This window comes from Neobacillus sp. SM06 (genome assembly GCF_050496765.1).
Lineage (GTDB): Bacteria > Bacillota > Bacilli > Bacillales > Cytobacillaceae > JAEVLT01.
The window spans coordinates 188,015-245,685 of record NZ_JBNWEO010000007.1 but is presented as its reverse complement, the minus strand read 5'-3'; the positions used below and the strand labels follow the sequence as shown (position 1 = coordinate 245,685).

Below are 57,671 nucleotides of genomic sequence, written 5' to 3'. Positions count from 1 at the left end.
TGAATTTTGCAGTTGTTGCCGAAGGGGTTGAAACCGAGCGTCAAATTCGATTCTTAAAGGAAAATGGCTGTGAAATCGTGCAAGGATATTACTACAGCCAACCATTGCCAGTCGACCAGATGGAATCATTCATAAACGAGAAAAAAGGTATCCCGAATTAGGGCAATCCGTAAAACGGTCATTACTAGCTTCCATAATGCCCGCTACTCCAATTTTTCAGACCGAAGCGGTCATTACTAGCTTCCGTAATGCCCGCTACTCCAATTTTTCAGGCCGAAACGGTCATTACTAGCTTCCGTAATGCCCGCTACTCTAATTTTTCGGGGCGAAATGGTCATTACTAGCTTCCGTAATGCCCGGTTCTCTTATTTTTCAAGCCGAAGCGGTCATTACTAGCTTCCGTAATGCCCGGTTCTCTTATTTTTCAAGCCGAACCGGTCATTACTAGCTTCCGTAATGCCCGTTACTCCAATTTTTCGGGGCGAAATGGTCATTACTAGCTTCCGTAATGCCCGCATCTCCTAATTTTCGGGGCGAAATGGTCATTACTAGCTCCCGTAATGCCCGCTACTCCAATTTTTCAGGGTAAACCGGTCATTACTAGCTTCCATAATGCCCGGTTCTCTTATTTTTCAAGCCGAACCGGTCATTACTAGCTTCCATAATGCCCGTTACTCCAATTTTTCAGACCGAATCGGTCATTACTAGCTTCCATAATGCCCGTTACTCCAATTTTTCAGACCGAACCGGTCATTACTAGCTTCCATAATGCCCGCTACTCCAATTTTTCAGACCGAAACGGTCATTACTAGCTTCCGTAATGCCCGGTTCTCTTATTTTTCAGGCCGAACCGGTCATTACTAGCTTCCGTAATGCCCGCTACTCCAATTTTTCAAGCCGAAGCGGTCATTACAAGCTTCCATAATGCCCGCATCTCCAATTTTTCAGGCGTAAGCGGTCATTACTAGCTTCCATAATGCCCGCATCTCCAATTTTTCAGGCGTAACCGGTCATTACTAGCTCCCGTAATGCCCGCTACTCCAATTTTTCAAGCCGAAGCGGTCATTACTAGCCTCCATAATGCCCGTAACTCCAATTTTTCAGGCCGAACCGGTCATTACTAGCTTCCCTAATGCCCGCATCTCCAATTTTTCAGGGTAAACCGGTCATTACTAGCTTCCATAATGCCCGCTTCTCCTATTTTTCAGGCCGAAACGGGCACTAGTGGATCCCCGAATGCCTTTTATCCAGATCAGTAAAATAGAAAACAAACGGATTGGCAGTAAAGGAGATTAGCTGCTCACTTTTCCAGGAACATGTGGTACCGGTTTTCGTTTCTTTCCCCGCTCCCATGGACTGCTGAGCCAGCGCTTGATTGCGAAAATGCCGCGGAACCATTCATCGGCACCTTGGGCAAGCCAAATGCCGAGCAGCCCTAAGCCAAAATGAACTCCCAGAAGGTAGCTGAGGACAACCGCAACGCCCCACATTGAGATCATCCCAATTATCACCGGGAAACGGACATCGCCAGCAGATTTTAAAGAACTCATTAACACAATGTTCATCGCTCTGCCTGGTTCAATAAACACTACCGACCATAGGACGGGAATCCCGATCGCAATAATGTTGGCGTTTGCCGTAAAAACTTTTAAAATCGATGTGCCGGTAACAGCGATTAAAAGGGATGCTCCCAATGACGTTAACATCGCAATTTTAAGCGTTTTCACACCGCGTTTAAGGGCGCGTTCATACTGCTTGCCGCCAATGTAACGGGCGACAAGCAACTGTGTACCTTGGGCAATCGCCAATGTAAAAAGAAAGGCAAACATCGAAATGTTTAAAATATAGACCCGTGCCGCAAGAGCATCTGTGCCGATTGCCACCACAATGCCGGTTATGACAAGCTGGGAGAATTGATAGGATAAATTTTCACCAGCTGAAGGAACACCAATCGCTAACACTTCACGAATATCTGGTTTGTTCATTTTAAAAATATCTTTAAGCTCAATCTTTAACAAAAGTCTGCTGTATACAAAATAAATCAGAGCTACTATGGCAAATGCACGAGCAATAACAATTGCCCAGGATACACCCATCACACCCGTAATCGGCAGTCCGAATATTCCGGTTGTAGCGAGGATGTTTCCGGCAACGCTAATGAAGTCCATTGCAACGGTAACGATCATCGATTCTTTCGTAAAGCCGTGGCTCCGGAGGACTGCGCTTAATGCAAGTGACAGGGATTCAAAAAAAAGGGATCCGCCAGTAATGCGAATAAATGTAAGTCCATACTCATGTACTTTGCCCTGGGTATTAAATAAATTTAATAACGGTTCACCAAACACAACCACAATAACTCCCACGGTGATTCCAAACCAAAAATTCAAGCCAAAGACGGAATGGGCAAGTTGGTGAGCGCGTTGTAAACGGTTGGCACCGAGGTTTTGGCTGATTAAGACAGTCCCGCCGATGGAAGTGACGTTAAATACGATGATAAAGATAGTGAGCAATTGGTTCGCGACACCGACACCTGCTGCTGCGTCGTCAGAGTACTGGCCAAGCATCAAGGTTGCAATAATTCCCATACCAATGCGAAGAGCCAATTCAATAAACAGCGGCCAAGTAATACTGAACAAAGATTGCTCTTGATATTTATTTGTTTGCGTTTCCAATGGTGTTCTCCTTCAGTCGATTAAAATAGTATTTTTATTGTAACGCTTTCCCATCTGAATGAGAACTAGAAAATTTTTTCTCCCCAGAATCGTCAAATCTTTTCTGGCAAGTAGACAGGATCTATTTTTCATATGGGAATGGGACAAAAAAAGCCTTCCAAGTGTATCAGGTTTGGTCGGCTGTATCGGTCGGTCGGTTATATTTTAAAAGCCCCATTTCATGGAAACGGTTAACGTGCAGCAGCTGCCTGGGGCGTGTGGGCCGGTGCCCGTTGTGAGGCTAAAAACTATGCCAGATGGAGTGTAGTGAGTGGATACCGGAACGTTAAGTCCGATGGATTTAATCAGTTGGTCGACTTTTGCTTTATTGCCTTGTTGGGCAGCCGTCATGATTTTTGCCGCAAACGGGACATCACCGAGCCTGTTAAGAAGGATGCTCCCTTGTTTCATCAAAAATTGAATCGAGTGAATCGATTCTTCGAAGGTTGCCGTGTTCACTGGCGGATATAGATTTCGGTGAAGGAAGGGATTGTAATAAGAGTAACTGTACATGGAAAAACCTCCTCGTGGAAAAATAGCCTTGGTGACAATTGCCTAGCGAACAAACTGTGACAGCCGCGGAATAAATGGTGAAACTCGCGGAATAGGAGCGTAAACTCGCGGAATAAAAGGTAAAAGCCGCGGAATTTTTCCTGAAACCCGCGGAATCACCTGGAAAACTGAAAACCAGAATGGGGAATTTTTAAAAAAGAACTCCCCATCACGGGCGCTGTTAAAATCCGCCTTCGGTAGGTGAAAAAGGAATGGTTAACCGGTTCTCTACTACTCGAAGCCGTTGGTTCAAGCGATTGAGCCTGCGTGTCTGCTGTTCATTCGTATTATTCAGACGCAGAAACTCATGATTGACTCGATTGATCTCTCCGTTTATTCGATGAATCTCCTGATTTTGCCGCTTTAATTCTTCATTTAAACGGCTTAGTTCTTTTGCCATCCTCTCGTGCTGCCTTTCCATCTGGTTAAATCTTTTTTCAAAACTTTGCTGTTGCGGCGGTTCTCGATTCGGATCATATTGGGGCAATAGGTGGTAAGGGAAATCATAATAGTATGGGTTCATCAAGACATCTCTCCTTTTTTTGTCGGGCAAATTCCCTATAAAATATGAAGGGATTTCCGGGCGGGCACGGCAAAAACCCAGTGAGCAGGAAAGTTGTTTTTCATTCTCGACTGAATTAAGTTTGAAGGGTGGATCAATCGATAATTTGATCATTTATAGAAGATACTAGCTTGGAAAGGAGCTGTTGTTAAATGAATTCCAAATACAGCCAATTGTTTCAGCCGTTTTCTTTTGCAATCGGCGTTTCGTTAAAAAATCGCCTCGTGATGGCGCCGATGACCAATTTTTCATCGAATCCGGATGGGACAGTGTCTGATGAGGAGGTAAACTACTATGCGCGCCGCTCAAAAGGTGTCAGCATGGTGGTGACAGCATGTACATATGTCGCGCCAAACGGAAAAGGATTTCAAGGAGAATTTGCCGCCGATCGCGATGAAATGATTCCAAGTCTTAAACAATTAGCTTCCGCTATTAAGGAAGAGGGAGCAAAAGCGATTTTACAAATTTTTCACGGCGGTCGGGAATGTCCACCCGATTTAGTACCAAATGGGGATGTCGTGAGTGCCAGTGCCGTTCCTTCTGAGCGAAACGGTTCGGTTACGCCAAGGGAATTGCCTGAAGATGAAATCGAAGCGATTATTCGTGCGTTTGGTGAAACGACACGCCGGGCAATTGAGGCGGGTTATGACGGTGTTGAAATTCACGGTGCCAATGGCTACTTGATTCAACAATTTTTTTCACCTCATTCCAATCGCCGGGAAGATCGTTGGGGAGGTTCAATTGAGCAGCGGCTTCGTTTTCCGCTCGCAGTTGTCGACGAAGTCGTGAAGGTTGCTGCCCAGCATGCAAAGCAGCCTTTTATTGTGGGCTATCGATTTTCTCCGGAGGAGCCTGAGACGCCTGGAATTACGATGGCTGATACACTTGCCCTGATTGATGCCTTAGTTGAGAAAAAGCTTGACTATCTGCATGTTTCCCAAACCGATTACAAAGCAAAGCCGAGAAGGGGAATTGACGATACACGTTCAAGGTTGGAGATCATTCAAGAACGGGTTGACGGCAGAATTCCTGTAATCGGTGTCGGCTCGGTTTATAAAGCTGATGATGCGGTGGAAGCATTGAAGACGGGTGTACCGCTGCTGGCTTTAGGACGCGAGCTAATTATTGATCCAGATTGGGTGGAAAAAATCGAAAGCGGACGCGAAGCTGAAATTGAAACGAAAATCGATAAAAGTGGTCAGAAACGTCTCGTTGTTCCAGACCCGCTCTGGCAAGCGATTATCAACACGCCGGGATGGTTTCCGGGAATTGAGTAATGGTAAAAGAAAACTCGCTGGAATGTTAGCGAGTTTTTTTTGTTATTTGTCTTCTCTTAAAATATATTCATTTCCATCCTGGTCTTTAAAGCTAAACATGGTTCCGAATGGCAATCGTAATAAATCCTCTACTTCTACTCCATTTTGTTTCATTTTTTCGTATGCCGATTCGATATCTGTTGTGCTAAACAAAATGGAGGGATGGGCCACTTTCTCTGGCTTTTGCCGCTCCATTGCTGCTTTCGAGTAAAGAACCAAAGTGGTGAATTCATCTTCGCTTGGTCCGACTTCGATCCAGGCGGCGTTTGGTCCCATTGGCTGTTCGAATTTTAAAACAAACCCCAGTTTATTCAGCCAAAAGTCTTTCGCTTGTTGCTGATCATTTACATAAATAGTTATTTTCCCAATTTTAGTAATCATTGCAATCTCCTTTAACGGTCATGATAATTGGTTATTCCATGATAACAATAGCAATTTCCATTTTGATTTTCAAGCATAGCAGCGATGGCGGGATCACACCACTCGCTGTAGGAGGAATTCCTTTTTTAGGAAGTCGGAATTCTTGAACGGAGAGGCGGGATCCTTTCTCGTAGTATAAACAAGAACGGTTCATAGAGCCCGCCAATGCGAAAAACCTAGTCGAACGGTCAATAAGAACGGTTCATAGAGCCCGCCAATGCGAAAAACCTAGTCGAACGGTCAATAAGAACGGTTCATAGAGCCCGGCAAAGAGAAAAACCCAGTCGAATGGTCAATAAGAACGGTTCATAGAGCCCGCCAATGCGAAAAACCTAGTCGAACGGTCAATAAGAACGGTTCATAGAGCCCGTCAAGGCGAAAAATCTAGTCGAACGGTCAATAAGAAGGGTTCATAGAGCCCGTCAAGGCGAAAAATCCAGTCGAACGGTCAATAAGAACGGTTCATAGAGCCCGGCAAAGAGAAAAACCCAGTCGAATGGTCAATAAGAACGGTTCATAGAGCCCGTCAAGGCGAAAAATCAAGTCGAACGGTCAATAAGAACGGTTCATAGAGCCCGCCAAAGAGAAAAACCCAGTCGAACGGTCAATAAGAACGGTTCATAGAGCCCGCCAAAGCGAAAAACCTAGTCGAACGGTCAATAAGAACGGTTCATAGAGCCCGCCAAAGAGAAAAACCCAGTCGAACGGTCAATAAGAACGGTTCATAGAGCCCGCCAAAGCGAAAAACCTAGTCGAATGGTCAATAAGAACGGTTCATAGAGCCCGCCAAAGCGAAAAACCCAGACGAACGGTCAATAAGAACGGTTCATGGAGCCCGGCAAAGCGAAAAACCCAGTCGAACGGTCAATAAGAACGGTTCATAGAGCCCGCCAATGCGAAAAACCTAATCGAACGGTCAATAAGAACGGTTCATAGAGCCCGCCAAAGAGAAATACCTGATCAACCGGTCAAGTAGAGGGGGTAAAATGTCCCCCAATCAGAGGGTTTTGTAGGCGAAATTGGCTAAAAGTTCGTTCAACGCCACCTCCTGTTGGTTTTTTTGCTAAAATGGAAGAATGTGCAGGATTTCCATAAAGAAGGAGTTACGTTTTATGATGGATCAAAGTCAAAAAAGCGGGAAACTGGTAGTAGGGATTCAAGGAATTCAGTGGGCGGTGTTTATGCTGACAAACATTGTCGCGGTACCGGTTGTGGTAGGGGCGGCCTTCCACATGTCACCTGCTGACATCTCAACCTTTATGCAGCGAATGCTATTTGTCACGGGGGCAGCCACATTGGTGCAAGTGTTTTTCGGCCACCGGCTGCCAATTGTTGAAGGCGGCGCTGGAATGTGGTGGGCCCTCTTTATTCTCCTTGGCGCCATGAGCGCACCAACAGAACGGGGACAGCTGTTGCAACAGCTTGAATTCGGTTTGGTGAGTGCGGGAATTTTTCTGGTCATTCTCAGCTTTTTGCCGATTATCGGAAAAATCCGAAACCTGTTCACGCCCATTGTCACTGGTGTCTATTTAATCTTACTTGTCAGCCAAATGAGCGGATCTTTTTTCAAAAGCATGTTGGGCGTTACGTCCACAGGGCACCTCGATGGACGGATCGCCGCCATTAGTTTTATCGAAGTATTTATCATTTTAATGATCTCCTTAAGAGCAAACGGCATTTGGCGGAGCATGGGGCCGCTGATTGGGATCGCTGCCGGCTGGCTTTTGTTTCACTTATTTGGATTGATGCCTTCAAGCAAAATAAGTGCATCTGCAGGATGGTTCGTTTTTCCAAAAATCTTTAGCTGGGGGACACCGCAATTTGATTTTGGCATTGTCCTTACCTCGGTCATTACTGGCGTCGTCCTGATTTCCAATGTTATTGCCAGCATTCTCGTCATTGGGATGGCAATTCAAAAAGAAATTCAGCCGATTGAGCATCAGCGGGGAATTTTCGGAAATGGGATCAGTTTGGTTTTATCCGGGCTTTTTTCCGTCGTTGGCGTCATTCCATTGTCGGTTGCCGGCGGTTTTATCAGCACAACCGGGATCAAAGAGAAAAATCCGTTTATCATCGGTGCCATCATTATTTTAGTCACTGGCTTTTTCCCTTCTATTGGCGGATTTTTCTCAACGCTTCCGCTTGAAGTAGCATATGCCTCTCTTTTTATACCATTTGCGCAAATGCTTGGCTTCGGAATTCGCGATTTGATGGGTCAGGAGCCGTCCAATCGCAATTTGCTTGTGATCGGGCTTTCGTTAATGGTCGGCATTGGCATGATGTTTATGCCGCCATCCGCGTTTGAAAGCGTGGCGCCATGGCTGCGCAATGGTATTGCCAACGGTCTTTTAGTCGGACTGATTTTGTGTCTGCTGCTTGAACATGTTCTTTTTCCGGCAAAAAAACCGAAAAAAGTTGAAAGGAATCAAAGCAATTCTTAATATGATAAATAAGAACGATTCCAAAGGGGGCCGCTTGAATGCATGTGATTGACCTTCATTGTGATGCACTGCTAAAACTATCGGAGGGAAAAGGAACACTGCGGTTTGCTGATGCGCCTGAACTTCAAACAAATAAACAAAGACTCAAGCAAGGAGAAGTGAAAGTGCAATGCTTTGCCATTTTTATCGAGCCGGAAATCAAGTCCGATCAAAAATTCCAGGCAGCACTTGATCAGGTGGATTCTTTTTACGAAGACGTTTTGCGGAAAAACCCAGAAATGAAGCAACTAAAAGATTGGTCTGACTTTGATCGGCTGCAGGATGGAGAAATAGGCGCGATGCTGACGCTCGAAGGAGTCGATGCGATTGGCAATGACCTCGCGAAACTGCGTACTCTTTATCGACTTGGCGTCCGTTCGGTTGGGCTAACCTGGAATAATGCGAATTTGGCAGCCGATGGAGCCGGTGAACCGCGCGGCGGCGGGCTAACCATTTTTGGAAAAGACGTCGTGAAATTGAATAACGAGAATCAAGTTTTAACCGATGTTTCACACTTGAGTGAGAAAGCTTTTTGGGATGTCATTGAGCTGGCGAAGTACCCGATTGCCAGCCATTCAAACGCGAAAGCACTTTGCAACCACCCGCGGAATTTAACCGATGAACAGGCAAGAGCGATGTTCAAAAAAGGCGGAATGGTCCATGTTGTTTACCATCCACCTTTTGTAAAAGCCGTTGGCATGGCGACGACGGAGGATTTAATCCGGCATATTGATCATTTTTGCTCACTCGGCGGTGTAAAGCAAATCGGATTCGGTTCGGATTTTGACGGGATTTCAACATTTGTTGCCGGCTTGGAGGATGCGTCAAAAACGCAAAACTTTATCAATACGCTGTTAAAGCATTTTAAAGAAGAAGAGGTTCGCGGTTTTGCCTATCAGAATTTCCTCGACCACCGGCCGCAAACAATCTGATTGGTGAGTTTTCGTAAAAAAGTTCGCATAACTTCGATCCCAAAATGATGGGAAATCGCATATAATTTTTTCAGAGGTGAAAAACGTGAACGTGAGTATTTTAGGTGGCGGGAGCGAGGTCGGGGCTTCTTGTTTGCATATCAACATGGCAGATACAAACCTGATCATTGATGCAGGGATGAGAATGCACGGTGATGAGTTACTCCCTGCTTTTGGGATGCTGGAGCACCTTGAAGATCCTGAAGCTATCCTTGTCACACATGCCCATGCCGATCATATTGGGGCTTTGCCCATTCTTCATTCGCTCTATCCGTCTGTTCCGATCTATGCCACACCACCAACGGCGGACTTAATGAAGATAATGATGAAAGATTCATCTAAAATTTTAGAACAGCGCGCACACGAAACGAATACCTTGCCGCCCTATTCGGAAGATCAGGTAAATGCAGTACTCTCTGCTGTTCTTCTTTTTCCAGCAAGTGAATATCTAAGGGTTGGGAATTTGAAAATCACCAGCTTTCGAGCCGGGCATATACTAGGTGCCGTGATGTTTTTGATCGAAGGAGGCGGTGAACGGCTGCTTGTCAGCGGTGATTTAAGTTTCAAGGCCGGACGAACCATTCCAGGAGCCCAAGTCCCGCATGATCTTCATCCAGATGTAGTTGTGATGGAATCAACATACGGAAACCGGGCACACACCGATCGGAATACAGAAGAGAGAAGACTTGCGGAGGATGTAGCCGAAGTAGTTGCGGGCGGGGGGTTCGCGCTTATTCCGGCTTTTGCGCTTGGCCGTGCCCAAGAAGTGTTATTGGTATTGCAAGATTATATGGAGAAAGGACTTATTCCCGAATTTCCGATCTATGTAGACGGTCTCGTCACACCGATCAGTAGAATATATAAAAACTATCCACACTTTTTAAAAGGACCTGTTGCCTATCGGATTGCAAAACATGGGGATGTTTTTTTAACAGAAGGCCGGTGCAACGCTGTTCAGCCAAAAGAGCGGGAAGCGGTTTTAAAAGGCAAGGCTGGCTGCATTGTCGCTTCTTCCGGCATGCTGACCGGTGGGGCAAGTTCATGGTATGCGGAAAAAATCGTGACGAATGAAAAAAATGCCATTTTCATAACCGGCTATCAAGATGAGGAAAGTCCAGGAAGAAAATTACTCAACCTTGCAGACGGTGTTGAAAATCAGCTTGAATTAAATGGGACAAGCTATGAGGTAAAATGTCGGATCGGAAAATACGGTTTGTCAGCTCACGCGGATGCAAATGAAATGAAGCGGTTCATTGAGATGCTTCAACCGACCTACACCTTACTCGTCCATGGGGATGATGATGCCAGAGGAAGAATGGCAGAATTGATTGAGCAAAGGTTCAATCCGATACTAGTCGAGAATGGCCAAACCTACCCGTTTGAAAAGCGAAAGTCTGGTCGTGGGGTAGTTGGAAAAAGGTATCACCTGAGTGACTTAGCGTTGAGGTATCGAGAAAAGATAGGGAAAGTATTGCTTTATCGGCCGGAAAATGAACCGAGTGTTAAACTGGCAATTTGCACAGGGTTCCAGCCAAAGACCAATTCGTTTAACTGCCTGACACTCAAAGGCAAACAGCTGAAGCTTCCGGTCGATCAGGTGGCAGAGACGATTGGCGGTTGGAATCGATCAATGGAGGAATTAAGTGAGAGAACTGGCAAAGTTCTAAGTTTCACACGTCCTTTGCTTGAAAAAATTGATTGGAACGACCTCCCGAATCAGACTTTGTCTCTGAGTGAAGTTTGCGAAATTTTACATCTCAAAAGCATTGAGGAACAATTGGCAGCATCCATAGCTTTGCAGAGTTTGGCTACTGATCATCGTTTCCTGCAAAATGGGATTGTCTATTATAAAATCAATCCAGCTATCAAGGCTCAGCTTACTCGTCTTGAGTTGCCGGTTCAAGGGTTGAAACTTAACCCAGCAGCCGCAATGGAAACGGTTCGCACCCTTTTAGCCGATCATCCTCGGTTTCTTCGCTGCGGTGTTGATGATCTTGGCACAAAAGAAGAAAGAATCACCATTTATTTTGATTTTCCCGATGCTGTCTCAGAAAAAGAGAGAAAAGAAATTTTTTCGCAAGTGAAAAACGAAACAGGCTGGCTGGTTCGTTTCTCCGATTCTGTACGACAAGATCTTTTACAAACACAGCTTGTAACATTATTGGGAACTTCAATCAGCTCGCCATCCATTCATCTTCTTGAAAGAAAAGTAGTTGTGCCAAGTGAGCGGCCGGAAGATGCTGAAAAAATAATGTCTGACTTCAAGGAACGAACAGGATTCCATTTACAATTTAAAGGAGAATCACCTGGTGCTGCAAATGGAGAATCGAAGGAATGGTTTCAGGCAAAAACCTCTACCAAAAAGCTTGAGAATAACCAGGCGATTGAAGAAGCAAAAAAATGGGCGCTTGATCGCAACATGACCATTTATAAAACAGGTTTTAAACAGCAAAATGGCCAAACCGGTATGGAAGTTCATTTTGTTTCACCTGAAATCGCCCTCCGCCATGAAGCTGATATGGAGGAGCTATCGTATCGGATTGGCATGCCTGTAACATATGCAAAGAATCCGAAACAAAATGAAATCATTCGGATTGCCCAAGACGTGATTCCTGGAACATGGGTGTTAAAGAAAAATCCATCCATTCATATGGACAAACAGCTTGTAGCTGTCAAGCTTGCCTCGTTACCGGATGAGGAAGAAAAACGAGAAACAAGTGAAAAGCTATTTCAACAAACCGGTTACAAATTAGAGGTCGTGACGTAAATTTTTAAACCGCGCGGAGGAACGTGTACATGTATTTATCAATTGAGGAAACCGCTGAATACTTATCGGTCTCCGTACCGTATGTAGAAAGTTTAATTTTGCAAGGGAAAATAAGAGTAGTTCGGGACGGAGAAGGCAATGTTCTTGTTAACAAGGAACAATTTAACAATCATTTTCAACAGCTTGAAAAATATCGAAAGGCAGTCGAAGAAATAGCGAATGAGCCCATTCCCGAGGATATGGACGTTAAAGACGAAGATTAAGGTGGGGCTTTCAACATGGATAATCTATTTTTAAAAAGAATTTATGAACCATATGATGAAGCAGACGGCTTTCGAATTTTGGTGGACCGGCTATGGCCGCGCGGGATGGCAAAGGCTGATGCCAAATTGGACCTTTGGCTGAAAGATATTGCCCCAAGCAGCGAACTGCGCAAGTGGTTTTGTCATAAACCGGATCGGTTTGCAGAATTCCGTGAAAAGTATTTAGAAGAACTCCGGAGTGATCCTGAAAAAATGGCTGCTGTTGAAACGGTGCAAGAGCGGGCCAAAAATCAACCGGTTACCCTTCTATACGGGGCGAAGGACCCGGTGTATAACCATGCAATTGTATTATATAAAATGATAAAAGGTGCTTTATAGGCACCTTTTGCTTATATTACATATAAAAATACAGATAGAAAATGAGCCAAGCTTCCGAGCAAAATAAAAATGTGAAAGATTTCGTGAAATCCCATCTGTTTGAATTGGAGGATTTTTGGCTTAAGTCCGTAGATTATTCCGCCAATCGTGTAAAAAATCCCGCCAAGAATGAGGAGAAACACTCCTGTAGTGCGAAGCGGACCGGAAAGCGGCGCAATCGCAAAAATAATCATCCAGCCCATTGCGATATAGATGGCTGTCGACAGCCAGCGAGGACAGTTGAACCAAATCATTTTAAAAAGAACGCCAAGAACAGCAGAAACAGCGATAATGGAAAATAACACCCAACCCGTTGCGCCCTGCAAGCTAATCAATGTAAAAGGGGCATAGGTGCCGGCAATTAACACAAAAATCATTGCATGGTCAAGACGTCTCAGAAAAGCAATGACTGTGTCTTTCGCGATTACCATGTGGTAGGTCGCAGATGCGGAATAAAGCAAAATCATGCTGACGCCAAAGATTGCCACAGATGTAACAGCCAATGCCGAATGGGTGGTAGTTACAGCTTTCATCACCATTGCCAGCAATCCGACGACTGCAAGAACTGCTCCCGCTAAATGGGTCAGTCCGTTGATCGGCTCCCGAATATATTTGGTCATTGTAAATCCTCCAATCGCAATATGTGGTTTTTAATACTACATACAATCATACCAACAAAGCAAAACATAGTCAATATTTACCGGATAGGATATTTTTTATATAATGAAATAAAACGATTGGATTGGGGCTCTGTATGGACAAATTACAGGAAATTTTTGAAAAGCTTGATCTTGAAGGTCAGCTTCCGTTAGATGAAATTCCTTCGATTGACTTGTATATGGATCAGGTCATTCAATTATTTGAAAAGAAGTTTGCGGAATCGAAACGAACACCTGATGAAAAAATTTTGACGAAAACAATGATCAATAACTATGCCAAAGGCAAACTGCTTTTTCCGATTAAAAATAAAAAGTATTCGAAGGAGCACTTAATTCTCATCAGCTTAATCTATCAGCTAAAAGGGGCATTATCCATCAATGATATTAAAGGGGCATTAAGCGGAATCAATGAGAAAGCCGAAAAAGGGAGTTTCAAACTGGATGATTTTTATTCTAGTTACCTTCAGTTAATTTCTAAAAATACGGCTGATTTTAAAGAAGCTTTGACACAACAGGAAAAGGATCTCAGCGCAGCGGCTAAGGAATTTGAAAATGAGTCAGAAAAAGCCACATTTGAGCCAGTTTTAACGATTGCTTCACTGGTCCACATGAGCAACTTGTATCGAAGAGCGGCAGAAAAACTGGTCGACCACCTTCAGGATAAGCATGAAAGCAACGGTCACTGAGAGAGTGGCTCAACGCCCGAGAAACCGAAATTTGAGCGAAAGCGGTCACTGAGAGGTGTGCTCAAGGCCCGAGGAGTCGAAATTTGAGCGAACCCGGACACTGAGAAATTCATTCAATTCCTCGCAAATGAAATTTGATAAATGCTGATGCACGTCAACTTGAGAGAAACGCGCTGATGATTGTAGTTCATCGCAAAATTTTTTTACCACCCTTTATAAAATAAATTAATAAAGTTCGATTTTTGCTCAGCAGAATGCTATAATAGGGACAACAAAGAAAGAACGAGCAACCTTGAAATCAATTTGAATCGAGGATGAGCGCTATGAGGAAGATCAAATGGGGAGTATTGGGCACAGCCAATATTGCACAAACGCAAGTAATCCCTGCAATCATAAGAGCTGAAAATGCCGAAATAACAGCTATTTCCAGTACAAGCGGAAAGGCAAAGGAAGCGGCAGCGACTTTTTCCATTTCGACTTTTTATAACAGTTACGAAGAACTCCTGCAAAATAAAGAAATCGATGCTGTCTACATTCCACTTCCAAATCACCTCCACAAAAAATGGGTAATCGAGGCAGCAAAACAAGGAAAGCATATCCTCTGTGAAAAGCCGGCTGCACTAAATGCAGAAGAAGCAAAAGAGATGGTCGACTTTTGCCGGGAAAAAGAAGTGACGTTTATGGAAGCGTTTATGTACCAGTTTCATCCGCAGCATCAACGTGTTCGTGAAATAATCGCTTCGGGGGAAATTGGCAAAGTGAAATTCATGAGCTCAAGTTTCTCTTTCTTCTTAGAAGACAAAGAAACAAACATCCGGATGAAAAAAGAAATGGGCGGAGGCAGCCTTTACGATGTTGGCTGTTATTGCATTCATGCCATTCGTACTTTTCTTCAATCAGAACCGGCAGAAGTGGAAGCGTATGCAGAACTCGATCCGAAAACAGGGGTGGATTTAACCGCAAACGTTTATATGAAACTGCAAAATGGCATCCCTGCCATGTTTAGCTGCAGTATTGACATGGCTTCAAGGCAGGAATATGAAATCGTTGGCACAAAAGGACGAATTATTGTTCCGCGTGCATTTCGTCCGGATCTCTATGGCGGTTTAGGACAAATTATTATCCAGACCGAGAAGGTTGTTCGAAAAGAAAAATGGACAGCCGACCTTTATAAACTGGAAATTGAGCATTTTTCGCAAGCGATCGTTGATCAAACGGAAACAGCCTACACTCCAGAAAAAACCATTCGCAACATGGAAGCAGTAGAATCTTGCTACAAGTCCATTAAAAGTAAAAAAATAGATAACTAGGATAACAGGGAGGAATACGAAAGTGGAAATAGCACAAACACTATATGGCATGGCCGACACAAAAGAGATCATTGAATATACACTGAAGAACGACAATGGGATTGAAATTTCCTGCATCAATTTAGGCTGCATCATCACCAAAGTAATTATGCCTGACCGAAATGGATTGAGCGAAAATATCGTACTTGGCTTTGAATCTTTGGAAGAATACTTGGAAAATCCCCCATACTTTGGCGCTGTAATCGGCCGGGTAGCTGGAAGAATAAAAGGAGCCCAATTTGAGCTTGAAGGCACCAGCTATCAATTGAAAAAAAATGATGGCAACAACCATCTGCATGGCGGGCCAAATGGATTTCATAAAGCAATGTGGGATGCAACTACATTTGAAACGAAGGATGAAGTGAGGATTCGCTTTTCATACATAAGCGCAGATGGTGAGGAGGGCTATCCAGGCAACGCAACCATACAAGTAACATATACCTTAAACAATCAAAATCAATTTGCGATTCAATATGAAGCCAATACAGATCAGACCACACCGATCAATTTAACCAACCATTCTTATTTTAACTTGAGCGGCGATTTGAAACGTGATGTTTTGAATCATGTTCTGCAAATGGAAAGCAATCAATTTCTTGAGTTAAACGAGGAGCTGTTGCCGACAGGGAAGTTCGTCGATGTGGCAGACACTGTTTTTGATTTTCGGAATGGCCGGAAAATCAAAGATGGGGCAGAGTCAATGGCACCGCAAAACGTTTTGGCCGGCGGGGGTTATGACCATCCATTTTTGCTCGATGGCAAAATCGTTTTGGTTGATGAGGAAAGCGGACGCAAGCTTCTGATTGAGACAGATGCCCCAAGTGTTGTTCTATACACAGGCAACCAGCTTTCAGATGATCTAAAAATCAATGGTGGCAGCGCTAGAAGGCATTTAGGACTTTGCCTGGAAACTCAAGGTTTGCCGGATGCGATTCATCATCCAGAATTTCCTTCGATTGTGTTAGAAAAAGGACAAACGTATACATCGAAAACAACGTATACGTTTAAATGGGAATAAGAAAGGAAAAGCATTTGCAAGGTTTTATGCAAATGCTTTTTTCATCGTCTTGGAAATTAAAAATTTTCACACTGTTGATACCCTGCATAAGGATCCTGAATCTAGCTCCAGCGCCTTTTGGTTTGAACATCTAGATTGAAAACGCTTCGAAAATGGTAAAAAAATGTTCACACGGAGGACGATAAAAATGCGCTAAAATAGGGGTAACAGAATTTGTGAAATGTATCACAAAAACAACTATTAGTAAGAGGTGGAAAGAAATGTCGAGCATCTCGATTAGTGCCTTACTGATTCGATTTATTCTCGGGGGAGCAGCCGTTGTTGCTTCCACGATTATTGCTAGAAAGCTAGGTGAAAAAGCGGGAGGGATTTTTGCCGCCTTTCCGGCGGTTTACCTTGCAGCCCTTTTGACCATCGGACTGGATTTTCAAGGGAATGAACTGATTGCCCGTTCGCTGATCCTTTCCAAGGGAGCCATTATTGGCATGATGATTAATATTTTAATCGCCGTCATTGCCGGATTTCTGATACCAAAAGGGTGGAAGCGCGGCCTGGTGCATTCAATGGTGATTTGGTTTGTTGTTTCAATGGTTGTTGTGTTAATTACTTCGCAATCATAGGAAGGTGGACATCAATGTTAGACTTATTTGTTCGTTTTTTGTTGGGCGGAACGGCCGTAATGGTCAGCTATTTGGTGACGGTTTTGTCGCCGTGGAAAATACTGGCGGGTATTTTTGCCGCCTTTCCGGCAGTGATGCTGACGGCCGTTTTGATGATGGGGCTTGCTTCAGGCTCAGTGAAGGCAGCCAAAATCGCCAAAGGCTCCGTGTTTGGAATGATCGGCGGCGTCGTTTGCGTCATTACCGTTTTTCTTTCCTTGCAGCTGAGCCATCAATGGCTTTTTAGTATACTCCTTGGGCTCGTTCTCTGGCTGGTCAGCTCAATTGCCATTTCAGCCTTTAAGGAAAAATTATTGAATAGAAGCGCAGCACGCGCGTAAAATACCCAACTGATGGCTCCCCTTAGAGGAAACCATATAATGCCAGACCGTCGCTGCACTAGACGGTTTTTTTACTATTTTACTATATAGATTATTTGTCTATAATATACCCAGCAACATCCCTCATATATAGTTATTTTGCCATTTGATAAGGACTTTATTAAATATAAATTGCACGTTTGTGGCACTTATAGTCCACCTCAGCCTTTAGCTCATGGGTAAATTTTTTTAAATTTTGTAACAATCGCATCTTTCAAATGCCATACAAAAAACGGCGGATTCAGGGGATATAAAAAATAGCAATAATATTCAAATTAAATTTGATCACATTCTTTTTTAATGCTATGATTAAATTAACAAATATGTTAAGTTAACTAAAATGATAAATAATAAATGCCAATTGGGGGGAGTTATAATGATACATATAGACCCAAAGGAATTGTAAAAATCATTAAGTAAAGGAGCAGAAACCTAATGATTAAAACAGAACAGGCGTATAAAGAAGCTGTAGAAAAGTTGAAGCAAGATAAATTATTTATTAAAGAACAGACAAAAAAACTAGAAGAAATGGGATTAGATCCGGAGCATATTGAGCTAGCTATACAACCTTATATTTCTTTTCATGAACAACTTAAAGAAGAAGTGGAGTATTACGAACAAATTAAGCGAGGAGAATTTACTCCTGTAATCAATCTTAAAATGTTAGGAAAAACTTTAATTGCATATAGAATATATATCGGTATGACACAACAAGAATTAGCAGCTAAACTTGGGGTTTCACCTTCACAAATATCTAGAGACGAGAGAAATGAATATTATGGTGCGACTATTGAACGTATACAAAGTGTAATGGAAGCAATGAACATGACCTCAGTTACTAAAATTGATCCATCAGATGTGATTGTCTCTGCCTAAAACTCATAAAGGGTTAAAATAACGTAAATCTTTATTTTTTACTACTCAATTGGTCGAAAAGGCGGGCACTACTTTATGGATTAAGGTTGACCAATTATATTATCAAATATTCAAAAACCTTGCTATCTCCAAAAGGAACAGCAAGGTTTTTTAGTTGCACTTTTATTGATGTGCTAATTCATACTGCTTAATTTTAGCTTCATAGTTCAAGGTAACGCCAATTTCATCCCAGCCGTTGAGGAGCATTTGTTTCGAATATTCTGGGATGTCAAAGGTGACTTTGAAGCCTTCGTCATCATAAACAACTTGTTGTTCAAGATCAACGGTAAGTGTGTATGATCCGGCTTCCGCTTTTTTTACGAGCTGCTGCTTTTGCTCTTCGCTGACTTGAATGGCGAGAATGCCATTTTTCACACAGTTGTTTTTAAAAATGTCCGCGAAGCTAGGAGCAATAATGACTTTAAAGCCGTAGTCTTGAATTGCCCATGGGGCATGTTCACGCGATGATCCACAGCCGAAGTTTTCGCCCGCAACCATGATCGAAGCACCTTGATAGTTTTCATCATTTAAGGAAAAATCAGGACGGGGATTTCCGTCTTTATCAAAACGCCAGTTGTAAAAAAGAAATTGGCCAAAGCCGCTCCGTTCAATACGCTTCAAAAATTGTTTCGGAATAATTTGGTCAGTATCAATATTTGTCCGGTCTAATGGGTAGACAAGGCCTGTATGTGTGCGTAACGGTTCCATTGCAATCAATACCTCCTAGGAATTCACTACTTGAGAAGAAAATTGGCGGACATCGACAAAATGGCCGGCAATTGCTGCGGCTGCTGCCATTTCCGGGCTGACTAGGTGCGTACGGGCATCGTTGCCTTGGCGCCCTTCAAAATTGCGGTTGGAAGTAGAAGCGCAGCGCTCTCCCGGCGGTACGATGTCATCGTTCATCGCCAAGCACATGCTGCAGCCGGCATTGCGCCAGTCAAAACCAGCTTCTGTAAAAACAACATCCAGTCCTTCTTTTTCCGCAGCCAATTTGACACTATAGGAGCCGGGAACGACGATCGCTGTCACAGCAGGATTGACTTTGCGGCCGCGGACGATTTCGGCAGCTTTCCTAAGATCGCTTAGTCTCGAATTGGTGCAGGAACCAATAAACACATGATCAATTTTGACGCTTGAAAGCGGCTGTCCGGCTTCAAGTCCCATGTATTCAAGGGCGCGTTTGATCTCATCCTTTTCATTGGTTGATTCTGCATCAGCTGGATTGGGAACTGATGCGGTGATTGGCAGACACATTCCAGGGTTGGTTCCCCAAGTTACCTGCGGTTCCACTTCAGCCGCTTCAATTTGAACAACAGCGTCATAGACAGCACCTTCATCGCTGGCAAGTTCTTTCCAGCGCTCTACCGCTTGTTTGAATGCTTCCCCTTGAGGGGCAAATCTTCTTCCTTTTAAATAAGCAAAAGTTGTTTCATCCGGTGTAATCAGGCCAGCTCTGGCCCCTGCTTCAATCGACATATTGCAGACAGTCATCCGCTCTTCCATCGAGAGAGAACGAATCGCTTCACCGGTGAATTCAATGACATAGCCTGTACCAAACTGTACGCCGAACTTGCCGATGATGGCGAGAATTAAGTCCTTGGCTGTGACACCCGTCCCCAGTTTTCCGTTAACTTTGACATTTAATGTTTTCGGTTTTGCCTGCCAAAGGGTTTGGGTTGCCAAAACATGTTCGACTTCACTTGTGCCGATGCCAAATGCGAGCGCGCCGAAGGCACCATGGGTTGAAGTGTGGCTGTCGCCGCAGACAATTGTTTTGCCAGGCTGGGTAAGACCAAGCTCCGGCCCGATGACATGGACGATCCCGTTATCGGGATGGTCAATATCCGCAAGCGGAATGCCGAATTCTTCGCAGTTCTTTTTCAACGTGTCGATTTGTGTTTTTGAGATGACATCTTTGATTACACTGCGATCACGAGTCGGCACATTGTGATCCATTGTCGCAAATGTACGGTCTGGCCGGCGTACTTTGCGGGCATTTAATCTTAATCCCTCAAACGCTTGAGGAGAGGTCACTTCATGGACAAGATGCAGGTCGATATAAAGCAAATCAGGTTTTCCGGCTTCTTGATGGACAACATGCTGTTCCCAAATTTTTTCAATAATTGTTTTTGGTTTCTGCATAATTTCATTCCTCACGTTTTAAAGATTTTTGAAAAGAATGGACGGCATTAAACCGCCCATCGTTATGATCGATAGTCTATATGCTGTTACATGTCATTTCGCACACTGAATGAATTAGGAATATGTGTGATGATCTCAAGCATATCCGCCATAACCTATTATGCGCTTTGATGCACCCTTGTTTTGATATAGTCGACAATCAATTTTGTCATTTCAACCGTACCGACAAGCTTGCCGTCCGTCACTTGAAGATCACCGGTGTGGTAGCCTGCATCCAGTGTGGCTTGAACGGCTTCTTCAATTAATTTTGCTTCATTTTCAAGCTCGAAGGAATAACGAAGCATTAGGGCTGCTGATAGAATCATGGCAATTGGATTGGCAATGCCTTTACCGGCAATATCCGGTGCGGAACCGTGAACCGGTTCGTAAAGACCAACACCGTCTTCCCGCAGACTGGCGGAAGGAAGCATGCCGAGCGAGCCGGTTAACACGGAAGCTTCGTCGCTTAAAATATCGCCAAATAAGTTTTCGGTTACAATGACATCAAACTGCGAAGGATTGGTGATTAACTTCATTGCGGCGGCGTCTACTAAAATATGATCGACCACTACATCCGGGTAGTGTGATTTTTTTTCTCCCACGACTTCGCGCCATAGTTTGCTTGATTCAAGAACATTGGCTTTATCGACGGAAGTAAGGCGGCCGCGTCGCTGCTGGGCTGCTTGAAAGCCTTTGTCAACGATTCTTTCAATCTCTTTGCGTGTATAGTAGAGGGTATCGACAACGGCATTTCCGCCATCTCGTCTTTCGCTTGGCGTACCAAAATAGAGGCCGCCCGTCAGTTCACGGACAATCAGCAGATCGCTGCCATTTACAATTTCTGCTTTTAATGGAGAGGCGTGCAGCAAGTTTTTAAATCCCTTAATTGGTCGTAAATTGGCGAATAGATCGAGTGCTTTGCGGATTCCCAATAAGCCGCGTTCCGGGCGCAAATGGGAAGGGTTTTGATCCCATTTTGGCCCGCCGACGGCACCGAGCAATACGGCATCGGCTTTTTTGCACGCCTCTACGGTTGACTCGGGAAGGGGACTGCCATATAGATCAATGGCTGCTCCGCCGATTTCATGGGTCTCGAAGCTGAATGAATGTTGAAATTCTTCGGCAACGGCCTCAAGCACTTCTTTAGCCGACTGAATGACTTCTCTGCCGATCCCGTCTCCTGGAAGTAAAACGATTTGTTTTTCCATTTTGCTTGTTATCTCCTTTAAAAATGAATGACATTTTTGTTGTTGATTCTGCTAAAAATAGAACCTATCCGCAGATCTTCCCGAAGATTAAGTTAACGCCGTTTCTTGGGCGGCGATTTTTTGATTGAAAAAGACGCGGTTGACTGCGTTTAAAAACGCTTTGGCGGATGCTTCCAGTACGTCCTGTGCAGAGGCGCGTCCGCGGACAGGCGTTCCGTTAACCGTCATTTTTACATGTGCTTCGGCCAGTGCATCCCGGCCTTGACCAATTGAGTTTAATTGGAAGTCAGTCAGGTGGATTTCTTCTTTTACCAATGCCTCCAACGTGTTGCACAGGGCTTCAACGCTGCCTTGCCCTGTGCGAGCTGTTTCGACGCGAATGCCTTCCGGCGTTGTCAGCGCAACCGTTGCAGTTGGCAGATTTGCCGAGCCATATTGCACTTGGAAAGCGACAAGTTCGTATTTTTTCACATCCATTACTTCGGTTTGAACATCCGTTAAAATCGCGAACAAATCTTCATCAGTCACTTCCTTTTTCCGGTCTGTTAACTGCTTAAAGGTAACAAATGCTTCCATTAATTTTTCAGCAGACAGCTGAAAGCCCATTTGTTCGATTTTGTCTTTAAAAGCATGGCGACCGGAGTGTTTGCCAAGCACTAGGCTGTTTGATTTCACGCCGACAAGTTCAGGAGTGATGATTTCGTATGTGGAGGCGTGTTTTAAAACGCCGTCCTGATGAATACCCGACTCATGAGCAAATGCATTTTTTCCAATAATTGCCTTGTTGGGTGCGATTGCCATGCCGGTAAAGCGGCTGACGAGGTCACTTGTACGCTTGATTTCATTTAGAACCAAGTTTGTTGTATAGGGATAGTTGTCTTTGCGGATGTTTAAAGCAACGGCAATTTCTTCAAGCGAAGCATTGCCGGCACGTTCGCCAATCCCGTTGATTGTTCCTTCAATCTGTGTCGCCCCGTTTTGAATCGCTGCAAGGGAGTTGGCAACTGCCATCCCTAAATCATCATGGCAATGGGCAGACAAGATCACCTTGTCGATGTTTGGCACGTTTTCTTTCACATATTTGAAAATAGAACCGTATTCCTCGGGTGTGGCGTAGCCGACCGTATCAGGCAAGTTAATCACAGTTGCCCCGGCATCAATCACTTTTTCAATAATTTTTACGAGAAAATCAAGATCGGATCGGGAAGCGTCTTCTGCAGACCATTCAAGTTGCGGGAATTTTTTTCGCGCATAAGAAACCATCTCGACTGCTAAATTCATTACTTCTTCAGGCGTTTTATTCAATTTGTATTTCATGTGAATCGGGGAGGTAGCGAGAAACAAGTGAAGCCTTGGCTCTTCGGCTTCCTTCAACGCGTCCCAGGAAACATCGATGTCGGCTTTCGTTGCACGGGCAAGACCGGTAACGGAAGCATTTTTAATCGTCCGGGCAATCGCTCTTACTGATTCAAAATCCCCTTGGGAGGAAGCCGGAAAACCGGCCTCCATAATGTCCACGCCAAAACGCTCCAGCTGTCTGGCAATCTCAATTTTCTCGAGCTGATTTAAATTCACACCCGGAGACTGCTCACCATCGCGCAATGTTGTATCAAAAACATTAACGTGAACCATTCGCCACCACTTCCTTTTTCGTGACAGATTGTTTAATAAATGGCATTAATGCACGTAATTCACGGCCGACCACTTCAATCTGATGCTTGTTTTCCGCACGATTGATCGCATTAAATTGCGGACGGTTTACTTGATTTTCATTGATCCAGCCTTTCGCAAATACACCGGTTTGAATATCTTTCAATACTTCTTTCATGCGAGCTTTCGTTTCTTCTGTAACAACGCGCGGGCCTGAAACGAAATCACCCCACTGAGCAGTATCGGAAATCGAATAGCGCATGTTTTCAAGTCCGCCTTCGTAAATCAAGTCAACGATTAATTTCATTTCATGGAGGCATTCAAAATAGGCAACTTCTGGCTGGTAGCCTGCTTCAACCAATGTCTCAAATCCGGCTTTAATCAAGCTGGTCAGCCCGCCGCACAATACCGCTTGCTCACCGAAGAGATCGGTTTCGGTTTCCTCTTGGAACGTTGTTTCAAGGATTCCAGCACGACCGGCGCCAATTCCTTTTGCATATGCAAGGGCAATGTCTTTTGCTTTTCCGGTATAGTCTTGATAGATTCCGTATAAAGCAGGAACGCCGCCGCCTTCTGTGTATGTCCGGCGAACAAGATGTCCCGGGCCTTTTGGTGCCACAAGGAAGACATCAACATCTGCTGGTGGAACGATTTGCGTAAAATGAATATTGAAACCATGGGCAAAAACAAGTGCATTGCCAGGCTGCAGGTTTTCTTTAATGCTTTCTTCGTAAACTTTTGGCTGCTGCTCATCTGGAAGAAGAACGACAACAACATCGGCTGCCGCTGTTGCTTCAGCGACTGAACGAACTTCGACCCCATCTTCAACTGCTTTGTTCCATGATTTTCCTTCTCTTAGTCCGACAACGACATCAAAGCCGCTTTCTTTTAAATTGAGTGCATGAGCGTGACCTTGAGAACCGTAGCCGATGACTGCGATTTTTTTCCCGTTTAAAACCTCTTCTTGAATATTACTGTTATAAAGTACTTTTGCCATTTTAACTTCATCCTCTCGAAATAGAATTATTTTATTTGTGAATAGGAAGGTAACTCTGAAACTTGCGGCTGCTGCCCGCGCAGGAAGGCAGTCAATCCTGTTCTTGCCAGCTCTTTGATCCCGTATGGGCGAAGCAGCTCAATTAAAGCATCAATTTTATCCGGCTTTCCAGTTACTTGGACAGCCAGGCTATCGCGGCTGACATCAATAATGGTTGCCCGGAATGGCTCAATGATTCCGTTGATTTCGCTGCGAAGCTGGCCGGAGCTTGATACTTTAATCAGTGCCAGTTCTCTTGCGACAATGGCTTTGTCGGTAATATCAGAAACTTTTAAAACATCAATTTGCTTATTAAGCTGTTTTGTTACTTGTTCAAGCTGTTGCTCGTCTTCCACTTCAACGACAAGCGTCATTTTGGAAATGCCTGCGATTTCGGTTGGACCGACGGAGATGCTTTCAATGTTAAATTGCCGTCTAACTAATAGGCCGGTAACTCGGTTTAAAACGCCGCTGCGGTCTTGAACCGTTGCTGTTATGATTCGTTTCATGGTTTCACCCCAATCATTTCGTGCAGCCCTTTTCCGGGTGCGATCATTGGATACACTTTTTCCAACGGAAGAACACGGCAATCTACAACGATTGGACCGTCATAGGCAAAAATTTCAGGTAGTGCCGTAATTAAATCTTCTTTCGTATCAATTTTCACCCCGCGAATTTGATAGCTTTCCGCAAGTTTTACAAAGTCTGGCTGCGAGTAAAGAATGGATTCGGAATAGCGCTCTTCATAAAATACTTCCTGCCATTGGCGAACCATTCCAAGGGAACCGTTGTTGAGAATGATAATTTTGATTGGCATTTTTCGTTCCTGGATGACCGAAAGTTCTTGCATTGTCATTTGGAACCCGCCATCACCGACAATTGAAACCACCATTTTTTCCGGTGCGGCAAATTGGGCGCCGATTGCAGCAGGGAAGCCAAAGCCCATTGTTCCAAGTCCGCCTGATGTAACCCAGCGGTTTGGTTCGCTGAAAGAATAGTACTGGGCAGCCCACATTTGATGCTGGCCAACGTCTGTTGTTACAATGGCTTCACCGTTTGTTACTTTATGGATTGCTTGAACGAGCCATTGCGGCGAAATGCCGTTTTGATTAGTGTCATACCAAAGTGGGTACTGTTCCTGATATTGTTTTAATGTATCGAGCCATTCTTGATGGTCCGGTGATTTCTGGGCCTGATCAAGCAGGCTCGCCAGCGCTTCTCTTGCGTCCGCGACAATCGGTATTTGCGTCGGAACGTTTTTGCCAATCTCTGCAGGGTCAATATCGATATGCGCCACTTTCGCCTTTTGAGCAAAATGCTTTAAATTACCTGTTAGGCGGTCATCAAAGCGGGTACCAATATTGATTAATAGGTCGCATTCATACAAAGCCATGTTTGCGGTATAGGTTCCGTGCATGCCGCCCATTCCAAGAGAAAGAGGGTGGCCGCCTGGGAAACTGCCAAGACCTAGCAGTGTGGTGACAACCGGCAATTGGTGTGCTTCAGCAAATGCAGTCAATTCGGCTGATGCCTTCCCATGCAATACACCTGCACCGGCAAGAATAACGGGCTTCTTTGCTTTTGATAAGGCATCGGCCAATTTCTTAATTTGCAAAGGATTCGGTTTAATCGTTGGCTGATATCCCGGAAGTTGAAAACTTGCATCGCTGCGTTGCTCAGGTACCTCTCCAGCTGAGATGTCTTTTGGAATATCAACCAATACTGGACCTGGCCGACCGGTCGAAGCGATATGAAAAGCTTCCTTTACAATCCGCGGCAAGTCGCTGATTGATTGCACTTGGTAGTTGTGCTTTGTGATCGGGGTTGTAATGCCAATAATATCCGCTTCCTGAAAGGCATCGGTTCCAATTACATTCCGTCCCACCTGACCGGTGAAAACAACGAGTGGCAGGGAGTCCATCATCGCATCCGTGATCCCGGTCACAAGGTTTGTAGCCCCGGGTCCTGAGGTGGCGATTACGACACCCGGTTTCCCAGTGATGCGTGCATAGCCTTCAGCCGCATGAATGGATCCTTGCTCGTGGCGGAAGAGAACATGTTCAATGGCTCCTTTGGCACGATAAATAGAGTCATAGATTGGCAGGACGGCTCCGCCTGGATATCCAAATAAGAATTCGACACCTTCTTCAACCAACAATTCAATGAGAAGATCTGCTCCTGTTTTTACGGCTGGCCTGGTTTCGACTTCCTGCTTTGCTTCTACCTTCACGTTCGTAATCCCTCCTAATTAAAATTGAACTATTTAAAAAACTCAGCATGCAGCTGGCTTATTAAAACCGTTTAGCAGTTTTGACTAAATGGATCCGGGGAATAGAAAAAGACCTTTTCCGACCCGAATAGCCTGCCAACTGATCCATTAGCAGAATAAACGGGGAGAAAAGGTCTTCCTTTTCACGGTACCACCCGATTTCACAGCATCCTCACGAATACTGCCTTATGAAGCGGAACTTTAAGCAAAACAAGAGCCGCTTCTTTTGGTAACAGGTGCCGATTCGCGCACCTGATTGAGCCTACTAGAGACGAATACGTTCAGCTCAACACTCAGGGAGGATGTCAGAAGGGTTGTATTACCGGGCTTCCAGCAACCCCGGCTCTCTGTAAATACATGGATCCATTCCTTTATTCCCGTCATCGATTTTTCAAGTCATTTTAAATTTTCATGATACCGCCAGTATTCGCAGAAGTAACAAGTTTTGCATATTTCGCCAGATAGCCAGATTTGATTTTTGGCTCAGGTTTTATCCATGATTTCCGGCGTTCTTCTAAAATCGCTTCATCGACAAACAATTCGATCGAGCGGGTTTCCAAGTCAATCATGATTGGGTCACCATCGCGAACGAAAGCAATCGGTCCGCCTTCTGCGGCTTCTGGTGAAATGTGCCCGACTGAGATGCCGCGGCTTGCGCCGGAGAATCGGCCATCGGTAATTAATGCAACTTCTTTATCCAGTCCCCGTCCGGCGATTGCGGAGGTAGGAGCCAGCATTTCCGGCATTCCCGGTCCGCCTTTTGGCCCTTCGTAACGGATGACAACAACATGGCCTGGCATGACGGTTCCATTATCAATTCCTGCCTGGGCTTCCTCTTGTGAATCAAAACAAATCGCTTCACCAAGGAATTTTTTTATCGACGGATCCACTGCACCGACTTTGATGACGCCGCCATCAGGTGCCAAATTGCCGTAAAGAATGGAGAGACCACCGACAGGACTGTACGGATTGTCTTTCGGACGGATCACTTTTTCATCCAAAATCTCTGCATCTTGCACGGCTTCATAAAGGGTTTGCCCTGTAACGGTAATGCATTCCTTGTTCATTAAGCCGTCGATTTTGCAAAGTTCATGGATAATCGCGCTAACGCCGCCAGCCCGGTGAACATCCTGCATGGAATAGTCGGAAGCAGGGCTGATTTTTGCCAGATATGGAACTTTTTCCGCAATTCGATTAATTTCTTTCAAGTCGTATTCGATGCCGGCTTCATGAGCAATGGCTAGAGTATGAAGAACGGTGTTGGTTGAGCCGCCCATTGCCATATCGAGGGCAAAAGCATTATCGAAAGCTTCTTTTGTCAGAATGTCGCGCGGGCGAATATCGTTTTTCACTAAATCAATTAAATGCCTTGCCGCTCTCCGGATTAATTCATGCCGTTCTTCTGATGTGGCAACGATTGTTCCGTTGCCGGGAACCGTCATGCCGAGAACCTCCATGAGGCAGTTCATCGAATTGGCTGTGAACATTCCTGAGCATGAACCGCAAGTCGGACAGGCATTGGTCTCAATGTCGAGGAGCTGCTGCTGGCTGATGGAGCCTTGATGATATGCCCCTACACCTTCAAACACGGAAACAAGCGAGAGGTTTTGCCCTGTGGACGAAACACCGGCTTCCATTGGACCGCCTGATACGAAAACAGCTGGAACATTGGTTCTTGCGGCAGCCATCAACATTCCCGGTGTGATTTTGTCACAGTTTGGGATGTAAAAAACACCGTCAAACCAGTGAGCATTGATCACGGTTTCCGCACTGTCGGCAATGATTTCTCTGCTTGGAAGGGAATAGCGCATGCCGATATGACCCATGGCAATTCCGTCATCGACGCCGATCGTGTTAAATTCGAACGGGATACCGCCTGCTTCGCGAATCGCTTCCTTGACAATTTCTCCAAAATGATTGAGGTGCTTATGACCTGGGATAATATCGATATACGAGTTGCAAACCCCGATAAACGGTTTATCCAGATCACTTGTTTTGACCCCTGTTGCGTATAAAAGACTTCGGTGGGGAGCGCGATCGACTCCTTTTTTGATCATATCGCTTCGCATGACTTTCGAATGCCTCCTCTAACTTCCTACTGCCTTGTTTGCTTCAAACGGATAGCATGGAACACCATCTGTTGTGACAACCCGGCGGAACTCTTCTAGTAAATACTTGGTGACGTTTCCTGGCATGCCGTCGCTGATTGTGCGGCCGTCAACTTCAATGACCGCGATGACTTCAACCGCTGTGCCTGTCAGAAAAACTTCATCTGCTGTGTAGACATCATGTCTTGTAAAAGGTGTTTCTTTTAATTCATAGCCATTCTTTCTGGCAATTTCGATAATTGCATTTCGGGTGACGCCTTCCAATGCCCCTAAGTAAACGGGGGGAGTAAAGAGGGTTCCGTTTTTTACAAGAAAAATATTGTCTGCGGATCCTTCTGTGACATACCCCTGGTCGTTCAGCATCAGCGCTTCATCGACACCAGCTTGTGTAGCTTCGATTTTTACAAGAATATTATTTAAGTAGTTTAACGATTTTACTTGCGGGCTTAAGACATCCGGACGATTCCGGCGGCTTGCAACAGAGGCGATCCTTATGCCGCGCTCGTAAAACTCTTTCGGATACATTGACAATTCTTCCGCGATAATAATGACACGCGGATTGGAGCAGGAACGAGGATCAAGTCCCAAATTCCCAACACCCCGAGAAACAACAAGCCGTATATACGCGGTTTGCAGTTGGTTTTTGCGGATCGTCTCAACGATGTATTGAGTCATTTCTTCCTTTGAATAGGGGATCTGTATCATGATCGACTGAGCCGATTCATAAAGCCTTTTTAAGTGGGCCTCTAATTTAAAAATATTTCCATCATAGACGCGGATTCCTTCAAATACGCCATCCCCGTATAAAAACCCATGATCGTAAACCGAAACAACTGCCTCTTCTTTCTTGACGAATTGGCCGCCAAGAAAAATCCACTGACTTCCCAAAACAACCACTCCTCTTTCATGTAAAACCGCGTTAAATGAGTAAAATGCAAGTGTAAAAGGAGCTTCTTTTTCCTTTTATCTGACTGTTTTTTAAAATGCAAAAGTTTTATTTGTCGATAATCATACAACCATTACGAAGCACGGTCAATAACAAATATCAGACTATTCTAAACAGTTAGAACACGTGATAGCGTTTACATCGTTGGTATACAAACGTTGAGTTGAGAAAAAATTTTTTGAAATTTTTTTAAAAAGGGCGAATAACGGGGGGAGGGGGATGGACGTCAGCGGGGTTTTGCTAAATGGCTATAGGCATCAAGCAAAGTTTTACAGCCCATTCCCCGCGCTTTTTCTAAATAACCCCCCCATATACGGGCTGTCATCAGCGCATCGCCCAAAGCATTGTGGCGGTTTTTAATTTCCACCCCACATTCACGGCAGGCTTCTTCAAGCGATAGCGCTGTTTGGGAAGACTTACCAAGCTGGGATAAAAGGGAGGTATCAATAATTCGATGATCCAATCTCTTCCGCCACAAATCCCAAGTTGTTTTTTGCATAAATGCTTTTTCATGACTGGAGTGATGGGCAATCAATGCGCGGCTTTGGACATAGTTAAAAAAGTGAAGGAGCACATCAGCTGCAGGCGGGGCTTCGGCAAGATCTTCGTTTCGGATGTTCGTCAGTTCGACAATCTCTGTTCGAAGCGGCCGGTCATGGTAAATCAGCGAATAGAAGGGGGGTTCGCCAGTCTCAATTTCACTTCCTGTCATTTTGACGGCGCCGATGGAAATGATCTGATCACCTTTTTCAGGATAAAAGCCAGTTGTTTCAAGATCAAAAATAACAACGGGTAATTCCTCAAGCGGACAGTAAATCGGATTCTCCTCTTTCAATTCTCTTTGGAGCTGCCGCAAGAAGGAATGGTGCTGTGGTGTCGATGGCTTTTGAACCCCGGCGTATACATTTGAACCTAGCTTGCCGGACATTTGCTTGAAGAATTGAAATAGATCATTCATTCCCATAACGATCTCCCTTTTCGAGTAGTTTCCGTACTTTCTTTTGCAAGTTGGCACCGTGTTTGATTATTTCCTTTAAACGGTTTTGGTCTATTTTGGGCAGCGATTCGACCGGCAAATAATGCCCTGAATTATAGCTGCTATGGTCTCCATACAGAAGCCTGATCTCCAGAAGCCTTGAAAAATCACTGATAAAACCATCCTCCCCCAACCCCTTTAAACGGGAAAGGGTGGAGGACTCTTCAGATTTATTGATCAATGACAAAAGCCGGCCGGCATTAATATAGGGGATTAGCACTCTTTCTTTTAGATTTAGCATACCTGCGTGTGATCCGTGCTCCTCCACTAAAAATTGGCCAAGGGCATTGAGCCCTTTTTTTAGATAAATTGTATTTTCCCAGATACGATGCAAACGGTGCTGTTGATGGATAGCTTGAAAAACAAACTGCTTCAAATCGGCAACATTCTGCATGTGACCGAACAGCGGCCTCGCATCGGTAAAAATAAGCAGATGACGGATTGAGTCCCATGTCGACTCGTTGATCCAGTCGATGAGCTGTTTTTTCCAATTGGAAAAGGATTTGCACCATAGCGGATTTTTTGCCATGACGCCGCCGTCGCAATAAGGATAACCGGCAAGAAAAAGTCCCATTGCAATTTCTTCTCCCAATCTCAAAAAATAGTTTTGTGCCGTTTGGGATGATTCGGCAAAAATAATCCCGTGATCTTGATCGCTCCAAATGGATTGTTCAAAACGCCCCGCACTCCCCATTACAAAAAACGTAAATGGGGAGGGGGGAGCGCCATATTGGTCAATTGTCCGTTGAGTGGCCAGTTGGATCACTTCGGTCATTAGCTCATCATGAAATTGATTCAGTTTGTAAGGATCCGTCCGTACCGATTTGATCCCAGTGTTACGGATGGTTCTCACATCGCTATAGGTGCTTGCCTTCATTGATCCAATTCACCTGCTTTTACATAGGATGGCTGCCTGGCCCGGGGGCTTTAAAACGGTCGTATTATTGATTTGAAGCTTTTAATTTTTCTTCCGGTTGCAATAGTTCCGGATATCCATAGCTTCCGTGTTCACTCATATCCAAGCCGATTAATTCTTCCTCCTCAGAGACGCGCAACCCTTTCATCGCCAGTTTCAAGACATACAAAAGGATAAAGGATACGATAAATGCGTAGGCACCACTTGTAAAAATACCCAATGCTTGCACGCCAAGCTGATGGAAGCCTCCTCCGTAAAATAACCCAGGTTGGCCGACCGTTGCAAGCTCCTTCGTGGCGAAAAATCCAGTTGATAAAGTTCCCCAAACACCGGCTGTGCCGTGAACAGATAAAGCAGCGATCGGGTCATCAATTTTCTTTTTCTCAAAGAAGCGAATGCTGTAGAAAACGAGAATGCCGGCAATAAAACCAATGACTACAGCTGCCCATGGTTCGACAAAGGCACAGGAAGCGGTAATCGCGACCAAGCCTGACAACGCTCCATTTAACATCATTGGCACATCTGCTTTTCCCATCACGATCCAGGAAACAATCATGGCGGCAATTGTTCCGCCAGCTGCACCAAGATTTGTGTTCATGGCAACAAATCCGAAAAAGCCTTTGTCAACCGACAGGGTACTGCCAGCATTGAATCCAAACCAGCCAACCCATAGCAGCAAAACACTTAAAGCAGTAAAAACTTGGTTGTGGCCGGCGAAATTATTGGCAGAACCATCTCGATTGTATTTGCCAATCCTCGGTTTGAGAAGGATTGTAGCGGCAAGCGCAGCCATGGCACCCGTGAGGTGGACGACCGTTGAGCCAGCAAAATCCTGTTGCCCAAGCTTTGCCAACCAGCCGCCGCCCCAGATCCAGTGTGCGATTGGCGGATAAATCAATACAGAGAATAAGACGGAGAAAACGAGATAAATGCTTAATTTAGCACGTTCAGCAAATCCGCCAAAAGCGATTGTTAAAGAAATACCCGCAAAAGCAAGCTGGAATAAAAAGAAGACAGCGCCTGAAAGGGATAGGCCTTTCATTTCATAGCCGGAATAAAAGAAATCGCTTAGGCCAATCAATGGATTTCCTTTGCCGAAAATCAGCCCATAACCGACTGCCCAAAAAACGATTGAACCAATCGAGAAAGTTAGAATCGTTTTCCCAGCAATGTGCCCGGCGTTCTTCATTCGGGTTGAACCTGTTTCAAGTAGAATAAACCCTCCAATCATTAAAATGACGAGCACCGCGCTGATCATAACCCAAACACTATTCATTAAATATGCAGTATTCAAAAGAATGCCCCCTTTGTAGGAAAATGTAGTTGATAGCTGTATTGTGCCATCTAGATAGATTTTATTCCATAATATTGTTAGGAAATCTCACATTCTTTTTTGCGAAAAAAATAAGCCCCTCGCAACGAGGAGCTTATCTCGGTTTTTGCATACCGAAACGTGCGTTAATTTGGCCTTGGATCATTTTGCGACGGATCGCTTGTTCATCCTTGATTTTTTGTTCACGGATCAATTCACGCCGTATTTCATGGGTTTGGATCCCGTCTTCCATCTTATCAGCAATTTCCATCAACAATTCAACATCTGAAAAGGAATATTTTCTGCTTCCACCAGAAGAACGTTCGGGAAAAATCAGCTTTCTTTCTTCATAATAGCGAATCTGCCTTTCTGACAGGCCGGTTAATTCTCTAACAACGCCGATTGTAATGACTTTCTTATCTTTATAGGATGAATCGCTGCTCATTGTATTTTGGATCACCACCCACGAAATTTTACTGATATTTATATGTTATATTACCTTACATGATAATGAAAAGTAAAATGATTTATTTTCCAGGAAGTGTTAGAGGGTATTTGTTTTTAGGTTCTTATGCTTATACTTCAAGTTGAATAAATATTGGTGGGGATAATGGGCTGAATTAGCAATCAGCGAACGGATTTTTGATAAATTTCCTCCAGTTCGCTGAGCGTAAAGTTTGCTAGTTCTTGTTCAGACTGGTATAGCCCAGTGGCAATGATTTTGCCAATGTAATACCTTTTTGCCTTTTCAATCGCGGTTCGCAAATGTTTGGCCATCTGTGATCACCTCAATTATTTTGTAGTTTTCGCAGCAATTCATGGGCACGTGAACCCATCGTAGACAACAATTCTTCATATAATTCATCCCGGAGCCGATCCAATTTTATAATTTGTTCAGCTAATTTAATTTCCCGGTTTCCGTCCATTTAAACCATCTCCCCTAAAGATTGTATTTGTATTTTAGAGTAGGTTTTTTGGCTGTTCCTGTCAGCAATCTTGTGAGAAAAGTTGACGGATATTTTTAGCTAATCAGAAGTTAGATCTTACCTTATCATCCAAACCAGTAAAAGGAAAAACCGGGTTGATAGAGGTGTCTATCGCTCAGTGGATACCAATAAAAGGGAAAAATCAGGTTGATAAGAGCGTCTATCACCAAATAGATACCACTAAAATAGCGAATACCCCACGCTAAGCGAGTGCCTGGAGCGGAAATCAACAGACTCCGTTTATCACGCAAACCTAAAAAGAACCGGGCGTTTTTTCTGACATGCAGTTACCCCCATCTCGGCTGCCCCTAGGCATAGGTGGGGCAACTGACCAGAACAATTGAGGAAGATGAATCCCCGACAGATGGTAGTTTCGCTTTATCGATAATAGGTGGAACACTTCCGGCCATAGAGGGTCGGTCGCCAATAAAACTGCAGCATTTTACCTCCCCACCCTTCAGAAAAGTTACCAAAAAGGTCATAAAAATGCTAGAAAAGTAGATTGATTTTTTTGAACGAGTAAGTTTTAATAAAGTTGTTGATAGCCTCTCGTATTCTCCTAAATTCCCCGAAAGGATGGACCCACATGACAAAAGAATATCTTGATTTAAAAATGGATTTTATGTTTAAACAATTGTTTGGAGATCCACGCCGTAAGTCGATTACCATTGCCTTCTTAAATGATTTGCTTCACCGAAAAGACAATGACCGGATTGCAGATGTTGAATATGAAAATACCGAACTCATTAAAGAGGCCCTTGATGGAAAAACGAGCAGATTGGACGTCCTTGTGCACACCTCCAATGGTGAGAGAATCAATATTGAGATTCAATTGTCCCATCAGCATGACATGCCAGAACGAGTGCTTTACTACTGGTCCAAGTTGTTTTCTGCATCCTTAGCAAGTGGTGAAGATTATCAACTACTGCCCCCCACGATCATGATCAACATAGTAAATTACCCGCTTTTTCCTCACGAAACCGATAGCTTTCATACTGTTTTTCACATAAAAGAAGATACTGAACATTTTAGTTGGAGCCCCCACCTTGAATTCCATGCGATCGATCTGTCACAATTTATGGTAAAATGGAAAAAATACAAACGAGAAATGAAGCAGAATCCGCCGAAAGAATTACCGTGGTTGATGATGCTCTCAGCAGCCAATTATCAAAAGAAAGTCCTTGACGAAGAGATTATTCAGGAATTGGAGGTCTTGGCAATGAATGAACAGGAAATTCGAGAAGCCCTAGTCGAGTGGGAGAATTTAAGCGCAAATAAGGAAAATAAGGAACTATACGAAGCCAGGCTGAAGTTTTTGCGAGATCAATTATCAAACATACGAGGAGAACGCCGGGAAGGGATAAAAGAGGGAAAAGAACAAGAGAGAAAGGAAATCATTCGAAAAATGCTGCAAAAAGGGATGGATGTTGAAACGATCGCCAATATTCTTGATTGCAGCAGGGAAGAGGTTGAAAAAATCGATAATCGTAAAAGTTAACCAGAATTTATATACAAATTCTAAACGCACGACGGGCAAGGATGCCCTAGTCAGGCGAAGGCACAGGACGTACCACTAGGAGCGTGATAAGGGCAACTCCGCCATGAATCACCAAACGCAAAAGATTTGCCAATCGGCGAGTTTTCTTTAGCTAATCAGAATTTATATGGATAAATTCTGAACGGACGATGGACAGGACGTCCTAGTCAGGCGAGTGCCACAGGATGTGGCAGGTATACGAGCGTGGTAAATTCAACTACGCCTCTGTCTTCGTCCAAAGGACTCGCCAGTCGGCGAGTTTTCATTTATAATATCAGAATTTATATGTTGCCCCTTTTTAACGATTGCCTGAAGAGTAAGACAGGGATTCCAATATTCTGAAACGAATCTTTTTGACCAAAATCATGAATCTGTGACATGTAAAGTATACATGCAAGGAATTTATTCCATAACGGCCAAACTAAAAAGGGACGGGCGGCGGCTTTTGCCCGGTTTTTCTTATAATTTTTTAGGGTAAACCGGTCATTACTAGCTTCTCTAATGCCCGATTCACCACTTTTTTAGGCCAAACCGGTCATTACTAGCTCCCGTAATGCCCGCTTCTCCCATTTTTCAGGCCAAACCGGTCATTACTAGCTTCCCTAATGCCCGATTCACCACTTTTTCAGGCCAAACCGGTCATTACTAGCTTCCCTAATGCCCGATTCACCACTTTTTCAGGCCAAACCGGTCATTACTAGCTTCCCTAATGCCCGCTTCTCCCATTTTTCAGGCCAAACCGGTCATTACTAGCTCCGTAATGCCCGCTTCTCCCATTTTTCAGGCCAAACCGGTCATTACTAGCTTCTCTAATGCCCGATTCATCAATTTTTTAGGCCAAACCGGTCATTACTAGCTCCCGTAATGCCCGCTTCTCCCATTTTTCAGGCCAAAGCGGTCATTACTAGCTTCCCTAATGCCCGATTCACCACTTTTTCAGGCCAAACCGGTCATTACTAGCTTCCCTAATGCCCAATTATCCAATTTTTCAGGGTAAAACGGTCACTAGTGGCCTCACGAATGCCCAATTCCCCTATTTTTCAGGGTGAAATGGTACTACTGGTTCCCCCGCACGCCCCCCGGAAAGCGAGTGCCTGGAGCGGAAATCAACAGACTCCGTTTATCCGCCAAACTAAAAAGGGCCGGGCGGTTTTTACCCGGTTTTTCTTAGCCAAATGCCCTCCAAGGATTCAACTTCTCTTCACGGCAACTAGAGATTTGTCGACACTTGATGCGAAATTTGTTGGTATTTCCCGGGTAATGGTTTTTTATAATAAAAATGGAGAAAAATGATGAATTGCGATGGGAGGGAACCATTAGCACAGATAAAGTGAAACTTCAATCAGTGGGGGTTTTCTTCCATCCCCCACTGATTGTTAGTCCCGTTCTACTGTCCCTAATATCAAGGCTAACGCCTTGATAAAGAGACAGTACAAACCCGATTGGTTCAACTAAGCCTCTGACTCACGCATCGGCAAGTTTCACTGTATCTCACCAATCGGGCTTTTACGGGCAGTTATCCCCCACCTATACTTCTTCGATTCCCCGAAAACATTGAGGTGGGGGTCTTACTGCCCGTTAATGCGGGATAAAGGAAAGGCATCACGCGAAAAACCTTGCTTCGGTATGCCTTTTTGGTTTGTTTTAAAATTTGACGATTGTTCTGCCTCGTGCTTCGCCTTTTAAAATGGAAGCAAGTGCATTCGGCAGTTCTTCCAGTGTTACTTCATTACGGACATTCGCAGTCATGTTGTCCGGTTTGTAAACATTTGACATTTTATTCCATATTTCCAATCTTGTTTCCATAGGGCAGTAAACAGAATCAATTCCAAGCAAGTTGACACCGCGAAGAATAAATGGGAAGACAGTTGTCGGAACATCACCTCCGCCTGTAAGTCCGCTGACAGCAACTGATCCGCCATATTGTATTTTGCTTAAAATAGCTGCTAATGTTTTTCCGCCAACTGGATCAACCGCGCCAGCCCAAAGCTGTTTATCAAGCGATCTAATTTTTTCTCCTGTTACGTCTTCGCGCGAGAGGACTTCTTTTGCACCGATCTGTTTGAGATATTCATGCTCACTTTGCTTACCTGTGCTTGCGACAACATGATAACCCCTTTTTGCAAGAATGGCGACAGCAATGCTGCCGACTCCTCCAGTTGCACCGCTTACAAGTACTTTTCCTTTCGCAGGTGTTAAGCCGTTTTCCTCAAGGCGGTGAACGGACAATGCAGCCGTAAAACCGGCAGTCCCATAAATCATGGCTTCTTTCAAGGTTAAACCATCAGGCAGGGGAACAATCCAATCCGCGGGAATCCGGGTGTATTCACTATAGCCGCCATAATGGGAAACACCGATTTCATAGCTTGTCGCAATGACCTCATCCCCCTCTTTGAAACGGGAATCCGTTGAGTCCACGACAACCCCTGCCAAATCAATTCCTGGAACGAATGGATAGGAACGAACAATTTTTCCGTCCGGGATACTTGCCAAACCATCTTTATAGTTGACACCAGAGTATGCGACTTTTATGAAAACTTCTCCGTCTGGGAGGTTGTTCTTGCGGAATTTTTCAATTTGCAACGAAAAATCTGCATCTGTTTTATTGACTACGAGCGCATTAAAAGAGTGATCCATCTTCTTCATCTCCTATCAATTTCTTCAACTAAAGTATAGGGTAACTTTTCCTGCTAAGCAATTGGCGAGTTGGAGGAACAAAGAGCGAATGAGCAAAATTCCTTAGTAACGAATCAAGGAGGGAAAATTTCCAGTAGTACACTGCAGCTTATTCAGTGCTATAATGAAATAAACAGAGTTTTTTGGAAATAGGGTTTAAATTGTCTGTAAAGCGGGTATAGGAACAGAGTGATTTTTGCCTGGCTGGAAACCGATCTCGAATTTGTCTCAAAAATGACATACAATCGAAACCTCCTTAAAAAAAAGCTTTGATACAATTTTGCGGATAGGGACGTATAAAGCGAGCAGCAAACGAAAGGTATATAGGCATATTATGATCGCTTTTCCATATGAATAGAAGGTGTGTACAACAGGAGGGAAGAAGATGGAAGAAAATAGTCAATTTATCCAAAAAACGTTCTACAAAACGTTTATGGAATCAAATAATCAAGCCCATCCCATTCAAATACTTGGCGAAGCGTTTATGAGCGAACAGGAAAAAGAAATCCCCGATTTATCGTATATCCGATTTGCACAGGGGGAATTGTATTTTCACCATAAGGATTATGAGGCAGCTATTTTTAAATGGGAAAGTATTATGAATGAATTGGAGCCCTGGGCGCGAAAAAATACTGCCGATGCTTATTACGAACTTGGTTTACTTACCAATGCCGAGGATCTTTATAAGTCGATTGAAACAGACAATCTTACATTAAACACAGAAGTTGCGCTCCAGTTGTTTTCTTTGTACATAGAGCGGGGCAAACTGGACTCGGCTGTTGCTGTGATGAAAAGAACGGTAGCACAGAATCCGGATTACCCGAATGTAACGGAAATTGCCCGGACATTCTTTGAGGATCAGCAAGATTGGGGAAATGCAATCGAACTGGCTGTCAATCAAGCCATGCGAACCAAATCGCTTCATTGGTTTGAATGTCTGAAAAACTATGTCGACAAAGGTTTGACAAAGGCTTTAAGTCCGGAATATTTTACAAGCCCGTTAACGGTGCTGTATGCTGTTGAACCAAAAGAATTCGAGCAGCTTGCCGCCTCTTTGTGGCAAAGTTATCAAAATGAAAACTCGTATTTTTCCTGGCTGAAAGAAATCAATCAGCTTTTCTTTCATTTGGATATGAAACGGGAAGGGAACTGGCTTCATTTGTCGGATCTTTTCCAACGTGCTTATTTGGAGTTAATTGACGGAGGCCATTTACTTAAAAAGTTGCAAGACCTTGTTCCGAACCTGCTGACAAATTGGCTGCGAATCACGGATTCCAGACATGAAATTGCTGCAGCGACTGCAGTGCTTGCGTGGAGTGAACTTTTCCCGGGGAAAATTGATGGCTCGGTCTTGAACGATGCAGAGATTCTTTTTAGTGAAAAAGGGAAAACAGTTAGTGGATATGAGGAAGTGCTGGAGCTTTTCCATTCCATAATGGAATGGGCAAAAGCACATGAGATGGGCGACAATCTTCGCCTAAAGTGGATGGTTGAAAAATTGACGGACTATAGCACTCACAATGTCTTTATTGCTGGGTTAAGCGGAAGCGGTAAGTCTTCATTTATGAATGCGGTATTGGGAGAAGAACTGCTGCCAGCTTCGGCAACCACTTCTGCCGTCATGTTTGCAGATGCGGATGAAATGGAAATCAACGAAATTACGGATGAAGGAATTCTCCAACTTGCAAGTTTCGAAGATTTTCAGGAGCGATTGGGAAGACGGCGCAACGCTTTGGAATCGATCCTAGAATTTAAGAAGCCGAATTCCTTCTTAGCTGAAAATAAGCTTTCGTTTATGGATACGCCTGGGCTGACTGGCAGTAAGGACGACCGCTACGAGGTTTTTCAATACCTTCATGTGGCCGATACAATACTTTATGTGCTGGATGTGACAAAACCGCTCGATGACCGGGAGTTGCCGATTCTTTCTTATTTGCAGGATCTTGCTCATGAAACGCCGATTCATTTTCTCTTGAACAAAATGGATATGCTGGAGAACGAGCAGGAGGCCATACGCGTATTCGAAGAAACCAAGAAGGCTGTTGCCACCTACTTGCCGAATGCTGAAGTTTTCGCTTTTTCATCCAATTATGAAAGTGGAAGGCAGTTGCATGAATTAAGCAAATTTTTTCAATCAATTAAAAATAAGCGCAATGTAAAAGAACAACGGCTCGCACAACTGTTATTTTTCATTCGCACCACGATTACAAACCTGTTCCAGCGGCGAATTGACGTGGAAAATCAAGTGATCGAATCCATTCGTTGGAATGAAGAGCTTGTCATGAAGTTAAATGGTGCCCTCAATCAAGTGAATGATTTAGAGCAGCAGAAAACCAAATCCATTACGAAATGGTATCGTTCTATTAAAGAAACGATTCAAAAAGAGATCGCGGCAAAAGTTCCAAAGATGCTGAAAGACTGTTCAACGCTGATTACCGAGAACAGCGATTTGAGTCAAGTTCATCTCAAGTTGAACGATGAAATGAACAAACGGCTTGAGGCGTACTTGCAAAAGGAAGTGCTGCCGGGCTACTACACTTCCTTGCAAGGCTGGATTGTTCAGGCGAAAGCCGAGTTTGAGGACAGCCAGTCCTTCTTAAACGAGTTGGCGGAAGGGTTTAATGTTCTTTATGGCGAAGAGCGATTAAAACTTGCCTGCGACTTTAAGGTACTCGATGACTGGCGGCGTGACACCGACCGGATGACGAGTGGATTTCATTTGGAAAAGGTTAATATTTTACTGCGGCGGACACCATCCCAGCTGATATTAAAAAGTGCCGGGAAACTGTTCGGAGCCATCGCCCAAAACAATTCAGTCATTTATCATAAATATAAATCTTTCGTTGAAAATGAGGACTATACAGATGTCATCGCGGATGTCAGCAGGCAGTTTTTTCAGCAATTCGAGCTGTTTGAAAAATCGCTGGATCGCGACATCAGCCTCTTTTTCAGAGATCCATTGATCGAACTTGACGATGCAATGGAAGCGTCCCGCACTGAAATTGAGGTCAATCAGGAAATGCTGCAAAAGTTGAACACCAATCCTGAATATTACAGGGATCCGTTGACCTTGTTTGAAGTTCGATTGCGGCAGTTCGAGTGGATGACCGTAGCAGAAAAAGGGATTACGACAATTTATTGAATAAACAAAGCACGCTGGCGGCGAAACCGGCGTGCTTTGTTTTATTTTAATCTGTCTTCGCTAAAGGCTTGCCAATCGGCGGGTTTTCTTTATTAATGGGCTGTTATTAGTAACCCTTCGAATAGTCGACCAGATTCACCGTCGGCTTTGTACCTGAAAGGTAATCGTGCAAGTTTGGAATCAAAATCTCATGGATTACACGCTTGTCATAATGTTCTGTCGAGCCGGCCGTGTGCGGCGTGATGATCACGTTTTCCATCTTCCATAGAGGACTCGATTCCGGAAGCGGCTCGGTTGCAAATACATCAAGACCCGCTCCGGCAATTTCGCCATTTTCAAGCGCGGCGATTAAATCTTGTTCAAGAATGATTTCACCTCTGCCAATGTTAATAAAAAAGGCAGAAGACTTCATTAATTGGAATTGTGCGGCTGTAAACAAGTGGTGTGTTTCTTTTGTCAGCGGCAACGTGACGACAACATAATCGCATTGCGGTAAAACAGTGTGCAACTCGGCTGAAGTGTACATTTCGTCGACATTTTCGTCTGGCTTGCCGGAGTTGCGGACACCAAGTACTTTCATGCCAAATGCTTTGGCGATTTTTGCGGTTTCTTTACCTATGGCGCCGACGCCAATGATTCCGATTGTTTTTTGGTGGATTTCGAGTTTCATATGGGCGTGATGCCAGATTTTTTCCTGCTGCTGCTTCACATAGGTATGGATTTTTCGCGTTAAGCCGAGCATTAGGGCGAAAATTGTTTCGGATATTGGGTACGCATGAACACCGCTGGCACTGGTCAACCAAATATTTTTTTCCTGCATTGCGTCGAGTGGCATCGCATTCACACCCGCGCTCCACGATTGCATCCATTTTAGCTTTGCACCATTGGCAAAGATCTCGTCCTCGATACCTTTTTTCCACCCGGCGATAATTTCGGCATCTTTTAAATGGTTTTTCCAAACTTCCGGATTTTTTCCGCAAATGATTTCCCATTCGGGTAAAACATTTTTAATGGCTGAAAGCTCCTGATCGGCAATATTGTGGGTAATGATCATTTTTCGCTTCATTCCAATTCCTCCGTTCTCAGTACTACTTTCATGATAACGGAAAAGCGAGAATATTTTTACTGTTTTGTATTGAAACATTACTGTGAATTGCTTACCAAAAAGAATAGAGAAAATTTTCCTGAAAATCTTTGGTCTCGTTTATCTAGTTTCGAAATTTTTGTTATTTTTTCCAGTAGTGGCTATTGTTATAAGTTCTTGGAGGTGGCTCAACGCCCAAGAAAGAGCAAAAAGGTGGTTGGAGGTCGCTGAGAGAGTGGCTGCTCAACGCCCGAAAAGGGAGGGAAAGAGCGGTTATCTGAAGAATGTCTCCCTGTAAATTCAGAGAAAGTGAGCTTCCTACACGTGAATGAAAACAAAGTTGCAAAAAACGGCAAAATAATACCCGTTTCCACTGAAGAAACGGGTTCGAAAAGTCATGTTAAGGAGCCGCAATTGCCGTAGAAAAATAAGAAAGTTTTAAACCACCACTCCTCAAAGTGGGTGTTCGCAGAAACCGCCCTGCATGTCCTCCCTGTCGTATAGACGAAGGCTTGTCATTCTTGTTTCAATTTAAAACTCCCTGTTACAGCTTAAAGGTTAAAACTTTATTATCGATACGAACAATGCAGCTTGTATATAGTATAATACAACATTGATGTTGTTTATTCAATGGGAATAAAATACAAATCACTTTATCCGTAGTTCATGAACGTGGAGATCCTTTGCTCTTTATCGTAAAAATTGTTAGCGGAAAAATGCTCTTCGTACCTCGCTCATCATTCAAAAACGTTATAATAGAAATAGTTGATTTGTTCGGAAGGGAAACTAGCGCAGATAGGAGAGAAGTTCATTGCTAGAAAAAGCACAGCAGTTATTGCAAACCTATTTTGGGTATTCATCGTTTCGCCATGGCCAGGAAAAAGCCATCCAATCGGTTTTACAAGGGAAAAACACGATTTGCGTCATGCCGACAGGGGGAGGCAAGTCTATTTGTTATCAAATTCCGGCACTTGCCCTAAATGGGACAGCAATTGTCATTTCCCCGCTTATTTCGTTAATGAAAGACCAGGTCGACACGCTCGTACAAGCAGGGATTCCAGCAGCCTTTATTAATAGCTCATTAAGTTTCCAGGAAGCCAATGAGCGAATTCAGCAAGCAATCCAAGGAAAGTACAAGCTTCTTTATATTGCCCCTGAACGTTTAGAATCGCAAGGCTTTATTGAGGATCTGAAAAAAATGGACATCCCTCTCGTCGCAGTAGACGAAGCCCACTGTATTTCCCAATGGGGGCACGATTTTCGCCCAAGCTACCGCCATATTCAAAAATTAATCACAAGCATGCCGCAGAAACCGACAGTGATGGCTTTAACCGCCACCGCTACGCCGATTGTGCGCGAAGATATTTGTCATTTATTAAAAATTAACGAGGAAAATACGATCATTACCGGATTTGAACGTAAGAATCTTTCTTTCACTGTTATTAAGGGGCAGGATCGGTTGCGTTTTTTAAAAGATTACTTGAAAAAGAATGAAAAAGAAGCGGGTATTATTTATGCAGCCACACGGAAAACGGTTGATCAGCTTTACGAGCGGCTGAAAAAGGAAAATTTCAATGTCGCCCGTTACCATGCTGGAATGAATGAGACAGAACGAACCCGCGAGCAGGAACGTTTTTTAGCAGATGAAGCGACGGTCATGGTAGCTACCTCCGCGTTTGGCATGGGAATTGATAAATCAAATATCCGCTACGTCGTTCATTTTCAGCTTCCGAAAAATATGGAAAGCTATTATCAAGAGGCAGGCCGTGCCGGAAGAGATGGATTGGACAGCGAATGTCTTGTCCTCTACTCCCCTCAGGATGTACAAATCCAACGGTTTTTAATCGACCAATCGAGCGATCCCGCCCGGATCAAACAAGAATTGGAAAAACTGCAGTCGATGGTAGATTATTGCCACACGGAAGAATGCTTGCAGGCGTTTATTTTAACCTATTTTGGCGAAACCGAGACAAAAGCGTGCGGCCGATGCGGCAATTGTACCGATTCACGGGAGAGCATCGATGTGACGAAAGAGGCGCAAATGGTTTTGTCGTGCATGATTCGCATGGGGCAGCGCTTTGGCAAGCAGCTCATCGCCCAAGTATTAACCGGTTCGAAAAATAAAAAGATTACTGATCTATCCTTTGACAAACTGTCAACCTATGGGATCATGCGCGAAAAGAGTGCAAAAGAAGTGTCCGATTTTATCGAATTTTTGATATCACAGGAACTGATCGCTGTTCAGCATGGAACCTATCCGACATTGGTGGTTTCGGTAAAGGGAAAAGAGGTACTGCTGGGGCAGCAAAAAGTTTACAGAAGGGAAGCGGTTGTAAGCAGGCAAGTGGCCCGCCATGATCCATTGTTTGAAGCGCTTAGAACCCTTCGCAAACAGCTGGCGGACAGCGAAAAAGTACCGCCATTTGTGATTTTTTCCGATTCGGCGTTAAAAGATATGGTGGCAAAACGGCCGCAGACGAACGAAGCATTCCTAGCAGTCAATGGTGTCGGCGAGCATAAACTAAAAAAATACGGTGAAGCGTTTCTGGCTGCAATTGGAAATTTCCTTGCTGGAAATCTTGGGCAAGAGCCGGAAATGGCTGCAGAAACGCCTGTTAAAAAGGCTGCAACGAAGCCGGTGGCAAACTCACATTTAGAAACATTTAAACTTTATCAGGAAGGACTGTCGCTTGAAGAAATTGCCGCAAAACGGGAGCTTTCGCTGGTAACAATTGAAAATCATCTGTTGCTTTGTGCCGAACAGGGGCTTGGTGTTGATTTAGACGGGATGATCCCGAATAAGTTTGTGCCCTTGTTGGAGCAGGCCGTTGCCGAAGCGGGTGCAGAGAAGTTAAAGCCGATCAAAGAACGGCTTCCGGATGAAGTTAGCTATTTTATGATCAAAGCTTATTTACTATTGCGAAAAAAAGTTGCCGTAAACTGATGTTTGTCTTTCATTCCATGAAACGGAAATTTATACTGAAAGTAAAGGTTTTCAAAACAAAGGAGGATGTTGGGAATGAGAGTATTAGTTGTTGGTGCCGGAGCAGTGGGCGGTTATTTTGGCGGCCGTCTGTCCGAAAAAGGGGTAGATGTGACCTTTCTTGTTCGTGAAAGAAGAAGAAAACAGTTGGAAGAGCAAGGACTCCAGATTAACAGTGTCCATGGCGATGCTTCATTCCGGCCAAAAACCATTGTCGCTGGTGAAGAAGCGGAACCGTTCGATCTGATTTTGCTTTCCACAAAGGCATACCATTTGCAAAATGCGATAGCCGACTTTCGTCCATATGTATCAGAGAGGACAGCGATCATGCCGCTGCTCAATGGAATTTTGCATTTCGGGATCTTGGCAGAAGAGTTTGGTGAAGAAAAGGTGCTTGGCGGTCTTTGTTTTATTGAAGCAACACTTGGAGAAAAGGGTGAAATCATCCAGACGAGCCCAATTCACGATCTCGTCTTCGGTGAGCGTTCCGGAGAAAAATCGGAGCGGATTTTAAAAATCGCTGAAAGCTTTAGTGGCGCCAATGCAAATTTCCGTTTAAGTGACAATATCAATCGTGATTTATGGCAAAAGTACTTGTTTATTTCGACGATGTCTGGTATCACAACATTAATGCGCGCCCCGATCGGCCCGATTCGCGAACAGCCGAACGGCCGGGAAACGGTACAGCACTTGTTGCATGAAATTATCACCGTGATGAAAGCCGTCGATGCACCGCTTGTTGACCATGTGGCAGAAGCCTTAATGAAGCAAATTGACGGGCTAGGATTTGAAATGAAATCGTCGATGCAACGAGATATGGAAAAACAGCTGCCAGTTGAAGCGGATCACCTGCATGGGTTCCTGTTCCAAATCGCGAGAAAAGAACAAATTGCCACACCAGTACTCGAAGCCGTCTACGCTAATTTGAAAATCTATCAGCAACTGCTTGGATAGAAAAAAATCCGGGAAAGGCAAGCATTTTCAACAAATCGTTTCAATCATAATTGAATTCCCATTGTGATTGAACAATGACAAAGCGCTTTAAAATAGAAGTTTAAGCGTTTTGGAAAACGAAATAAAATGAGGATAAAATCTCAAGGGATTTGAAGAATTTTTTGTAGTTTTACAAAAAACAGCAAATAAACCTTACTAAGTAGGGATTGAGTTTTTATACGATAAGTAGATCTTCCTTGCTTAGTAAGGAAATGGTTCATCGGAAGTTGCCGAAAATTATCCAATTCTAGAAGTAGCAATGAACGAAGAAAAGCGACTACAATGAATTCGAAATTTTTAAATATTGACGATGGTTTTATAAATGGAGAAACTACTAAAGCAAATTAAGAAAAGAGCGCCAAAACTGTATGAGGAAATCTTTCTATAGTCTCCTCCCCCCAATCGTTTCCACCTTCAAACTTTCAACACATTTTGACAAAATTCTACCACTTTCCCCTTTTTTTATAAGAAAATTTAGTATATACTAAGAAGCAAGTAATTTTTACTAGAGTTTTAGCAGTAGTTCCCTTTTTTATAGGGAATCAGCATTTTTTGTGAAAAAAGTCCGGGTGCCGATGAGCCTAGAAAATTAAATAGCTACGAACAGGCAAACCCATTGAAAAATGGGGGCGCAAAACTATAGGGTCTAACGGTGAAAACGCACCCATGACAGCCAGCTGCCGAATAGCACGATCAAGAGAGAGAAGTGACTATTCCATTGGATGAAGGGATAGTCTTTTTTTGGCTAATCAGAATTTATATGGATAAATTCTGAACGCATAAATTCAACTACGCCTCTGTCTTCGTCCAAAGGACTCGCCAGTCGGCGAGTTTTCATTTATTATTTCAGCTGGATTAAAATAGGTAAAAAAGGGGTCTAATCATGAGCGGTCATCTGAGAGATTTATTTTACTATCAAACTTTAAATACTACTCTTACGCATGTATTTGAAATTTTGAGTAAAACAATCGCAGTGAATACGTTTGTTCTAACAGCCGATGAGAACGGTGATGGTACCGTAATAAAAGCATTTAATCGTGGGCAAACCCTCCTATCCGAAGGGAGCCGGCTCGTGGGGGCTGCTGATGTCGAAAAGCCGGATCCGCTGCTTACATTGCTACGCAGCGGACATTTTACTGAGGTTCCGATTGTGTTAAAAACTGGAGTGGTATTTGGCAGGCTGTTGGCGATTCATTCACAGCCATTTGAATTTAGCGGGTATGACCACTCTGTTCTGCAAACAGCCGGTCATTTAATTGCCCAAACCATTGATCTTGAAAACTTAACCATTAAAGACACCTTAACCTCAAACTATATAAATGGAATTAAAGGATTTTAAGAAAATTTGTCCAATTCTTATAGGTAAATAAAACCTTTAGGAAGGCGGACACATAATGAAAATCCTTCAAAATGAAAACATGGATTCAATTCAGGAAGTTAAAGCTTGTATGCATGGTTTAAGGGATCTACGGATGTTTAAACGTTATCAGGCTATCCTCATGCATTTAAAAGGACGGACTTATGTAGAAATCGCTGACCTTTTAGAATGTACGGAGCAAACTATATATAACTATGTTCGAGCCTATAAAACTAACGGTTTGGAGGGATTAGTTCCCGGACAATCTCCCGGACGCCCTTGTCAACTAACAGAGGAACAAGAAAAGGAACTCTATCAGTTAATTGTTGAAAAAAAGCCAGCTGCTGTTGGATTTCCCGCAGAAATGAATTGGACTTCATTTCTTGTTCGCGATTGGATTAAGCAAACATTTGACATTGTTTATACGGACCGGGGTGTAAGGAGATTGTTGACTCGTTTGGGATTTAGTTACACAAAACCAACGTATACCCTAGCAAAGGCTGACCCCGAGAAACAGGAAGCGTTCAAACAAGAATTTGAAACGATTAAAAAAAATGATGAATGACGAAATTGATCGAATTCTGTTTCAAGATGAATCCATGATCAGGGACTACCAAGCTTTAGCCAATACATGGTTTCCTAAAGGGCAACAAAAAGTGATACCTACTTATGGAAAACATCACGGGGTTAAATTAATTGGTACCCTCGATTACGAAACAGGCGAAGTGTTTGTCACAGAAGAAGAACACTATGATGCTCAAGTTTTCCTATCTTTTCTTGAAAAAGTTGTAGTCAGATACAAGGGTGAGAAGATTGTAATGATACTGGATAATGCTAGAATCCACCACTCGAAACTGATTCAACCTTTTCTCGAAGCCCATAAAGATCATCTGCAACTTGTTTTTCTCCCACCATACAGCCCAGAGTTAAACCTAATTGAAGGACTGTGGGGATGGTTAAAAAAATCAATTATTTATAATGTTTTTTATAAAACGGTAGAAGAAATTAGAGTGGCTGTCCAGACATTCATTACACAAATCAATAAAGACCCTATGAAAATCGTTAATCGTCTATGTCTTAAGCTTTAACTATTGACTCAATTACACCTTTAGCCAGATTGCCAGGATCGGATTGAGCAATAAATAGCCTAAAACGATATTCGACAAACTCCGATGATTGCAGGTATATTGTGCTTAAATTTTGTAGAATATTGTCATTAATCTAGGAAATCGTTACAGAACCAAATTGTTTAGTTCCATATATATATAATCGGTCTTTCATTCAAAATTATTTTCAGTACGATCAGGTGAAATCAGCGAACTTAGCGTTTATTTTTCTTGATTTGGACAATTTTAAATCGATCAACGACACATTTGGCCATGATTACGGCGATCTTTTGCTAAAAGAAATGGCGAAAAGAATCGAAAGCTGCATCGGTCCGGATGATCTTTTGGCACGAATAGGCGGCGATGAATTTATTGTTCTGCATCAACATGCACACAGTGGGAACCGTTCTGAATCAAAAAAACTGGCAAGGGAAATACTGGACAAAATCTCGGAACCAGTGACCCTTAACAAGCTGAATATCAAGATGACAGGGAGCATTGGCATTAGTTTCTATCCGGAAAATGGAAAGAATATGAATGAACTGTTGAAACAAGCGGATATCTCGATGTACGCGGTCAAGGATCAAGGGAAAAATGGGGTTCAATTTTTCCAAAAAGAAATGGAATCTACTTCTATTAACCGCTTTATTATGGAAAATTTCTTGCATACTGCACTGGAAAAAAATGAATTGGAAGTGTATTATCAACCAATTTTTCATCTGAAAACGAATCAATTGGTTTGCTATGAAGCTCTTTTGCGCTGGCACCATCCAGAGCTTGGCATGGTATCTCCCGCGGAGTTTATTCCGATTGCAGAAGAAACAGGGTTGATCATCCCGATTGGTCATTGGGTGCTGAAGACGGTCTGTGAGCAAGGGCAGTCATGGCGAGAGAAAGGACTGCCGGCCAGATTTTCGGTGAACCTTTCAGCCAAGCAATTTGAGGATCGAACGCTGGTAAAAAGAATTCAGACGATCTTGACCGAAACCAATTTCCCTCCTGAACAGCTCCAGTTTGAAATAACAGAGAGCATGCTAATGAAAGATGTACAATATGCCAGCAAAATTTTGCGGCAAATCGAAGCATTGGGCATTGAAGTCGGCATTGATGACTTTGGCACCGGTTATTCTTCATTAACGTATTTAAACGAGCTGCCAATCAGCTTTTTGAAAATGGATAAGTCGTTTACACTGAATCTTTATAAAGATCAGCAAACGATAAAGATTGCGAAAGCCATTATCAATCTAGCGCAAACACTGAACATCAAATCGGTCGCTGAAGGAATTGAAGAGGCGGAGCACCTCCGTTTTCTTTTGGATCACCGTTCGGATTACGGGCAAGGCTTCTTATTGGGAAAACCAATGACCGCGAACGAAGCAGAGGCCTTTACGGTAGAAAAAAAGGTAAGCCGTTGCTGAAAAGTCGGCTTCCCTTTATTAATTGAATTATTACAATTGGTTAACACTTGCTTTACAAAAAAAGTTTATGCTTATGATAGAGGTTAAGGGGGAGGGGGGCGTCAGATGCTGGAGTTGATAACAAGGCTTATTATTTTGACAACCTATTGTACGCTTTTTCCGTAAATCGAGGGTGCCGATTCAATGTCATTCTTGAATGGTTCATTTTTTAAACCGAATGGTTCACGAGCTCCGGGTGGCGGTGGCTTGCTGTGTAAAGGATCACGCCGCTAATCAGTAGCAAGAGACTTGTGCTGACAAAAACAGCTGAGAAACCGAGATAACCCGAAATAAACCCGCCAAGCATCGGACCAAAGATATTACCAAAGAATCGAAGGCTCGTATTGTAGCCGATGACTTCTCCTTGCATCGCAATCGGAGCTTCCTGGCGAAGGAAGGCGATTTGAACAGGCGTAATGCCTCCAAGTGAAATTCCGAGCACAAAGCGGATGAGCACAAGCTGCCACAGACTCGTCACAATCGCACCAGGCAAATAGACCGATCCCGCCACAAACAGCAATATAATCAAAACCTTCACATATCCATGCAAATCCGCTATTTTCCCCCAGCTTCTTGACATGAACAGGTTGCCAAGCCCGGCGGCCGAAAAAGCGATTCCCGAATAGAAGGCAATGTTTTCTTTTCCATGTAATTCACTCACATACAGTGATAAAATCGGCTGGATGCTAAAATGGGCAATTTGAATCAGCGCCGAGATAAATAAAACCGTTAATAAGACGGGATTGCGCGTAAGGTGGCGGATAACTTCCTTACTCGTATAAATGGATTTCGTTTCTTTGTTATCGGCAATTTTGTATTCCTTTGTTGCCAAAACAAGCAGTCCTGAAATAAGAATGGAGAGCGATGTCCATTTAAACGTTGTGCTGTAGCCGACTGAATCGGCGATGATCCCGCCAAGAATGGGGCCAAGCAAAGCCCCGGTAATCGTTCCCGTTTGCAATGTTCCGAGTACGCGGCCAGCCATGTGTTTTGGCGTTTGCGTTGAAATATACGCTTGGGACATGGAAATAAAGCCGGCAAAAAACCCCATAAAAAAGCGCAGAATAAACAATTGCCAGACGGAATGAACAAACCCCATGAAAAAGACCGACAACGTCATCCCAAAAGCCGAAAAAAGAAGGATCTTTTTGCGCCCATGGCGATCGCCCACTTTTCCCCAAATCGGTGAAAAAATAAATGCGGATACAAAGGTAACCCCAAACGTGATCCCTGACCAGTGCTGAACATATTTTTCTGAAAACTTTCCAAATGATTCAATGTACAATGAAAGAAACGGCAAAACCATTGTCATGCTACCATTAATAAAAAAATTGGCAAACCACATAATCACTAAATTTCGTCTTGCGTTCGCCTGTTGATCCATTCTGAACACTTCTTTCCCCAAAAAGTATTTCGTCATCCTAAATATTATCACAACCAAATAAATTAGAAAATTGATAAATAACAATTTTATTAAATTGGAAAAAATGAAACATTCCCTTCCGCATGGCTTTTTCCCCTTCTTGAACAATTACTGCTTTCTCCGATTTGCTACCACCTACTTTATTAATTCCCATTCAGAATCTCTGTTTATGTTAGATTATATAACAGTCAAAATTATTAAAATATTATAAATATATTGACCTTTCAGAATAAAATAATTAAACTAGCAATATAAAGTAACGGAAGGGAGGAATAGTTTGTTACATTCAAAAATGGGGGAAGATCAGATTTATCAAGTTTTAAGAAGCGCTATTTTTAATGCAGAGCTTACACCGGGCACACAATTAGTTGAATCCTCTCTTGCTGACGCATTTGGTGTGAGTCGAACTCCAATTCGGTCGGTGCTATCTCGACTGAAGTATGAATCGTTAGTCCGACTTATACCAAATAAGGGAGCATTCGTTTATTGCCCGACTCCTAAAGAAGCAGAAGAGATCTTTTTTGTAAGGCAAATATTAGAACCAGAAGCTACATATCTAGCAGCACTTAAGGCGAATTCATCCGATCTTAAAAAGATGGAGATCTACTTGGATCAAGAGAAACATTACTATCAACAGAATCAGCCTCAACTTGCCCTTCATGCGATTCAGTCCTTTCATATGGTAATAATCGAAGCTTGCAAGAATGCGTATCTAATTCAATATTTAAAAGAAGTTCTTTCCTTAACCCATATCATTCAAACCTTCTATGATGTGGCAGAAACCAATACCACTCTTTCCAATCATGAGCATCGTACCATGTATGATGCTATCCATCAAAGAGATGCCAATCGCGCAAAACAACTTGCCATTGAACATATTCCATTCATCGTAAAAGATATTGATTTCACGAAAAAATTAAATCATGCGTTATCGATTGAACAAATCATTACTCGATACACGCCCAAGTAATTTTTTAGTAGGGTTAATTGTATACAATCATTGTACACGTATAGGAGGATACATTATGTCGTCTATTAAAATGAAAACTGCTGTGCCTGGACCAAAGGCGCAAGAACTATTAAAACGGAAGGATCAGGTTGTTGCTCGTGGTCCGTCCAATTCAGTCTTAACTTTTGCCGAAAAGGGTGAGGGGGCCTTATTAACAGACATTGACGGGAATATCTTTATTGATTTTGCCGGAGCAATCGGAACATTAAACGTGGGTCATAGTCCAGTACGTGTTGTCCAGGCTTTAAAAAATCAGTTAGATCGGTATATCCATACTTGCTTCAATGTCATGATGTATGAACCGTATGTGAAGTTGGCAGAGGAGTTGATTCGGATAACACCAGGCGACCATGCCAAAAAAGCTTTTTTTGCGAATAGTGGAGCAGAAGCGGTTGAAAATGCCGTGAAAATTGCCCGAAAGTACACTGGCCGTAAAGGGATTATCTCGTTCGAACGCGGTTTCCATGGCCGGACGCTGTTAGCGATGTCATTAACGAGTAAAGTGAAGCCCTATAAATATCAATTTGGACCGTTTGCTCCTGAGACCTATCGTGCTGGTTATCCCTACTATTTCCGCAGGCCGGAGGGGATGACAGAGGAGCAGCTTGATCAAGAACTTTTAAAGGAGGTAGAAACATTCTTCCTAGCTGAAGCACCAACCGATGAAATTGCAGCTATCATTATCGAACCTGTTCAAGGAGAAGGAGGATTTGTCGTACCATCCAAAACTTTTATGCAAGGCCTTAAGAAAATTTGTGAAAAATACGGCATCCTCTTTATCGCTGATGAAATTCAAACCGGGTTTGCCCGTACCGGCTCCATGTTTGCGATTGAACAATTTGGCGTTGTGCCTGATCTAATGACATTATCGAAGTCTTTAGGAGCAGGGTTGCCAATTTCTGCCGTTGTTGGGCGCTCAGAAATTATGGATGCCCCAGCGCCAGGAGAAATCGGAGGCACTTATGGCGGGAGTCCCCTTGGCTGTGTTGCTGCTCTCGAAGTGATCAAGATTATTGAGAATGATGGATTAGTAGAGAGATCTCAAAAAATCGGTACGATGTTAAGGGAACGATTCAAGAATTTGCAAGTACTTTATCCGCAAATTGGTGATGTTCGAGGCTTAGGTTCCATGGTTGCGATTGAATTTGTCAAAGATCAGCAAACGAAAGAGCCTAATAAAGAAGCGGTTGCCAAGATTATTGCCAATGCCCAGCAAAAAGGGCTCATCCTTCTTAACGCTGGACTTTTCAGTAATTGTATCCGGGTGTTAGTTCCGCTAGTTATCACTGATGAGCAATTAGATGAAGGGTTGGTTGTGTTGGAATCTGCTATACAAGAAGTACTCGGTCAAACAGTGAACACGTAAAAAGGAGAATTGTACATGGAAATGATAAAACAGGGACAACAGAATAGTAGGGAGGAAATAACCGTCGAAGACACTGTCGCTTCCATTATTCAAAGCGTTCGACGTGAAGGGGATGTTGCCCTCAAAGCATATTTGCGTGAGTTTGATGGAGTGGAGATTGAAGAACTTCGCGTTCAAGAAGAGGATATCCAAAAGGCAAGAGCGCAATTACCACAAACATTGCTTCAGGATATTCAATTTTCTATTGAACGGATCAAAGCTTTTGCCGAAGCCCAACGCAGGTCACTAACTGAATTTGAACAAGAAATGATACCAGGGGTTTTTCTAGGACAACGGGTTATTCCGATTGAAAAAGTTGGTGCTTATATTCCAGGGGGACGGTATCCGTTGTTATCTTCGGCACAGATGGCGATTATTCCGGCAAAAGTCGCGGGGGTTTCAAATGTGAAAGTATGTACACCACCAACGAAGTCAGGTGAAGTTCATCCGGCGGTTCTGGTAGCAGCCCACATGTCCGGCGCAGATGAAGTCTATCGTGTCGGCGGAGCGCAAGCCATTGCCGCTCTAGCTTATGGAACTGAGTCAATTGCACCGGTTCAAAAAATTACAGGCCCGGGCAATGTATTTGTAACTGAGGCTAAGCGCCAGGTAAATGGTCAGGTTGGTATTGATTTGTTAGCCGGACCTAGTGAAGTGTTGGTTGTAGCGGATCAGTTTGCCAATCCAGTTTACATAGCTTCCGATTTACTTGCCCAAGCCGAACATGATATCAATGCCAGGGTGGCCTTAGTCACGACGGATCGTAACGTAGGAATAGCCGTTCTTGGTGAAATCGAGGAACAGTTGAAAACCCTGCCGACAGCTGAAGTTGCCCGCGTATCATGGGAAAGAAAGGGGCAAGTATTCTTAGCTGATCATTTAGAAGAAGCTATTTCGATTGTAAATGAATGGGCACCGGAACATCTCCATGTTCAAACGAAAAATGCTTATGAAATAAAAGATCGATTTATCAACTATGGGTCACTATTTCTAGGGGAACTTTCCTCTGTTGTTTATGCCGACAAAGTGTGTGGAACGAATCATATTCTTCCAACACGGGCTGCTGCAAAATATACAGGTGGCGTATGGGTAGGGACATTTTTAAAAGTAGTAACCTATCAACATATTAAACCAAAAGGGGTTGAGCTGCTAGCACCCCATTGTGTCAGACAATCAAACCATGAAGGTTTAATCGGTCATCTACGCTCTGCTAATGTCAGATGGAGTGGAAAGCTGGATATCATCTAAACTTATATTTTAGGGGGGAATTAATGGATGAAACACTTCACTAAATTATTTTTGCTAATGGTTATTGCACTTGTTCTTTTAGCTGGCTGCACAGGAGAAAAGACGACAACCGGATCTGCAAGTGCTACTAATGGTGGCAGCAAATCTTCTGCGAGTACCTTAGAAAAAGCAAAAGAAAAAGGGATATTGGTTGTCGCTTCCTCTAACGATGTTCCTTTTGCATACATTGACAAAGATACGAAAAAGTTTACTGGTATTGATGCAGAAATTATTACTGAAATTGCAAAGCGTTTAGGCATCCCAAAAGTAGAAATGAAAGAAGTGAAGTTTGAGAATTTGTTACTTGAGCTTAATAACAACCGGGTTGATATGGTAACAGATGGCATGTATATCAAACCGGAACGTCAAAAGATCGCCAATTTCACAAACATTTGGTATTCCGAAGGGGAAGCATTAGTCGTCTTGAAAGATTCTCCAATTAAAGGATTGGATGATTTGAAAGATAAGACGGTTGGCGGACAAAAAGGAACTGCATTCCTTGAATTTGCTCAAAAGCTTCAAAAAGAAGGCAAAATCAAAGATGTAAAGGTGTTTAACTCTCAATCTGAATTACTTCTTGCGGTTAATACGAAAAAAATTGATGCGACTATCACTGATAGTGCGGTGGCCGGATATAGTATCACGAATGATAAAACCTTGAATCTTAAATTGGTTTCTCCATATAAAGCCGAAGCAGCCGGAAACATTGGTGCGGCTGTCCGTAAGTCAGATAAAGATCTTCTAGAAGCAGTAAATAAGGAATTGGATAAGTTGAAGGAAGAAGGCTTTGTCCTAAAAGTGTTAAAAAAGTATGGACTAAACGAAGATAACTTCGTGCCTGCTGGAAAGTAAGCCGTCATGTTCTAGGAGAGCTCTTGCCTGAGTCTCTCCTAATTTTATAATGGTATAGCTTTCGCTTGCCGAATAGGGGGGTATATATGAACATCTTAAAAAGTTTAGATTTTGCTACTGCCTTTAAAGACTTGTATCCAGAATTGCTAAAAGGGATGGGAATCGTCTTAGGAGCAACCGTTGCCGGGTTTGCTTTGGCATTGATCCTCGGAACATTAATTGCCCTTGGCCGTATTTCAAAAATTAAATGGCTGAACGGCCTATTGGTGGTATTTCTGGAAATTATCCGAGGAACCCCTTTAGTTGTTCAGCTGGTGTATATGTATTATGTTGTTCCATTAATTCTCTCTCTAATCGTTCAATTTTGGATACCAAACTATCAAATAAATTTTGATGCCTTTACTGCCGGTTCCGTAGCCATGGGAATCAATTATGGCGCTTATTTATCAGAAGTAATTCGTTCCTCAATTATTTCCATCGATCGTGGTCAAACAGAAGCCGCGCTTGCACTTGGCTATACGAAACAACAGGCGATGTGGTCGATTGTCATTCCGCAGGCTGGTCGGATTGCTTTACCGACCTTTGGCAATTACATTATCATGATGATTAAGGATACCTCACTTCTTGCTTTCATTACGGTGTATGAACTATTGCTTCGTACACAAGCCTATGCCTCGCAAACGTTCTTAACAATTGAATCTTATACGATTTTAGCACTTGCATATTTAGTATTAAGCTTACCATTAGCCCAAGTAGTTCGAGTGCTGGAGAGGAGATTAGCCCGTCATGTCTAATGTTATCATTGAAGTGAAACAATTGCGAAAATCTTTTGGCTCAAATGAAATTTTAAAAGGAATCGATATGGAGATTCAACAGGGGGAAAAGGTGGTTATCATTGGGCCATCTGGCTCGGGTAAATCCACTTTTCTTCGCTGCCTTAACTATTTAGAATTGCCAACTAGCGGAACGATAAAGGTTCATGGGGACTATTTTATTAAGCCGGGCGAAAAATTTAATGAGAAGCATGTGGCCGGGCTTCGAACCGAAGTGGGAATGGTTTTTCAACGGTTTAACTTATTTCCAACGATGACAGCACTTGAAAATGTAATGGCCGCTCAAATCAAAATTAGAAAAAAATCAAAAGAAGCTGCCCGTGAAACTGCTGAAACTTATTTGAGTAAAGTTGGCTTAGCGGATCGGATGTATCATTATCCGGCTCAATTATCAGGCGGGCAACAGCAGCGTGTCGCCATCGCTAGAGCCCTTGCTATGGAGCCAAAAGCAATGTTGTTTGATGAGGCAACCTCGGCACTAGATCCCGAATTAATTGGTGAAGTGTTAAATGTTATTCGAGAATTGGCGAAAGAAGGAATGACCATGGTTTTAGTCACACATGAGATGAAATTTGCTGAAGAGGTTGGGGATCGGGTTATTTTTATGGATGGGGGAGTAATTGTCGAGGAAGGAATGCCAAAGGAATTACTCCATAACCCGAAACATAATCGAACGAAGGAATTTCTTCAAAAAGTAGAACATTAGGAGGGATATAAGGTGGTGGCTAACATTGGCTCACTTATTAACGGA

Annotated in this window: 50 protein-coding genes, 1 other RNA gene and 1 riboswitch (2 of these 52 running past the window's edge); of the genes, 27 read left to right on the top strand and 24 right to left on the bottom strand. The window is 43.4% G+C overall.

The features are described 5' to 3' along the window. Nucleotides 1–161, top strand: the final stretch of a protein-coding gene (locus ACQYAD_RS02300; protein WP_430235090.1) for an EAL domain-containing protein. It extends 2,074 nt beyond the left edge of the window; the window shows 161 of its 2,235 coding nt (coding positions 2,075–2,235); the start codon falls outside the window, past its left edge; the stop codon is at nucleotides 159–161. Nucleotides 162–1,292: 1,131 nt separating this feature from the next. Here the strand turns inward: ACQYAD_RS02300 and ACQYAD_RS02295 are convergent. The 3 genes from ACQYAD_RS02295 to ACQYAD_RS02285 all read right to left on the bottom strand — a co-directional run bounded on the left by ACQYAD_RS02295 (nucleotide 1,293) and on the right by ACQYAD_RS02285 (nucleotide 3,786). After that, entirely contained in the window at nucleotides 1,293–2,672 is a 1,380-nt protein-coding gene (locus ACQYAD_RS02295; RefSeq protein WP_430235089.1) for an MATE family efflux transporter, read from the bottom strand. A gap of 204 nt (nucleotides 2,673–2,876) precedes the next feature. Continuing rightward, the gene (locus ACQYAD_RS02290) at nucleotides 2,877–3,224 is read right to left on the bottom strand and encodes a hypothetical protein (protein ID WP_430235087.1); all 348 of its coding nucleotides are present in this window, start codon (nucleotides 3,222–3,224) and stop codon (nucleotides 2,877–2,879) included. A 220-nt stretch (nucleotides 3,225–3,444) separates the two neighbouring features. Beyond that, complete coding sequence (locus tag ACQYAD_RS02285; RefSeq protein WP_430235085.1) at nucleotides 3,445–3,786, bottom strand: hypothetical protein; 342 nt, start codon at nucleotides 3,784–3,786, stop codon at nucleotides 3,445–3,447. Between the two features lie 191 nt (nucleotides 3,787–3,977). Here ACQYAD_RS02285 and ACQYAD_RS02280 point away from each other — a divergent pair, with 191 nt between their 5' ends. Further along, nucleotides 3,978–5,102, top strand: a complete 1,125-nt coding sequence (locus tag ACQYAD_RS02280; RefSeq protein WP_430235083.1) for an NADH-dependent flavin oxidoreductase — start codon at nucleotides 3,978–3,980, stop codon at nucleotides 5,100–5,102. 42 nt (nucleotides 5,103–5,144) lie between these two features. Here ACQYAD_RS02280 and ACQYAD_RS02275 read toward each other — a convergent pair whose 3' ends face one another. Continuing rightward, a complete protein-coding gene (locus tag ACQYAD_RS02275; protein WP_430235081.1) occupies nucleotides 5,145–5,522 on the bottom strand; it encodes a VOC family protein in 378 nt (125 codons plus the stop codon). 1,151 nt (nucleotides 5,523–6,673) lie between these two features. Between ACQYAD_RS02275 and ACQYAD_RS02270 the strand changes: the two genes are divergently transcribed. From ACQYAD_RS02270 to ACQYAD_RS02250, 5 genes are all read left to right on the top strand, one after another. Continuing rightward, on the top strand, nucleotides 6,674–8,002 hold the full coding sequence (locus ACQYAD_RS02270; RefSeq protein WP_430235079.1) for a purine/pyrimidine permease: 1,329 nt from the start codon (nucleotides 6,674–6,676) through the stop codon (nucleotides 8,000–8,002). Between the two features lie 38 nt (nucleotides 8,003–8,040). Continuing rightward, entirely contained in the window at nucleotides 8,041–8,973 is a 933-nt protein-coding gene (locus ACQYAD_RS02265; RefSeq protein ID WP_430235077.1) for a dipeptidase, read from the top strand. A 91-nt stretch (nucleotides 8,974–9,064) separates the two neighbouring features. Next, complete coding sequence (locus ACQYAD_RS02260) at nucleotides 9,065–11,779, top strand: MBL fold metallo-hydrolase (protein WP_430235075.1); 2,715 nt, start codon at nucleotides 9,065–9,067, stop codon at nucleotides 11,777–11,779. 29 nt (nucleotides 11,780–11,808) lie between these two features. After that, nucleotides 11,809–12,042, top strand: coding sequence for an excisionase family DNA-binding protein (locus ACQYAD_RS02255; RefSeq protein ID WP_430235073.1), 234 nt, complete (start codon nucleotides 11,809–11,811; stop codon nucleotides 12,040–12,042). Nucleotides 12,043–12,057: 15 nt separating this feature from the next. Then, a complete protein-coding gene (locus ACQYAD_RS02250) occupies nucleotides 12,058–12,420 on the top strand; it encodes a DUF488 domain-containing protein (protein WP_430235071.1) in 363 nt (120 codons plus the stop codon). An 11-nt stretch (nucleotides 12,421–12,431) separates the two neighbouring features. Here ACQYAD_RS02250 and trhA read toward each other — a convergent pair whose 3' ends face one another. Further along, entirely contained in the window at nucleotides 12,432–13,079 is a 648-nt protein-coding gene (gene trhA, locus ACQYAD_RS02245) for a PAQR family membrane homeostasis protein TrhA (RefSeq protein WP_430235069.1), read from the bottom strand. 134 nt (nucleotides 13,080–13,213) lie between these two features. Here trhA and ACQYAD_RS02240 point away from each other — a divergent pair, with 134 nt between their 5' ends. The 6 genes from ACQYAD_RS02240 to ACQYAD_RS02215 all read left to right on the top strand — a co-directional run bounded on the left by ACQYAD_RS02240 (nucleotide 13,214) and on the right by ACQYAD_RS02215 (nucleotide 18,086). Next, nucleotides 13,214–13,804, top strand: a complete 591-nt coding sequence (locus tag ACQYAD_RS02240) for a DUF1836 domain-containing protein (protein WP_430235067.1) — start codon at nucleotides 13,214–13,216, stop codon at nucleotides 13,802–13,804. A gap of 323 nt (nucleotides 13,805–14,127) precedes the next feature. Beyond that, a complete protein-coding gene (locus tag ACQYAD_RS02235; RefSeq protein ID WP_430235065.1) occupies nucleotides 14,128–15,114 on the top strand; it encodes a Gfo/Idh/MocA family protein in 987 nt (328 codons plus the stop codon). Between the two features lie 22 nt (nucleotides 15,115–15,136). Then, the gene (locus ACQYAD_RS02230; protein WP_430235063.1) at nucleotides 15,137–16,171 is read left to right on the top strand and encodes an aldose epimerase family protein; all 1,035 of its coding nucleotides are present in this window, start codon (nucleotides 15,137–15,139) and stop codon (nucleotides 16,169–16,171) included. Between the two features lie 260 nt (nucleotides 16,172–16,431). Continuing rightward, nucleotides 16,432–16,791, top strand: coding sequence for a DUF3147 family protein (locus tag ACQYAD_RS02225; RefSeq protein ID WP_430235061.1), 360 nt, complete (start codon nucleotides 16,432–16,434; stop codon nucleotides 16,789–16,791). Between the two features lie 14 nt (nucleotides 16,792–16,805). Next, nucleotides 16,806–17,171 carry a DUF3147 family protein gene (locus tag ACQYAD_RS02220; RefSeq protein WP_430235059.1) on the top strand — a complete coding sequence of 122 codons (366 nt, stop codon included), beginning with the start codon at nucleotides 16,806–16,808 and terminating at the stop codon, nucleotides 17,169–17,171. 474 nt (nucleotides 17,172–17,645) lie between these two features. Further along, on the top strand, nucleotides 17,646–18,086 hold the full coding sequence (locus ACQYAD_RS02215) for a helix-turn-helix domain-containing protein (RefSeq protein ID WP_430235057.1): 441 nt from the start codon (nucleotides 17,646–17,648) through the stop codon (nucleotides 18,084–18,086). A gap of 162 nt (nucleotides 18,087–18,248) precedes the next feature. Here ACQYAD_RS02215 and leuD read toward each other — a convergent pair whose 3' ends face one another. From leuD to ACQYAD_RS02140, 15 genes are all read right to left on the bottom strand, one after another. Then, nucleotides 18,249–18,833: a 3-isopropylmalate dehydratase small subunit gene (gene leuD / locus ACQYAD_RS02210; protein ID WP_430235055.1), complete on the bottom strand. Its 585-nt coding sequence runs from the start codon at nucleotides 18,831–18,833 to the stop codon at nucleotides 18,249–18,251. 15 nt (nucleotides 18,834–18,848) lie between these two features. Beyond that, a complete protein-coding gene (gene leuC / locus ACQYAD_RS02205) occupies nucleotides 18,849–20,270 on the bottom strand; it encodes a 3-isopropylmalate dehydratase large subunit (protein WP_430235053.1) in 1,422 nt (473 codons plus the stop codon). Between the two features lie 158 nt (nucleotides 20,271–20,428). Then, the gene (gene leuB / locus ACQYAD_RS02200) at nucleotides 20,429–21,517 is read right to left on the bottom strand and encodes a 3-isopropylmalate dehydrogenase (protein ID WP_430235051.1); all 1,089 of its coding nucleotides are present in this window, start codon (nucleotides 21,515–21,517) and stop codon (nucleotides 20,429–20,431) included. 87 nt (nucleotides 21,518–21,604) lie between these two features. Then, the gene (locus ACQYAD_RS02195) at nucleotides 21,605–23,149 is read right to left on the bottom strand and encodes a 2-isopropylmalate synthase (RefSeq protein ID WP_430235049.1); all 1,545 of its coding nucleotides are present in this window, start codon (nucleotides 23,147–23,149) and stop codon (nucleotides 21,605–21,607) included. After that, the gene (ilvC, locus tag ACQYAD_RS02190; RefSeq protein WP_430235047.1) at nucleotides 23,136–24,164 is read right to left on the bottom strand and encodes a ketol-acid reductoisomerase; all 1,029 of its coding nucleotides are present in this window, start codon (nucleotides 24,162–24,164) and stop codon (nucleotides 23,136–23,138) included. The genes ACQYAD_RS02195 and ilvC overlap by 14 nt, the downstream gene beginning before the upstream one ends. Before the next feature lie 26 nt (nucleotides 24,165–24,190). Beyond that, the gene (gene ilvN / locus ACQYAD_RS02185; RefSeq protein ID WP_430235045.1) at nucleotides 24,191–24,712 is read right to left on the bottom strand and encodes an acetolactate synthase small subunit; all 522 of its coding nucleotides are present in this window, start codon (nucleotides 24,710–24,712) and stop codon (nucleotides 24,191–24,193) included. Further along, nucleotides 24,709–26,433, bottom strand: coding sequence for an acetolactate synthase large subunit (gene ilvB / locus ACQYAD_RS02180; protein ID WP_430235043.1), 1,725 nt, complete (start codon nucleotides 26,431–26,433; stop codon nucleotides 24,709–24,711). The genes ilvN and ilvB overlap by 4 nt, the downstream gene beginning before the upstream one ends. Nucleotides 26,434–26,873: 440 nt before the next feature. Then, nucleotides 26,874–28,541, bottom strand: coding sequence for a dihydroxy-acid dehydratase (ilvD, locus tag ACQYAD_RS02175; RefSeq protein WP_430235041.1), 1,668 nt, complete (start codon nucleotides 28,539–28,541; stop codon nucleotides 26,874–26,876). An 18-nt stretch (nucleotides 28,542–28,559) separates the two neighbouring features. Continuing rightward, nucleotides 28,560–29,468, bottom strand: a complete 909-nt coding sequence (ilvE, locus tag ACQYAD_RS02170) for a branched-chain-amino-acid transaminase (RefSeq protein ID WP_430235039.1) — start codon at nucleotides 29,466–29,468, stop codon at nucleotides 28,560–28,562. Nucleotides 29,469–29,752: 284 nt separating this feature from the next. After that, the gene (locus ACQYAD_RS02165; protein WP_430235037.1) at nucleotides 29,753–30,484 is read right to left on the bottom strand and encodes an exonuclease domain-containing protein; all 732 of its coding nucleotides are present in this window, start codon (nucleotides 30,482–30,484) and stop codon (nucleotides 29,753–29,755) included. After that, nucleotides 30,477–31,439, bottom strand: a complete 963-nt coding sequence (locus tag ACQYAD_RS02160; protein WP_430235035.1) for a DUF294 nucleotidyltransferase-like domain-containing protein — start codon at nucleotides 31,437–31,439, stop codon at nucleotides 30,477–30,479. The genes ACQYAD_RS02165 and ACQYAD_RS02160 overlap by 8 nt, the downstream gene beginning before the upstream one ends. A gap of 64 nt (nucleotides 31,440–31,503) precedes the next feature. Beyond that, nucleotides 31,504–32,736: an ammonium transporter gene (locus ACQYAD_RS02155; protein WP_430235205.1), complete on the bottom strand. Its 1,233-nt coding sequence runs from the start codon at nucleotides 32,734–32,736 to the stop codon at nucleotides 31,504–31,506. 169 nt (nucleotides 32,737–32,905) lie between these two features. Beyond that, on the bottom strand, nucleotides 32,906–33,235 hold the full coding sequence (locus ACQYAD_RS02150; RefSeq protein WP_430235033.1) for a MerR family transcriptional regulator: 330 nt from the start codon (nucleotides 33,233–33,235) through the stop codon (nucleotides 32,906–32,908). Nucleotides 33,236–33,417: 182 nt separating this feature from the next. Continuing rightward, the gene (locus ACQYAD_RS02145) at nucleotides 33,418–33,567 is read right to left on the bottom strand and encodes a Fur-regulated basic protein FbpA (RefSeq protein WP_430235031.1); all 150 of its coding nucleotides are present in this window, start codon (nucleotides 33,565–33,567) and stop codon (nucleotides 33,418–33,420) included. A gap of 11 nt (nucleotides 33,568–33,578) precedes the next feature. Beyond that, nucleotides 33,579–33,716, bottom strand: coding sequence for a hypothetical protein (locus tag ACQYAD_RS02140; RefSeq protein ID WP_430235029.1), 138 nt, complete (start codon nucleotides 33,714–33,716; stop codon nucleotides 33,579–33,581). A gap of 646 nt (nucleotides 33,717–34,362) precedes the next feature. On the opposite strand from ACQYAD_RS02140, the gene ACQYAD_RS02135 reads away from it, so the two are divergent. Next, on the top strand, nucleotides 34,363–35,274 hold the full coding sequence (locus tag ACQYAD_RS02135) for an Rpn family recombination-promoting nuclease/putative transposase (RefSeq protein WP_430235027.1): 912 nt from the start codon (nucleotides 34,363–34,365) through the stop codon (nucleotides 35,272–35,274). Nucleotides 35,275–36,957: 1,683 nt separating this feature from the next. Here ACQYAD_RS02135 and ACQYAD_RS02130 read toward each other — a convergent pair. Next, nucleotides 36,958–37,950, bottom strand: a complete 993-nt coding sequence (locus ACQYAD_RS02130) for an NADPH:quinone oxidoreductase family protein (RefSeq protein ID WP_430235025.1) — start codon at nucleotides 37,948–37,950, stop codon at nucleotides 36,958–36,960. Between the two features lie 424 nt (nucleotides 37,951–38,374). Here ACQYAD_RS02130 and ACQYAD_RS02125 point away from each other — a divergent pair, with 424 nt between their 5' ends. Continuing rightward, a complete protein-coding gene (locus ACQYAD_RS02125) occupies nucleotides 38,375–41,131 on the top strand; it encodes a GTPase domain-containing protein (protein ID WP_430235023.1) in 2,757 nt (918 codons plus the stop codon). Nucleotides 41,132–41,237: 106 nt separating this feature from the next. On the opposite strand, the gene ACQYAD_RS02120 is transcribed toward ACQYAD_RS02125, so the two are convergent. After that, nucleotides 41,238–42,197 (bottom strand): D-2-hydroxyacid dehydrogenase, encoded by a 960-nt coding sequence (locus ACQYAD_RS02120; RefSeq protein ID WP_430235021.1) that lies wholly within the window; start codon nucleotides 42,195–42,197, stop codon nucleotides 41,238–41,240. A 419-nt stretch (nucleotides 42,198–42,616) separates the two neighbouring features. Continuing rightward, nucleotides 42,617–42,811: non-coding RNA, 6S RNA (gene ssrS, locus ACQYAD_RS02115), on the bottom strand. A gap of 215 nt (nucleotides 42,812–43,026) precedes the next feature. Here ssrS and recQ point away from each other — a divergent pair. The 5 genes from recQ (at nucleotide 43,027) to ACQYAD_RS02090 (ending at nucleotide 50,072) form a co-directional block, all read left to right on the top strand. After that, on the top strand, nucleotides 43,027–45,159 hold the full coding sequence (gene recQ / locus ACQYAD_RS02110; RefSeq protein ID WP_430235019.1) for a DNA helicase RecQ: 2,133 nt from the start codon (nucleotides 43,027–43,029) through the stop codon (nucleotides 45,157–45,159). Nucleotides 45,160–45,234: 75 nt separating this feature from the next. Next, nucleotides 45,235–46,152 (top strand): 2-dehydropantoate 2-reductase, encoded by a 918-nt coding sequence (gene panE / locus ACQYAD_RS02105; protein WP_430235017.1) that lies wholly within the window; start codon nucleotides 45,235–45,237, stop codon nucleotides 46,150–46,152. A 635-nt stretch (nucleotides 46,153–46,787) separates the two neighbouring features. Continuing rightward, nucleotides 46,788–46,876: riboswitch (cyclic di-GMP riboswitch) on the top strand. Nucleotides 46,877–47,074: 198 nt separating this feature from the next. Beyond that, nucleotides 47,075–47,530 (top strand): hypothetical protein, encoded by a 456-nt coding sequence (locus ACQYAD_RS02100; protein WP_430235015.1) that lies wholly within the window; start codon nucleotides 47,075–47,077, stop codon nucleotides 47,528–47,530. 79 nt (nucleotides 47,531–47,609) lie between these two features. Then, nucleotides 47,610–48,636, top strand: a protein-coding gene (locus tag ACQYAD_RS02095) for an IS630 family transposase (protein ID WP_430235185.1) whose coding sequence is annotated in 2 segments (ribosomal slippage) — nucleotides 47,610–48,082 and nucleotides 48,081–48,636 — 1,029 coding nt in all. Because the reading frame shifts where the segments join, the coding sequence is not laid out codon by codon here. A gap of 140 nt (nucleotides 48,637–48,776) precedes the next feature. Beyond that, nucleotides 48,777–50,072 carry a putative bifunctional diguanylate cyclase/phosphodiesterase gene (locus ACQYAD_RS02090; protein WP_430235203.1) on the top strand — a complete coding sequence of 432 codons (1,296 nt, stop codon included), beginning with the start codon at nucleotides 48,777–48,779 and terminating at the stop codon, nucleotides 50,070–50,072. Between the two features lie 208 nt (nucleotides 50,073–50,280). On the opposite strand, the gene ACQYAD_RS02085 is transcribed toward ACQYAD_RS02090, so the two are convergent. Beyond that, nucleotides 50,281–51,495 carry an MFS transporter gene (locus tag ACQYAD_RS02085; protein ID WP_430235013.1) on the bottom strand — a complete coding sequence of 405 codons (1,215 nt, stop codon included), beginning with the start codon at nucleotides 51,493–51,495 and terminating at the stop codon, nucleotides 50,281–50,283. Nucleotides 51,496–51,811: 316 nt separating this feature from the next. Between ACQYAD_RS02085 and ACQYAD_RS02080 the strand changes: the two genes are divergently transcribed. The 7 genes from ACQYAD_RS02080 to ACQYAD_RS02050 all read left to right on the top strand — a co-directional run. After that, nucleotides 51,812–52,504 (top strand): GntR family transcriptional regulator, encoded by a 693-nt coding sequence (locus ACQYAD_RS02080; protein ID WP_430235011.1) that lies wholly within the window; start codon nucleotides 51,812–51,814, stop codon nucleotides 52,502–52,504. A gap of 55 nt (nucleotides 52,505–52,559) precedes the next feature. Then, the gene (gene gabT / locus ACQYAD_RS02075; RefSeq protein ID WP_430235009.1) at nucleotides 52,560–53,909 is read left to right on the top strand and encodes a 4-aminobutyrate--2-oxoglutarate transaminase; all 1,350 of its coding nucleotides are present in this window, start codon (nucleotides 52,560–52,562) and stop codon (nucleotides 53,907–53,909) included. A 15-nt stretch (nucleotides 53,910–53,924) separates the two neighbouring features. Next, nucleotides 53,925–55,196, top strand: a complete 1,272-nt coding sequence (gene hisD, locus ACQYAD_RS02070) for a histidinol dehydrogenase (protein WP_430235007.1) — start codon at nucleotides 53,925–53,927, stop codon at nucleotides 55,194–55,196. A gap of 27 nt (nucleotides 55,197–55,223) precedes the next feature. After that, on the top strand, nucleotides 55,224–56,087 hold the full coding sequence (locus ACQYAD_RS02065; protein WP_430235005.1) for an ABC transporter substrate-binding protein: 864 nt from the start codon (nucleotides 55,224–55,226) through the stop codon (nucleotides 56,085–56,087). Nucleotides 56,088–56,173: 86 nt separating this feature from the next. Then, a complete protein-coding gene (locus tag ACQYAD_RS02060; protein WP_430235003.1) occupies nucleotides 56,174–56,881 on the top strand; it encodes an amino acid ABC transporter permease in 708 nt (235 codons plus the stop codon). 4 nt (nucleotides 56,882–56,885) lie between these two features. Then, entirely contained in the window at nucleotides 56,886–57,626 is a 741-nt protein-coding gene (locus tag ACQYAD_RS02055) for an amino acid ABC transporter ATP-binding protein (RefSeq protein ID WP_430235201.1), read from the top strand. A 15-nt stretch (nucleotides 57,627–57,641) separates the two neighbouring features. Beyond that, nucleotides 57,642–57,671: the 5' portion of an aldehyde dehydrogenase family protein gene (locus ACQYAD_RS02050; RefSeq protein ID WP_430235199.1), read on the top strand. 1,404 nt of this gene lie beyond the right edge of the window; the window shows 30 of its 1,434 coding nt (coding positions 1–30); its start codon is at nucleotides 57,642–57,644; the stop codon falls past the right edge of the window.

Excerpts from the sequence above, each read along its gene's own strand:
- ACQYAD_RS02290 (WP_430235087.1), bottom strand. The coding sequence starts at position 3,224 with ATGTACAGTTACTCTTATTACAATCCCTTCCTTCACCGAAATCTATAT.
- ACQYAD_RS02285 (WP_430235085.1), bottom strand. The coding sequence starts at position 3,786 with ATGAACCCATACTATTATGATTTCCCTTACCACCTATTGCCCCAATAT.
- ACQYAD_RS02280 (WP_430235083.1), top strand. The coding sequence starts at position 3,978 with ATGAATTCCAAATACAGCCAATTGTTTCAGCCGTTTTCTTTTGCAATC.
- ACQYAD_RS02275 (WP_430235081.1), bottom strand. The coding sequence starts at position 5,522 with ATGATTACTAAAATTGGGAAAATAACTATTTATGTAAATGATCAGCAA.
- ACQYAD_RS02270 (WP_430235079.1), top strand. The coding sequence starts at position 6,674 with ATGATGGATCAAAGTCAAAAAAGCGGGAAACTGGTAGTAGGGATTCAA.
- ACQYAD_RS02265 (WP_430235077.1), top strand. The coding sequence starts at position 8,041 with ATGCATGTGATTGACCTTCATTGTGATGCACTGCTAAAACTATCGGAG.
- ACQYAD_RS02255 (WP_430235073.1), top strand. The coding sequence starts at position 11,809 with ATGTATTTATCAATTGAGGAAACCGCTGAATACTTATCGGTCTCCGTA.
- ACQYAD_RS02250 (WP_430235071.1), top strand. The coding sequence starts at position 12,058 with ATGGATAATCTATTTTTAAAAAGAATTTATGAACCATATGATGAAGCA.
- trhA (WP_430235069.1), bottom strand. The coding sequence starts at position 13,079 with ATGACCAAATATATTCGGGAGCCGATCAACGGACTGACCCATTTAGCG.
- ACQYAD_RS02240 (WP_430235067.1), top strand. The coding sequence starts at position 13,214 with ATGGACAAATTACAGGAAATTTTTGAAAAGCTTGATCTTGAAGGTCAG.
- ACQYAD_RS02235 (WP_430235065.1), top strand. The coding sequence starts at position 14,128 with ATGAGGAAGATCAAATGGGGAGTATTGGGCACAGCCAATATTGCACAA.
- ACQYAD_RS02225 (WP_430235061.1), top strand. The coding sequence starts at position 16,432 with ATGTCGAGCATCTCGATTAGTGCCTTACTGATTCGATTTATTCTCGGG.
- ACQYAD_RS02220 (WP_430235059.1), top strand. The coding sequence starts at position 16,806 with ATGTTAGACTTATTTGTTCGTTTTTTGTTGGGCGGAACGGCCGTAATG.
- ACQYAD_RS02215 (WP_430235057.1), top strand. The coding sequence starts at position 17,646 with ATGATTAAAACAGAACAGGCGTATAAAGAAGCTGTAGAAAAGTTGAAG.
- leuD (WP_430235055.1), bottom strand. The coding sequence starts at position 18,833 with ATGGAACCGTTACGCACACATACAGGCCTTGTCTACCCATTAGACCGG.
- leuC (WP_430235053.1), bottom strand. The coding sequence starts at position 20,270 with ATGCAGAAACCAAAAACAATTATTGAAAAAATTTGGGAACAGCATGTT.
- leuB (WP_430235051.1), bottom strand. The coding sequence starts at position 21,517 with ATGGAAAAACAAATCGTTTTACTTCCAGGAGACGGGATCGGCAGAGAA.
- ACQYAD_RS02195 (WP_430235049.1), bottom strand. The coding sequence starts at position 23,149 with ATGGTTCACGTTAATGTTTTTGATACAACATTGCGCGATGGTGAGCAG.
- ilvC (WP_430235047.1), bottom strand. The coding sequence starts at position 24,164 with ATGGCAAAAGTACTTTATAACAGTAATATTCAAGAAGAGGTTTTAAAC.
- ilvN (WP_430235045.1), bottom strand. The coding sequence starts at position 24,712 with ATGAAACGAATCATAACAGCAACGGTTCAAGACCGCAGCGGCGTTTTA.
- ilvD (WP_430235041.1), bottom strand. The coding sequence starts at position 28,541 with ATGCGAAGCGATATGATCAAAAAAGGAGTCGATCGCGCTCCCCACCGA.
- ACQYAD_RS02165 (WP_430235037.1), bottom strand. The coding sequence starts at position 30,484 with ATGAATGATCTATTTCAATTCTTCAAGCAAATGTCCGGCAAGCTAGGT.
- ACQYAD_RS02160 (WP_430235035.1), bottom strand. The coding sequence starts at position 31,439 with ATGAAGGCAAGCACCTATAGCGATGTGAGAACCATCCGTAACACTGGG.
- ACQYAD_RS02155 (WP_430235205.1), bottom strand. The coding sequence starts at position 32,736 with ATGATCAGCGCGGTGCTCGTCATTTTAATGATTGGAGGGTTTATTCTA.
- ACQYAD_RS02150 (WP_430235033.1), bottom strand. The coding sequence starts at position 33,235 with ATGAGCAGCGATTCATCCTATAAAGATAAGAAAGTCATTACAATCGGC.
- ACQYAD_RS02145 (WP_430235031.1), bottom strand. The coding sequence starts at position 33,567 with ATGGCCAAACATTTGCGAACCGCGATTGAAAAGGCAAAAAGGTATTAC.
- ACQYAD_RS02140 (WP_430235029.1), bottom strand. The coding sequence starts at position 33,716 with ATGGACGGAAACCGGGAAATTAAATTAGCTGAACAAATTATAAAATTG.
- ACQYAD_RS02135 (WP_430235027.1), top strand. The coding sequence starts at position 34,363 with ATGACAAAAGAATATCTTGATTTAAAAATGGATTTTATGTTTAAACAA.
- ACQYAD_RS02130 (WP_430235025.1), bottom strand. The coding sequence starts at position 37,950 with ATGGATCACTCTTTTAATGCGCTCGTAGTCAATAAAACAGATGCAGAT.
- ACQYAD_RS02125 (WP_430235023.1), top strand. The coding sequence starts at position 38,375 with ATGGAAGAAAATAGTCAATTTATCCAAAAAACGTTCTACAAAACGTTT.
- ACQYAD_RS02120 (WP_430235021.1), bottom strand. The coding sequence starts at position 42,197 with ATGAAGCGAAAAATGATCATTACCCACAATATTGCCGATCAGGAGCTT.
- panE (WP_430235017.1), top strand. The coding sequence starts at position 45,235 with ATGAGAGTATTAGTTGTTGGTGCCGGAGCAGTGGGCGGTTATTTTGGC.
- ACQYAD_RS02100 (WP_430235015.1), top strand. The coding sequence starts at position 47,075 with ATGAGCGGTCATCTGAGAGATTTATTTTACTATCAAACTTTAAATACT.
- ACQYAD_RS02085 (WP_430235013.1), bottom strand. The coding sequence starts at position 51,495 with ATGGATCAACAGGCGAACGCAAGACGAAATTTAGTGATTATGTGGTTT.
- gabT (WP_430235009.1), top strand. The coding sequence starts at position 52,560 with ATGTCGTCTATTAAAATGAAAACTGCTGTGCCTGGACCAAAGGCGCAA.
- hisD (WP_430235007.1), top strand. The coding sequence starts at position 53,925 with ATGGAAATGATAAAACAGGGACAACAGAATAGTAGGGAGGAAATAACC.
- ACQYAD_RS02065 (WP_430235005.1), top strand. The coding sequence starts at position 55,224 with ATGAAACACTTCACTAAATTATTTTTGCTAATGGTTATTGCACTTGTT.
- ACQYAD_RS02060 (WP_430235003.1), top strand. The coding sequence starts at position 56,174 with ATGAACATCTTAAAAAGTTTAGATTTTGCTACTGCCTTTAAAGACTTG.